The sequence below is a fragment of the Legionella pneumophila subsp. fraseri genome (assembly GCF_000586315.1).
GTDB lineage: Bacteria > Pseudomonadota > Gammaproteobacteria > Legionellales > Legionellaceae > Legionella > Legionella pneumophila_B.
The window spans coordinates 18,557-76,227 of the sequence record NZ_KK074228.1 but is presented as its reverse complement, the minus strand read 5'-3'; the positions used below and the strand labels follow the sequence as shown (position 1 = coordinate 76,227).

The following is a 57,671-nucleotide window of genomic DNA, read 5'->3' as shown; positions in this document are numbered from 1 at the left end:
ATGCCAGTTTATTGTTATAAAGTGCTCTGCGGTGTCATGATAGGGCTACATTAGAGGATAGCGGATGTTGAATACAAATCAAAATTTTGTTCCTGTTTTAAATACTGAAGCGGGATTATGTCTTACTGCGGCCAATTGGCAAGAAATTAAGATTACAACGGCCTCTTGTTACCTGGATTTATTGCTATTAAAACCGGGATATTCATTATTGAACAAGGTAACTGATTTCGCCAAATATCTAGGGTGGTCAGGTCATCTCATCCTCAATGCGAGCCGTCTTGTATCAGATAAGAACGGGATGGTGATATTGATTTCACCCTATGACGGAAGTCGGATTAAATTAACCAACTCAGAGTTAGTGCATTTGATTTTACATATTAAGCCAGCTGCGGTTCTTTTACCTGAAACGATTATGAATGGTTTTTCCGGACTATGGGATCAATGGGATGATACTATATTACCTTTTTTGTCAGCGAAGCAACTTGAAACCTTGAAGGTGCCTGGAAAACATGGTGTGTATTTCAATTTCAGTGAAGCAAAATATAATGATGATTTCTTGAGTCAATTGCAAAAATGGTCTGAGTTTCCTCTTTATGTCTCTGGTCCTATCGGTGCTGATTTAATCGAGGATTTAAACAGGAAGAAATCGATTTTAATCGAATCGGATGAGCCTGCAAAAAATGCCATGCGGGGCATTGTATACGGCCGCGAAGGGAATGTTGATTTAACGGATGAAAGCCAGGTTTTCAATTTTCAACTGATTGATGAGAATTGCTCATGTCCTACTTGTTCAGCACAGTTGACAAGAGCTTATCTGTATCATTTGTTAGCTAATACCCCATTGCTATGCCAGAGATTCTTAATTCAACATAATGCGTATTACATTCAAGGTAATTAACTATTCATTTACCTTCGAGTAAATTCGCTATATGATGTCACGCTGGTAATCCATACAAGAGTTCTTAGAACTATCTTTTGAAATTGGTTTATCGACCATCTTCGAAAGAAAACCAGGAAATTAATACCCGATTTGAGGAGATTTTATGAGTTTTTTTATTAGTGATGCATTAGCCGCAGCAGGAAATGCGCCAGCTGCTCAAACTGATGGAGCTTTTTCACTGATTATGATCGTTGCGATTTTTGTCTTGTTTTATTTTATGATAATAAGACCGCAAAGCAAAAGAGCGAAAGAGCACAGAGAATTGATAAATCGCTTAAAAAAAGGGGATGAAATAGTAACATCTGGAGGGATTTTGGCAAAAGTCGTGAGCTTGGATGATCAATACATCAAAGTAAGCCCGGCAGAAGGTATAGAAATTAATTTGCAAAAAGGCGCTGTTACTGCAGTATTACCAAAAGGCACTATCAAATCACTTTAAGTTAGGCATAGGGAATCAGAAATGCAAAATAAATATCCTCTATGGAAAAATCTAATGCTGATAGTGATTGCAGTCATTGGATTTGTTTACGCTATACCGAATTTGTATACGGAAAATCCTGTCGTTCAAATTTCAGCAGGTACAGATGAAGATACAGAGACAATAAAAAATCAGGTAGAGTCCATTTTAAAAAATGCCAATATGGATTATAAATCCCTGGTTGTTGAGAGGGATGGAGTAGAGGTTGTATTTTCTTCTACTGATTCTCAATTATTGGCTCGCGATATTATCAAGAATAGCCTGGGTTCTGATTACACAGTGGCTTTGAATTTAGCGCCTTCCACACCAGATTGGCTTGAAGCAATTCATGCTGACCCTATGAAGCAAGGGTTGGATTTAAGAGGAGGTGTTCATTTTCTTCTTGAAGTGGATGTAGAAAGTGTTATAAGTCGGCGTTATGAAGGAATAATGAAAAATATTGGCCAAGAGCTACGTGAGGCAGGTATTCGTTATTCGGGTATACGTTATTTATCAGATAAAGGAATTGAATTGCGTTTCAGAGATTCTGAATCAATGGAAAATGCTTTAGTTGAGTTAAGACAAAAAATATCTGATGTGGTTTTTGTTAAAACCAAAACACAAAATTCAATTTTAGGTGCTATTTCTCCAACAGAATTAAATTCCATAAGACAAAATACTATCGAACAAACAATGAGTATCTTGAGAAATCGAGTGAACGAGCTCGGCGTTGGTGAAGCTGTTGTACAACAGCAAGGAGCAACTCGTGTTGCTGTTGATTTGCCAGGTATTCAAGATGCTGCCAGAGCAAAACAAATACTTGGTGGTACTGCTACTTTGGAATTTCATTTGGTTGACCAGGAAAATGATCCTTTCATTGCAAAGCAAACCGGAGTAGTTCCTGTTAATGATAAGCTGTATATGATGGATGGTCATCCTATCTTATTAAAGAGACAGGTCGTTTTAAGCGGTGACTCCATTACTTCAGCAGTGTCCAGTTTTGATCAACAAACGGCTTCTCCATCTGTTCAAATTCAATTGGGTGGTGGGGGCGAGAGCTTGTTTACCAAGGTTACACGTGAAAATATTGGTAAGCGGATGGCGATTGTTTTTGTGGAAACCAAAACGACTACACAAACAATTAATGGTGAAGAAAAACGGATAACAAAGAAGGAAGAGCGAGTTATTAGCGCGCCAGTAATTCAAAATGCTTTAGGCAGTAATTTTCAGATTACTGGACTGACTGATAGTAAAGAAGCAAGTAATCTGGCTTTATTATTAAGAGCAGGCGCTTTACCTGCGGCAATTTATCCTGTAGAAGAGCGTACTGTTGGCCCGACTCTGGGTAAAGAAAATATTCGCCGAGGCCTTATATCCCTGGAAGTTGGTATGGGTTTAATTTTGGTGTTAATGCTCGTGTATTATCATTTTTTTGGTTTAATTGCTGATATTGCATTGATGCTGAATTTGGTTTTTCTTTGCGCGTTGTTATCCATAATTGATGCGACTCTGACTTTACCGGGAATTGCGGGGATTGTTTTGACTGTAGGCATGGCTGTTGATGCCAATGTCCTGATCTATGAGCGGATTAGAGAAGAGTTGCGTAATGGGTTATCTCCCCAAGCTGCAATTCATGCAGGATATGAGCGAGCGTTTTCAACTATATTGGACGCCAACGTGACTACTTTAATTGTGGCTATCATTTTATTCGCAGTAGGCACAGGACCGGTGCGCGGGTTTGCAGTTGTCCTTTCTTTAGGTTTGTTAACTTCTATGTTAACTGGTATTACTTACACCAGAGCTCTTGTGAATTGGTATTATGGTGGGCGTAATGTCAAAAAATTATCTATAGGTATATAAGGCGAGGCTCAGATGGAATTTTTTAATCCAAATTCAAAAATAGATTTTATGGGCGCGCGCCGTTGGACTGCGTTGTTTTCTATATTGATTTTTGTAGTGTCTATTGGCGCATTAATGATTAATGGTTTGAAATGGGGGTTGGATTTTACTGGTGGAACGCAAATTGAAATCAGTTACTCTAAAGCCGCTGATTTGCCTTTAATTAGAGAAAATCTGAATAAGGCGGGTTTTAAAGAAGCTCAAGTGGTTAGTTATGGTACATCAAAAGATGTGCTTATCAGCATTGCCCCCAGAGCGGATAAACAGCAGAGTATACTGGTAGATCAGGTCATGGAAGTATTGCCTGGAGCAGTAAAGCAAAGAGTTGATTTTGTCGGCCCGCAAGTCGGACAAGAACTCGCAACGAAAGGGGCTCTTGCAATTATTGTGTCTTTATTAGCTACGATGATTTATATCGCTATGCGATTTGAATATAAACTTGCTGTAAGTTCAGCGGTCGCATTGATTCACGATCCGGTGTTGATTCTGGGTGTTTTTGCCTTGTTCGGAATTGAATTTGATCTGAAGGCTCTTGCTGGACTGTTGGCCGTTATTGGTTATTCATTGAATGATACCATTGTTGTCTTTGACCGTGTTCGAGAGAATTTTGTAAAAATTCGCCGGACAAGCCCAATAGATATTATGAATATTTCAATCAATCAAACTCTCTCCAGAACGATCATGACATCCGTGCTGACGCTGTTTGTTGTGGTTGCGCTTTTTGTATATGGGGGTGAAGCGATATATGGATTTTCATTGGCATTAATTATAGGAATAGTAATAGGTACTTATTCTTCAATTTACGTTGCTGGTGCTTTAGCAGTAGCGATGGGTTTGGATAACAAGGATTTTCTACCCAGTCATCGCAGAGAGGTGGATGATAGGCCTTGAGATTGGTGTCTTATTATCATCCGCTTCCTGACGGTCGCAGCTCCGATTATCGCTTACTCCGAACCTCGTCAGATTGGACAAAACCGAGCCGAGATCGTCAGGAAGCGGATAGCGGATGATAAACAATTACAAAATTTTGTTAAAACTTATCTTCTTAAAAAGAGTCAATAATTTTTATTCAATCAGTAAATTATCTATTTTTGCTGCGCAAATAAAATCATTGTGAGTTAAACCATTAAGTGCATGCGTCATAAAATGAACACGGCAATAATTGTAACCAATCTCTAAATCAGGGTGGTGGTTTTCAATATTAGCTATCCAGGCGATCGCATTAACAAAAGCCATCGTTTCATAAAAATTTTTAAAGGAAAAGGCACGTTTGATAACTCGGTTGTCCTCAGTTACTTCCCATTTAGAGTTTAATTGAGGTAGTAAATTTTTGATTTGCTCGGGATTGAGCGCAGCACCTATTCCCTCGCAAGATTCACAATGCTTACTACTTAAATCACTAGTCATTTTGATTCCTTAATTTTATTTTCAATTTAAAAAGAAGTTATAAATAAAAATTCTTCAGTGCTGTTAGAAACCTGGAGTTTTGTTCTTTGGTGCCAATAGTCACCCTGATGAAATGATTCATCTTATAAGCATGCAGAGGCCTTACTATTATGCCATTATCCAAAAGATAATTATAAAGAGCCAGACTATCTTCTTTGCAATCAAAAGTAAGGAAATTACAGGAGGATGGTAAGTATTTTATATTTAATGCATTAAAGCCTTTCTGTAGCTGCGACATTCCTTCATCATTCATTTTGAGGCTTGATTGGATGAATGCATCATCATCGATAGCGGCATAGGCTGCGGCAAGAGCTACTTGATTGACTATAAATGGCAATTGTACTCGTTTTAAAATATTAATAATGGATGGATTGGCAATAGCATAACCTAAACGAAGACCTGCCATACCATAGATTTTTGAAAACGTACGTGTAACAACTAAATTAGGGTGTTCTTCAAGCCAATCCAAACTATTGACAGTTAATTGGTTAGCAGCAAATTCATAATAGGCTTCATCTAAAACCAACAGAGTGCTTTTCGGAATTTGCTCCAATAAATATTTAATTTCTTTTTGCTGGATTAGCACTCCAGTTGGATTATTTGGATTTGCTATAAAAATAATTCCTGTTTGTTGATTGCAAGCATTAACAAGATAATTAATATTGACTTCCCAGTTGCTATTGATGGGTACGCTGTTTACCGGTATTTGCAGGGAGTTCGCTTGAATGGCATAAGTGCTAAAAGCGTAGTCATGTGTAAGGATATGTCTGTCGGTATGAAGAGCGAAACAATTTAAGAGGATATTAAACAGGTAATCAGATCCATTACTTAGAAACAATTGCTCGGGTTTAACTTTCAGGTAACTTGCCAGTTTAGACATTAAAGGATGGTTCCAGGGCGATGGGTATGTTGCTATGTAATGTGATGACATATTCTGTATGGCTGAAAGGGCTAATGGACTGCATCCCAATGGATTTTCATTACTAGCCAGTTTGATAATGTCAGTTATCCCCTTTTCTTTTGCCAATTCTTCAATAGATTTACCTGGTACATAGGGAATCAAAGAACGTATTCCTGCATGAGGTAATTGTTGAAAATCAATAGACATAACTCTATTCCTAAACAGAAAAATGTTTTTATATTACCTAAGCATGTGCCAGCTGTCACGAATGAATTTGTTTTTTGGAATTTATGAAAACGGTATATTGAATTTTTTTTAACGGAAAGTTACCCTTCATGTGCAATCCAACCTCAGGAAGAGCTTTATTATGAACAAGCAAAAGGGTTTCACCCTAATGGAAATACTTATGTCATTAATGCTAATGACAACGGTAGTTCTGATGTTAGTGGAACAACAGTTGAAAACCAGAGATTTAATCAATCATCTTATATGGAGAATTCACGGTTCCCAATTTTTAGATCAAGTAGATGAAGCATTATATATCAGTGAGAATAGATTACCTCTGCCACCTTCAAATTATCATTTTGATATCAGGCAATCTCAAAAGAAAATCATTTTGAATGTTACGTGGTTTAAGAAAAACCAGTCAATTATTCGTTCCTATGATCTGGACGTTAATTGAAATGAGAAGACAAACAGGATTTGGTTTATCTGAGATGTTAATTAGTCTTTTCCTGGCAAGTATTATAACGATTACTCTTACTCAGATTTATATAAGAAGCAAACCTCAATACCTAAAGGCACAAGAACTGTTAGAAATTAATTTTGATTTGCTGTGGATTAGCGATTTACTAAGCAACAGTATTAGAAAAGCTGGATTTACTCCGTGTTTAAGTGTCGAGAAATTAAAAACTTATGATTCTCGACATGCAGAGAGAGAAATAATTAATTTTCAAATTGAAAATATGCCGCAAGCTCAGCTTCGTATCAATAGAATGAGTGATGTTTATACGGAAGTGATAAATTTCATGAGCCCAACACAAGTAGTGATTCAAGAGCCAGTAATATCAAATATAAAACATCCATTAATTATTTCTGACTGCAGGCATGCCGAAGTACATACAGTCTCGAAAATAGATAAGCTCACTAATGGATATCAGATTACTTTAAAAAAACCATTGAAGTTCCGGTACGATGAAATTGCTTACCTGGGAGAGTGGCTGGAAGAAACATGGTTTACTAAACAAAATGAAAAGGGTGAAAAGACATTGCATTACAAATTGTTTCAAACAGAAGAATTAAGCCCATTAATTCATGAGTTTTATGTTGCCAGACGTATTGTCAAACAGAGGCCAGTATTAGATTTTACAATTGGTAGCGATAAGGAAAAATTCCGTAAGATCAGTGTATCGGTACGAAACTTATGAAAAAAACTGATTCGGGTTTCATTCTTTTAATGACGCTTTGTATTACTTTTTTGATGAGCTTATTGGTTTTGGCAAGCCTCCAACAGATATTCTTGCAATACAAAGCACTCAATTCACAGGAGACATTTCATCAAAATTTCTATCAGTTGGAACATTGGGTGATGCGATTAACTCGTTCGCCATTATTGTATGCAAGGAAGGATTGTTATGTACAAAAGGATTATGGTGCCAATCATGTCATAAATGAACTGGTTAGCAGTAAAGGATGCTTACTGACATTGGATCGAAAAAAATACAGATATTTTATTGAGGACCTGAACGAATTTTCTTGTTTGGTTCTTAATAAGGATGGACAAAAACATGCTTCTCACCATTTGAGATTCACGGTATTGCAATACGAAGAGTATGGAGAACCTTCCATCATGCAATTAAGGTTTATCAAATCGGGTAGCAACTTATCCTCTTGTTCAGAAGAGGAAATACAGGTTAAGGAAGGTGTGATTAGCTGGAGATACTTGTCAGATTATAAAAATTTTAAAACATTAACTGGTTGAAATTATAGAAAAAAAACTATTATAACTGGATGTTTTTTGTAGTAAGATGAACTGGTAACAATAATTTTTAGTTGCATTTTTCTCCATCGCGTGTAAAAATTGACCTCCTATGAAATCGAAATTAATTTATCTGACAGTAGCCTTGGCTGCAATTATCTTAGGCGCAGCGGCATGGTGGTGGTTGAAAGCACCCAAGCCAACTTTCAGGCAGGTAAGCTTTAAGCATTTGCCTGGATGGGAGAATGCTCAACTTAAAAAATCGTTGGAAACTTTTCAAACATCTTGTCGAGCCTTTCTAAAGCAAAATCCTGAGCGTGTTGTTGGCACAGAACAAATTGATTTACAGGCAAAGGATTGGCATCCGGCCTGTCGTGCAGCTTTAAAAATAAATCCTGTTGATGAAAAATCAGCAAAATTATTTTTTGAGAAGTGGTTTGCTCCTGTGGAATTCTATGATGATAAACCAGTGAAAGGTTTATTTACGGGCTATTATATGCCTTTAATTAAAGGCAGTTATACCAAATCAAAGGAATTTAGTGTTCCTATTTATGAGTTGCCTAGTAATTTGGTGACTGTTGATTTGGGTTTATTTCTTCCTAATTTAAAAAATAAGAAAATTATTGGTCGAGTTGCGGGTAATAAAGTTGTACCATTTTATACTCGAGAACAAATTAACAAAGGAGCAATTAAAGACACAGCACGTGTTTTGGTGTGGATCCATAGCCCTGTTGACAGGTTGTTTTTAGAAATTCAGGGCTCAGGAATCATTGAGCTTGAGGATGGCAAACGAATTTTTATAGGCTATGATGGTCAAAATGGTGCCCCTTATACCGCTATTGCGGGTGTATTAATAAAAAAAGGTATCATGACCAAGCATAATGCTTCCATGCAAAGGATTAAAAAGTATTTGGAAGCTCATCCCAAACAAATGGATAAAATAATCAATCAAAATAAATCATTTGTTTTTTTCCGCAAGTTGTCATTGGAAGCGGCTTTAGGTTCACAGGGAGTAGCATTAACCCCGGGTTATTCTCTTGCTATCGATAAACAATGGATACCAATGGGAGCTCCTTTGTGGTTAAACACTACAAGACCAGACATTAAAAATCCTGATGTCAATAAACCTATGCAACGTTTGATGATAGCACAGGATACTGGTGGGGCTATTCGTGGTAAAGTAAGAGGCGATGTATTTTGGGGTGGTGGTGACAAAGCCACTTTGATTGCTGGCCACATGAAGAACGAAGGACACTATTGGCTTCTTTTACCGGCCCATGCGTTATCGAGATTGGCACAACTGAAATAAAAGCTTTTAATTTATCCAGAATTTAGCCTTATTTAATTTTTTATTGAGATATAGGGATTCACCTGATTTGCGATAATGAATCCCAGTGGCATTGTAAGTTCTGCTCATGTTTCAAGAAATCACTCTGTATTCTTTAAGATTTAGGCTCAGTGACTTCTTTCTTTTCGGTTTCCGAACTCATTGTTTCAGTTGACGATGAGTCATTAATTGGAGTCGCAGTATTCCCTTTCAAGGCTTCTTGCAGTGTAATGAATTTATAACCATTGCTTCTATACATTTCAATAATGTCAGCCAAACACAAACTGTTAATCAGATTCGCATGGATGAGTAAAATATGTTTAACAGGTTGTCCTTCTACTTTCTTGGCTTTTTTTTCTGCTCTTAGGGTTTGTTGCCATATAAATGCAAGATAGCGTTTTTTGAATTGTGCTAATCGTTGCGGTCTTTGCCTATAGGGTATTCTGTAAAATTGTGCATTGAATTCATAATCCTTGCTGTCTATGGTGACAGGAGCAATCGTGTATTGATGAGCTGCCAGCCACTCATGCACTTTTTGCTTCTTTTCTCCACTGCCTTCGGCAAGATAAGGATAACGGAAATATTTTGGCTCAGTCATAACAGGAGATAGAACGGTATCTGCTTTTTCGATATCAGCGATGTAGTTTTCCGCAGTCATTGAATTTAAACTACGATGCTTATAGGTATGATTGCCAATTGAAAAACCTTGATTACGAAAAATTTCCAGAAGTTCCCACTCATTTTTCGCTATGGCTCCACCTATTGCAAAACCTGTGGCAGGAACCTGATTTTCAACCAAAGTGTTCACAATGGCCATAAATCTTTCCTGGGTGCGCTTCAGATTCCCTGGAGTACTTGTCCCAGAGCCTACAAAAGGTAAATCGTCAATAGTAATGGCGATTTCATGTTCTTCGGCAAAGCAGTGATGGTTCAATATGAAAAATAATGATACTACACCGAGCAAGCGTTTTAACATATTTTCCCCTCTTTTCAATTTGGAAAATCTCTTGTTATTTTAGGCATTTAATTTAACTATAGACGATAAATTAAATTTCCACCTGCTTGGAAATAAGTAGGTATTTTGAGGGGGTTTAGGTACAATAAATACTTCGATTTTTCGGCTATTGAATAATTTATTAAATTGATAAATAGAAAATTACTTAAATTAACCTGAGTTATGGATAAGGATTATATAAGGAGCAGTCGATATCCAGGGTCCGTTTGGGCTGAAGAGATGTGTAAGCATCATCTCGAAGCCTAAGCATGAAACATTACATTCCATACAAGGCTTCGAGACGGCATAAATGCCTCCTCAGCCTGAATGATTCAAGAAAACGGCTGATCTTATCCATAAGTCACGTTAAATTGGGGCTGATCATGTCAAATAATAAGGCAAAGCTGTGGATATAATCTGAGAAATTGAAAGGATAATGTCTTACCCGGAATTTTGCTAAACAGGAGTTGATAATGGCAAAAGAAAAATATGAATCAGAAAATTCACCATCACATTCAGAAGAACATGGCACTTTAGGTCCAGATGTCTATGAAAATGCAAGAAAGCTGAATATTCAATTGGCAACAAGAGGGCCTGCCATACTGTATGCATTAGGTAAAGCCAGTGAGCAAGTAACTAATGGTAATGTTGTAACCGCGGTTGGTGGAATGGTGGTTGGTGCGATAGGTTTTTTCGGTAATCGCTTTTATCGAAACAAGGGTGATGATTCCGCTTATACTTATATGGGACAAATTGTTGGTGCGGTGCAATTTACTGCAGGATTCACCTTATTAGCATTACAGGCATTTGAGGCCTTTACAGATACTGGAGAAACAACTCCCTTGCTCAATGTGGTTAAACTAAGTGGGGTTGCATTGACATTAACCGAGAGCGCTTTAATTTTAATCAATTCGTATTTGTATGGGGATGGTTCAGCTAAAACAACACCGATATCAAGCCTTAAAATTGATTGACTATAATAAAAAATCTAATAGGGTTGAGATATAAGACAGCTCAAATCAATTGCTTTGATTTTAAAAAATAAGGGACTATTTATGACTTATTCTTTTTCCAAACCAGTGTCCTGGATATTTTTGTTTACTGCTGTTATTTATTTAGTCAGTGTTTTGTTTATACAATATCCTGTTACTACTGTTTTAAAACCTCTTCCTATAGCCTGTTTAATCTTTGGGGTATTTAGAACTTCTCTTCTCTTATCGGCTAAAGTTTTCCTAATCTTGGCACTTGTATTTTCCTTTGCCGGGGATGTGGTATTAACTTTACCTATTTCATTGCAGTTGGAATTAGGTATCGGTTGCTTCTTATTAGCGCATTGTTTTTATATCACTTTATTTTTAAAATCATTTCAATTCAATAAATTATATTTTTTTTACTATCTTCCTATTCTTCTATTGATGGGGTTTGTGGCATTTTCCATGATTCCATATCTTGGGGACTTATTAATTCCAGTAATGATTTATTTCTGCGTCTTGATGCTTATGGTATTTAGCGCTTTCCAGGTAAAAAACGAAACGTTAACTATTGGAAGTGGGGCTTTGTTCTTTTTAATTTCCGATTTAACTTTGGCTCTTAATTTGTTTATTTATACCCATGCTGATGTAAGGGTTTTTGTTATGTTTACCTATTATGTAGCTCAATTCCTATTAACGTTTGGTCTTGTCAGAATATATAAAGAAGGGTTTTAGTGACTTACTTTTTGCTATCAAATAATACTAACATTAGTTAGTTAAATACTGTAAAAAATAATTTGTGATCAGGGAATAGACTATACTGATTATTAGGCATTTTAAATAGATAAATAAACTTCCAATAGTCAGAGAGGTTACCTTTTAATAGAGATATTAAAGTGAGAGGAATATTTCTTGTATCCTTGCTTATATTGTTCAATTGCAATTTGTTTGCATCTTCTAGCAGCAATTTTATTTTGTGTAAAAGCACTTATGCTTTGTGTACTACTGCTCTTTGTAAAGCTATTCCTGAAAAAAAGGGTATAGCTTCTTGCAAATGCGACGTTAAGGTTAATCAATATTCAGTAGGCACCAAACCTTGCACTGGCGTTACAAAAACAAAGAATGGATTTGCTTTAAGTTCGCGTTACTCACCTATCTCATCCTATGTCAGTTGTCGAAATTCAAGACCATGGGCATTTTGTTTGGATAGCCCTTGTCTTGTTGATCCTAAAAACCCTAAAATTGCCTTTTGTTTGTGTACTTTGGTGAAAAATAAAGGGAATTATGTTGTCGTTACAGACCATTATGATAAAAACACTTGTATAAAAGGAATTTATTCTTCAGCTACCATAAAAGATGTTCACCAAGTGACACAATTTTTGAAAAGACATTCTGAGTTGCCTCCTTACCCAATTAAAATTCTGAATGCTCAGTAATATACAGAGCATAGAGAGTGAAATACTTTTTTTACTCTTGTAGTTTTTATTAAAGGAATTACGCTTGAATTACATTAACCAACTTACTAAATAAAATAATTGTTTTAAAGAATTAAACTGGAAAATTAATTTCCAATTTGTTGTTTGTAATTTATAATTAGGACATTTTTTATCCTTTAATATTTGGAGCATTAGTGGCTTACACAAAATTTTTTGCTATCAATCCGTATGACAAGAAAAGTATGAGTATTTACCAATCAGTTAAGAAAGAGTTTGAGAAAGATTTAGAGCATATCGAGTCATCTTATAGCGAAATACTCAAAAATAAAGATTTCGATCCGCTACTGCTAGTAGAAATGAAAAAACTGGAGAGCAGGTTAAAGTATGTCCTTTTTAATTGGTTCTTCTTATTCAAAAAGGATAAGCAAGGTTTGAACAAAGAAATTTGTCAGTTCAAAGTAGATATATTGAGATTAAAAACAAAATTTATGATAAGCCATGTCCTGTTGAATCCTGATAAATACAACCTTGAGCACTACAAACTGGTGGTTAAGCATTTACATAATCAACTGGAAGATCTCAATGATAAGATAGGTCTGATTAAAGGTATTGAAATTGATATTTACAGTGACTTACCCAGTGAGATGTATGAATGGTTTGAGCAAATGTATTTTCTATTAAACAATCGATATGATGAGTTTAAAGAGGAGTTTTCTATAGGCGATGTATGGGAAGATTGGAGCTATGACAATAGCAGTAGCGGAGATGATGAGGAGCATGATGAGTCTGTTATTTCCTTTAATAATACGATTCCTTAATGAACTAATCTGCCATGATCCAACTTAATAGGGGTTGTTTAGTAGGGCAGTGCTTCTGAAATAAGTGTAAGCCAATTTGTATTGGTTCATTACTTTTTATGAGTATCTTCATAGTTTCGCTCATAAATTATAGAGGTCAAATCGCCCAAAAATCTAAAATGATCTAAGTATTTATACACCAATATACAGTATGGTCGCTTTACTTAAATTAAAGAGTGCTAAAATACCCATGATAATGAACGTTGTTGCAACCGAAAAAAAGCGAAATTTAAATTGTTTTTTTGCTTCTTTCTTGATTAAACCATAAGCATGTCCCAAGCGTGCAATAATCAGAGAAAACATTAAAATAATTAATAATAAAGTGGGTATCTGGAGTAAAATAGATATTCCCATAAGAATTAAAGTAAACGGAACATATTCAGCGAAGTTGGCATGCGCGCGAAAACGAGCAATAAATGCCTTATCATCATTGGTTAAATACGGCACATGAAATTTACGGCGTTGGATAATAACCAGATAACTTAAATAAAGATAAAGAAAGAATAAAATGCTGCTGCCCCAAGCATAGATCAAATAGCGAATATCCATTTCTTATCCTGTTAGTGGTAAATTGGCATTACACCATCATAACATAGCAAATGCGCGTTGCATTACAATTACTAAGTAAACATAATTAAAGTATCTGTTTATGTATTAATCTGATATTTAATTTGGACAAAGCCACCAGGATAGCTGGTAGTTGACAAGTGTTTTGGTTTAATATCATTCTCAAGAAAACCAAACAAAGGGCGGCCAGAACCAATCAAAACAGGTATCAGAGTGATGGTTATCTCATCAATCAGATTGTTTTGAAGAAATCTCTGGATAGTAATACCGCCATCAAGGTATACGTGTTGAATGCCATGGTGAGCCAATTCGCTAGCTAATTCTGAAGGACTCTGGTTAGAAATTGAAATGGTATGCCGCAAATGTTCAGGTATATGTATGGGTTTTGAGCTCATTACTATAACTGGTATGGATCCATATGGCCATTCATCAAATGTTATAACTTTTTCATACGAATAACGACCCATAATTATCGTATCTATGGTGGCAATAAATGATCGATATCCACAATCTTCTCCCGGGGAGGCGAGAGAATTTGCCTCCATAAGCCAATCGATTGAGCCATCCTTTCTTGCAATATAACCGTCGAGACTTGTTGCAATAAATACTGAAATTTTAGGTTTCATTAGGAGCCTTTCTTAGCTGTTATCTTAAATGGCCGCACTATAATTAATTGTTTTATCAATTAAAAGACTAGTATGAAAACTAATCTTGTCCAACACCTTGACAATTTGGAAAAAGATATTAATTCTATAAGCTCATTGAGGGAGCGGGTTCAGAAAGATATGCAATTACTCTCTATCCATGGTTTGTTCATGATGTGCATTATCGGCTATTCTAATTTGTTATCAGACAAGTAACTACTCCTTTTGCTATCAATGGGTAATTTTTGAATAAAAAATATACTTTTTGTGTTTTTATTAATATTTCCTTAAGCTAAACATGTCAAAATTTTCACTTCATTTAAGTGAGGTAATAGGTATGGGCAAGACAACAACTCCAGAAATTAATCAATTGAATAAATATGTCATCGATAAAAAGTGTATTAAATTAGCCAATGATTTATGGAAAAGAAGCGTACCTTTAAAAGGTACTCCTGGTGAACGTTATGTCGTAGGAACTAGAAAAATCCCAGCAGGTGTGGCTGAAAAATTGCAGATAAGAAGCTTAAAAGGTCCTATTGGTATTTGGGAGTTTGATAAAAATAAACCCTACGAAGATTATGTGGTTGCCCCTGTATATAATCTGGATGATGAACTCGTTGGTATACAGATAATACAAATTGACCCCAATGGCAAGAAAGCGACAAATCCTGAAAATTCACATTTTTTTTGCAAGAGATATTTAGGAGAGACTAATCCTCTGCGAGAAGGCAAAGCAGCTGTTATTAATAAAACAGATAACGTCGATGTTGTTTTTATTGCCGAAGGAGTTGAAACAGCGGCCAGTGTGGCGAGTCTGGATGAGGTCAGAAATAACTATTCGGTATTGGCGTCAATGGGTGTATCTGAACTACCCTCTACCTTGGCTTATGTCAAAACTCATTATCCTCCCGGGGCAACGGTTGTTTTACTGAAAGATCATGACGACCCTGTAGCGAATCCTCTGCCTAATTTAGAGTTTGAAAAGGCTTGCAAAGCATTAGTGTTTGCTGGTTATAAAGTTATAGTCAAAGAGCCTCCAACTCTTAATGATGATTGGAACGACGTTTTAGTAAGGGGTGGAGTAGAACTTTTAACTCGTCAGTTTAATCTTGACAATCCTGTTCTAATTGCATCGGATACCCCTGCTAGAAATAGCAAGGTAACACCCCACTTCAAAACACTGTATGCTGATCTTTTAAAGAATGAAAAATTGGCAGAACAGCAAGTTGTTTGTGGTCTTTTGGATAAAGTAATTGGGCAATTGATTGATAAATTGGAGAAAACTCAATCGAGTAATGATTTGCACACTACCATTAAAGAGATCGATGAAGTGGTTAGAACTACAGAAGGAGTTCGTACACTTTTATCTGAAACTAAGAACATCCCGTGTCAATTAAAAAGGCTTCGGAGAGCACAAGAAGAACTCAAATTCCTTGAAGAGAGAAGTCGAGATAGTTTAGAGGATCAAGTGGATATTGATTCCTCGAGTGATCCGCAAACCAATAGAAATGGTGATTTATATAAGGCCTACTTTTTTGTCATGAGTCGTTGTCAAGCCCACCTTAAATTTTTAAAACCTGACGATATTAAGGATTTGAACATTCAAAGCCAAATTTTAGGGCTTTATCAGAAAAGGCTGAACGATATTGATAATGAAATTAAAAGAATTCCGCAGCAAATTGCTGAATTTGGCAGTGATGATGAGATTGTAATTAAGCAACTGAAAAATAAACTAAAAAGTCTGAAGCTGGAAAGAAAACTCTACGCTCAGGAATTCCATGAAATGAAACAACAAATGCGGCTTTTGAGAAACGCGCATCCAAAAGATAATACTCCTTATTCAAACTACTATGAACAGTTTGTTAAAGAGGCGAACTCTATCATGATGAAGGGCAAGACCGAAGCAACGGCTATCAGGGAGGATCTAAAAGGTGCATGGGCCAACAGAAAGCGGAAATTACAAGAAGACTATAAAAAACAAATTGGAGTAGCCAGGCAGCATTTTGTCAGAGAAAGAAATAAGGCAATGCCTCCCATGATTGGGTATTTGAAAGAATTAAGAGCGATTGTGAAAAAGAGAAGTGAAGAAATAGACGGCAAAAGTCAAGAAAAAGACAATAGAGCTTCAGCCTCTGAATCACGTAATTATCAAGAGCGATATTTACGCGCTATGGAAGAGTTGGGTCAATTTGAAGGAATGGATAAACTATTACAAGACTGGTTGAATAATCTTGAAAATTTCAAAACCGTGTCTCCATTAATTTATTATCCTCCTCAAGAGGGTGCAACCGTGGAAGGGGTAGATTTGATTGATTATGATTCTGATGAAAAAGAAACCTTGGATGATTTGAGCAAGGCAATCTTTGATGATGAAGATAGTTTATTAGAATCTCCAATGAATGATCGTGAGAAAGGCAAGGAAAAACAGGAAGGAAAAGACGGTGATTCTGATCCGCAGGTGGGTGTTGACACACAGGTTTTAAGTGGTCCAAGTCACCTTGCTGAGGGTTTGATGCAATCTGTTCAACCGTCCAGCCTGAAAACCAGTGATCCGCAGTTGTATTTGACTATCAAGGATTTTTCCGAGCGGTTGGCAGTAAGTCTTTACAAATCTTTTGAGGTTATTTCTCCAGAAAGTGGTGAAAGACAGGAATTTGATGGCCTTGCTTTACGGAAAAAAGGACTAACTATTATTGAGCGTAAAACAAATGATGGTACAGGCCCAGGGTTGTTTCAACGCAATTTTTGTCAGCAAAAAATTGTCTCCAAGCATGATTTTGTCTTGAAAAATATGATTGAAGAATTAAAAGCCCAATCTCATCCCGAAAAATTTATTGATATTGATGAGCCGAAACCTTTGGATTGGTACAGTGAGAAGTTTACTCCTGAAATGCAAGAGCGATTGGTTAATGCTGCTAAATCAATGGTTGTTAAAGCATTGCAGAATTTGACTTTTGAGTTCAATGTCAATCGGCCTAAAGCCTACTCAGCAACAGATTACCGCGGATTGTTCTTTAATCGCGGTTTAATCCCGGGTGGCGTTTCACTGCGTTTTTCCAGCCTTGGCAAAGGAAATGAAGAGGTAGCTCATCAGCATATGGATAAAATTTCAAAAGAAAGAACAGCTGAGCGAGAAAGCGAGATTTACTTTATATGAGAGTTAAATAAAAACTCATTGCTTCAATAACTCAAGTTGTTAATCCTACAAAAGAGCTCCCTCTTACCCAAGTGGAAAAGAAAGAGCTCTTTTTACTATGATATTTTGTACTCCAAATTTCAGTTAGTCCAGGAGGTTGTCTATACTTTTTGATAGTTAGAAATAAATCTCAGGATATGAATTGAATAGCATTCCTCATCTGATTTTAGGGGATATTATCACTCCTACACAAGCCGGGCAGAGTCTTCTTATCAAGAAAGGCTATGTCTTGATAGATGGAGACCGCATTATAGAAGTAGGAGAGCAGGCTCATTTCAATCAAGAAATATCCTATACGGTGTCAAATTATTCTGATCACTTAATCCTCCCAGGGCTAATTGATACACACAGTCATCTTTCCCAGTACGCTATTAGTGGATCTGGTGATTTGCCATTGATGGATTGGTTAAATGCTTTGGTTTTTCCTGCAGAAGCAGCTTTCGCAAATGACCTGAAAAGATGTCAACGCTACGCTGAGCTTTATATGCATGCTTGTTTGAGTTCTGGCACAACGACTATCAATACAATGGTAACCAGCAGTCGAGAAGCAACAGAAATAGTTTGCGATGTGGCTGAGCGTATTGGTATCAGAGCGTTTATAGGATTGGTGTTGATGGATAGAAACGCACCTGATAATTTGCTTGTCGATTGTGATCAGGCATTTAAAGATCTGACCTTTTTAAAAGATCGTTACCATGGTAAAAATAATCTACATATCACAGTGTCTCCCCGGTTTGCGGTGACTTGTTCTGCGGGTATGTTGAAGCAAGCGGGTGAATTTGCCCGTGCAAACAAGTTGATATTGCATACGCATCTTGACAAGGATGAAGGGTTTGATGAACTGATTCAAAGCTTGTTTAGCACAGCTCATGATTATTTTGATGTGTTTGAATCCACACAATGCATTGCTGATAAGACTGTATTTGCGCATGGCACTTTGTTATCACTTCACGAAATGAAACGCATGGGAGACTATGCCAAACAAGTTGGAATCAGCCATTGTCCCTCCAGTAATTTTTCTTTTGCTATGGGAATGGCGCCGGTTTCTTTTTTTAAAGAACTGGGGATTGAAGTTGGATTAGGCTCAGACAGTGGTGGAGGGGACAGTCTTTCTCTGTTTGATGAAATGCGCTCAGCGAGTTTTACCAATAAAGCATTATGGAGGCTTGATAAAAAGACGGCTTTGATTGATGCTGAAACCTGGTTATATCATGCCACTCTTGGCGGAGCGAAATTGCTGGGGTTAGAGAAGCAAATTGGCAGCATCGAAGCAGGTAAAAAAGCGGATTTGATTATCCTCGATGACAGAAATAACTATCCTCTGGCGGAGCTTTCTTCTTTATCACAAGAGTTAGCTCTTGATGAGCTTCAATATCGCCTGGCAAGAGTGATTGCCAGATTTTGTAAAAACAAATTAGTTGCTGTTTATATTGATGGAAAGAAAGTATGTCAGTAATTACTATGTCTAATGATTTTCGAGATAAAATCAAAAGGATTAATTCCCCAAAATTTTTGAATATGTTTTTAAGGTGGAAGCATCGGGTGACCGATATACATATTTGCTTTGGGAAATTTTGGAGTCTACCAGAAATTTTGCGAAATAAATTCCGGTAGGCAGGGGCTCAATAATGGTGATATGCAACCCTTTTTCCTGTAAACCTTTTTGAATGACTTCCCGATACCCAATCAAGCGCCCTGAGCCGAAAATAAGTGTATCAGCATGCTTCTTTATCACAGCATCAGCACATTGCTCGATTAAGCCGTGGATTGTTTTTTCTGAGCGATAATCGTCATGGGGATCCAATTGTATGCCTTGGATACATGCCAACCGATCATATAACCCATAACTACGGACCAAATTTTCCTGAATGGGCGTCAGCTCATCTGTTGTATTGATAATCGCAAAATTGTTACCCATCATGGTTGCGACATGCACCGCTGTTTCAGCAAGACTGACGACAGGAATTGTCACTGCTTCGCGAAGTGCGCGCATTGCCACATCTGCCATCATATCAATTACTATCGCATGGACCTTTTCTTGCTCGGCTTTCATTGCTTTTTTTATGAGATAAGGCGCCATCAAAGCAATATCAAATTCGTGCCTTACCGCATCAACCGCAAGGTCAGCATAATCAACGCTTAACTCCAGGCCAGGGCTTTCAAATGGTTTTAACATGTCCTTGTTTAAAACTTTAGTATTGTACCCGGGTAGTATTACACGTATATGAGTCATCCTTAATCACTCCAGAAAATTAGTTTAGTAGAGCCATCATGCGACGGGCATTGTTATACACTTTTGCTATGTTACGAGCTTCAAGCTTTTCAAAAGGTATTTGTGGAAAAACACGCTGTATTAAATAATCGTATAAAGCATATTGAAATCCGAGTCGCCACTCTGTTGCATCAATCGGCTGTTTTATTGTTTCGCCAAGTTTTACCCGATGTCTCTCTATATAATTGCCTAATAACGTACTATCGAAATTTTCAGGTAAGACATAAGACAAAAACTCAACAATATCGCGTTGTGGTATATGAATAGTTGCAATTTCCCAATCATAAACCAAAACTTTTTTTGTCCCGTTTTGATTACATAATGCAATATTTTTCGGTACACAGTCATTTTGTACCAATGTTTTAGCCATAGCATCAATTTTGATATGCCATTGCGGCATAGTTTCAATAAGATGAGTATGGAATAAATAATCTTCCTTTGTAAGAAAAGGCAAGTTTGATGTTTTCACGGCTTTTGCCAGGGCATTCCAATAAGGTATGAAGCGTTGCATTTGGTCGGTATTTAATGGATTTTTGAAGCCTTTGATCTCAGCAATCGTTTTTTCTTTTTTATACCAGACAGCGTGCATCGGAGCAATCGCATCAATCAACGCTTCAATGGCTGTTTGATCCCATTTCGAGGTATTAAAAGGATCGAGGGATAGCCATTCTTCATCAAGGCACTCTAAAATTAATACACAAGCTTCTTCTTTTTCGTCTAAATAAGTTCCATAGCATAATGGCATAGCATATTGAAAGGCTTCAAATGAATGTTGCATATTGTAAATAGTGATTTCTTTCCTGTTTAAATTTGAAAATTCCAGTTGTGATAAATAGTCAAGGATAGGCATTTCCGTTTGAATACCGCATTTTGTAAAGGCATTGGATATAACCTGGAGATAATGCTTATCGCTAATTTTAGATTTAACGATGACATGGCGGGTTTGTATTTTACCGTTTTTTTTAAAGCTTATTTTATAACGTTGTACTCCTATGGGGTGATCCCCCTGTTTGGGGTGTTTGGCAGACCAAGCCATTTTATCACTGGCAGAAGGAGAGTATTCTGCTGACAATACTTCTAGTGAAGGATCAGAAAAATATTTTTTTAAGTTGTCTTCGAAAAAAAGTTCTGAAAATCCCAATCCATAGGGTGTTGTTTTAATATATCCCTTGTTTAGCATTTTCACTCCCTCTATCAACCCTATTTCAATTAAGAATAGCAGCATTGAGCTTTATTGAACATTTATTGGGGAAGAGAGTCATAATGATTAGGCTTGTTCATTGTCAGATAGATTTCTATCCATTAATGAGCAAGCCAGGCATTTTTATAATGTTACCAATTTAAAGCTAAATAAATTCGATTTTATTTATTTCCTCTTGTGGAGGAGGAAGTTTTTTCTCGATAGTTACAATTTTGGTCTGAATCTGCTTAACAAAAGCGGCATTATTCACACCTGAGTTTTCCTGCATTAGCTCATATGTTTCTTTCAGATCTTTCAATGCCTCATCGAGCTCTTTTCTTTGTGTCTTGACATCAAAAGCATTACCTAGTTCAACGAGGGCTGAGGCTTTTCGGAATAATAATTTGAAAAGCATCTCTTTATCCTCTGCTTTTATTTCCGCATAAGCCTTGATACCTTCATTTGCCAGATTTATGCATTGTTCATATTTTTTTAACTTCAGGCAGGTTTGGCAGGCATTGGAATGCAATGTCACAAAATCCATTGTCAGCGGCATGGCTTTCTCAAAGGATTGATACAAATGGATGGCAGTAAGATAGCATTCCAAAGCACTTTCATAATTAGGTTTCTTGAAAAGCTCATTGCCTAAAAGCTTTAGTTCGCTAGCAATGGCAGCAACATCTTCGATTTCTTTAACTGACCCGCAAGCAGAGCAAAGAATTTTCTTTGCTTGCTCAAGCGAAGAGCCTTTAATGTTATCCACTCTTTGCAGATAAAACTGTTCAATCAGGTTGCCATGATAGCCTACATATCTGGCTACTTGTTGGTAGTAATTATCAAATAAGAACCCCAGTCCTTTACTTGTACCATGTACAGTATCAAATAGAAAATTGGCACGTTCAATTCCACTTTCTATGCCAATTCCTTTACGATAATCGGGTTCAATTTGACAATCACCACCTGCCAGAACAACAGGTAACTCTTCACCAAGATAAAATGGCTTATCGACATACTTGGGACAAACAGGGAAATGTCCAAACGAATGAATTGTAAAATCAATGTCTTCAAAACCGTATTTCAATTTGAGTAAATCTTTAAGAAATTCAATTTGTACACTCTTGTCTTTCTCTTTCAAATTATCGGGTACTTCATAATAAATAAAATAATTAACGCCACCTTCTTCATTTTTTGCAGAGCGTATGTCGACCACTGGAAATGAAAAATTTGGCCAATCATATTTTTGTCGTAATTTGCATAATTGTTTTGCCTGAAGCAAAGGATCTATTTCGTCTGGGATGAGTAGTTTCTTCGCTTCTTCAGTGCTTAATGACATATAGCAAGAAAAATGATTGGTATGTGGGTTTTTACCCAATGTCTTGATTTCAAATACTTCTTTTCCCAGCAAGCGATTAGTTTCTTTGAGAACCATACGATTAGAACCAGAACAATCAACTACCATGTCACATTTGACTGTACGGATGTTTTCCTTAGTATCTTTATACGAAACCAAATTGTCGCTTAGGCCGGAAAAAGTCCCTTTTTTAAATGTTACACCCTTACTTTCGCAATATTCATATAGTGATTTTTCAAAGTCCCTGATATACATGGCCTCACTCGGGATCCCTTTGCCGGACGGCATACTGATTGAGAATCGGGAGCTTATCGATTTGATTGCTTCATTGGATACTATCCTTTCTCGATTGTAATTGCCTGCCCTTGGGTCGATAACTACAATATTGATAGGTAATCCCGAACTTTCTTTTATTTGTGCAAGTCTTGCAGCCCAATATAAGCCTATTGGCCCAGCCCCAACAATGACAAAATCTTTCATTTGATATCCTCACTCAAGGGTTATATTGAGTAATTATAATGTAAGAATATTAATCAAACCTTAAGAGGATAATTTGATTGCTTTGTGAGCATTGCTTTGGGCTATTCTATTTTATTTTATAAATGACACTGTCTGTTTGAAATCGAGCTTGTTCATTCAAACTATTTGCAACCCCCAGATAGCGTTGGTTGTTAACCGAAAAAACGGCTGCATCAACGCCTCCTAGTGTTGTGATGTTTTGAATCACCTGAAATTTACCATTTATCCATTGATACAGTTGGGATGACAACTTCGTTTTCGGTTTTGTTCGTGAACCAGTAATAAAATTGATTCGGAGCAGATAATGTTTACCGCGGCTGGAAAAATAGACAAAATTTCGCCCTCCCAAGCCCTCTAAAGGTTGATATTCCACGAATTGGTTACCAGCCCACCGATAAATAATAGAAGGGTTAAGGAGATTGGCATAAGCCAGGTAAAATTTTCCATCTATAGTAAAATGTGAAAATGCACGCCCACCAGTTTTTGAAAAGCTCTGGAATAAAACAAATTTTCTTCCATTCCAACGATAAATCCGGGATGCTTTGGCGTGATCAGTGAGTGCGAGGTAATGCGAGCCATTTATAGTAAAGAAATCCCATCCATAAGCCCATTTGGTAGGGAATGATTGAAAGGGAATAAATTTTTTACCGTTCCATTCATAAACAATAGAGTCTGTATTGATTGTTATGTTGTTGTCGGGCAAAACTACTCCATTAGCGAATGCCAAAAAGTGCCTTTCTCCAATGGAAAAAGCATAAACACCTTTGGAAGCAAAGGTAAAAAATTGCTGAATTGGATAAAAATAATGCCCATCCCAGCGATATAATTTGGTATAACTATGCTTGTTATTTGCAGTTTTTGGTTTTGAATAGATAGAGGAGGTAGCGAGATAAGCTTGATCCTTTATTCTAAAAAAAGCGGTGCCTTCGTTACCATGCCCCAGGATTTTTTGATATAAATGGAGCTTCCCATTAACCCACTTAAAAATGAGTACATCAACTTTGGCTTTGCCGCCATTGATATTAGCAGGAGTATCAGACTCATCTTTTGACAACTGAGGTATAGCAAGGTATTGAGCACCATCGAGCGTAAAAGGTGTTATATCTCTTGCTCCCGATGTTTTTAAATATTGATAGGGGACAAGTACCATTTTGGATTGTCCTAAAATAGGAAATATGAGCAATAAAATAGCACTTACAAGTAATTTTTTTATCATCGCTGAATTACAGGATTATTGTTCGGATAGGTGGATATGCCTTGTGGGAAACCAGTAGTAATACCCGGGATGCTGATTTTATTGTAATTCCAGTTTTTTTCGGCAAGTTCACCAGCCATCCAAAACCCAACTGTATTGGATAACATTTCAGTCGGTTCTGCCAATGAAAACTTTAAGCGCATTAGAAAATCTTCGATTTTAGGTTGTTTGGAATAAGTATAATCACCAGGAATAGCGGGTCGATCTGGTAAGAAGATGCTCGTGATGTTAGTAAAGACTTCGTTGGCGATGATTGTACGGTTATGTCTTGCACCCCATACCGTATTATTATAATAGTTGTAATCTGCTTGTGTTAACTCTTGTGCGCCTAACGATGATTTAACCGCGGCATAAGGCGTGATATAAATTCTATCTGTAGCTAATGTATTATTGGATAGTGCTTGAACAAATGGGACCAACCAATTGCTGCCTTTGCTTACGCCAGCTGAAACATTAGATCCTGCGACAAAACGAATAATTACCTTGGCGTAAGGCCAATCTATTTTTAATTGGCTTATTTTACTATGAAGTTGATCCATGCTTTGCAAGGCGGTTAACATAAAAGTGCCGACCATGACATTATTATAAGGGATAGGGTATGTTTTATTGCCGTTAAGAAAGTCGTTTTGTAAAGAGGTTATATTAAACGATAGTTTTTCGTTCAATACATCACTCATGTAATTTCCTGCCATAGAACAGGCATAATCAATCATATTATGAATTGTAGTGAGATGAGGCTTCCAGGCCGGTGCATTGACTTGCTCCAGCCAATTATTGGGTGTTTGTGCATTGATTACTTTTACTGCCTGGATATCCTTAAGTAAATTTTCCATTTGTGATTTCCAGCTTGCATCGCCATTTTCTTTAATTTTTGCGAGATACATCAGAGCTGGACCAATGTGTGATATCGCAGTCATCTCAGTGAATCCTGAATTTGGCGCAGTGCGCATCAATTGTTTTAGCTCAAGCTGACGGTCACTATTATAAATATACAGTGTGGAGTTGATGAACAGGATTAATTGACCTTCATTTTGTTGCGCCAAGCTGTTGTTTTTTTTCATTTCTGACTGGAATAAGGTTTGGGAAATATTGATTTTACCTTTGGGATATCCAGGGGTTTCATCTCCAGTGAAATCAAAATATAAATCCCAAAAGGCTTGAGGTGTGACATAAATGTTATTGAGTACGTTGCTGCTCACACTGTTGTTAGCCGAGGCCGATAAACCTTGATTATTGGCATTATTAGTATGAGCAAAAACAATAGGCTTAAAAGGCTGTGAAAATAATATTATGAGGGAGAAAATGCAGGTCATTAAGGTTTTCATGATTCAATCCTTGGTGGTTTGGGCTGTGTTCCTAGCAAATTAAAGCCACAAATTTACCGGAAAATTATATTGATAATTGTTACGAAAATCCATCGACACTCATGGGTTAGGACCTGGGAAATCGGCTTGTAGTTATTCTTTATTTCTTGATCGCTCTCGTTAGGTTCTGGCTATTCTTAACAGGCATGTACTATGAGTTTTATTCTTATGATGCTCATCCGGGCTTAATATCAATCTGTATAAAATATATTCATATCCAGGTTGGAGAATTGATATGAAGACAGAAAATTTACCACAGGCTGGTCAAGAGGCTCAAATTGACAAAAAAATCCATTTTATATGGGTTGGTCATATTATGCCTCAAAAAAATATCCAGGTTGTCTCCGAATGGGCTGAAAAGAACCCTGGCTATGAAACGATTATCTGGGTAGATAAAAAAATAGCGCCTGCCAAAGAACTCGATCTTTTTATTCAAGACATGAAATCCAAAGGCATCACGGTAAAAGATATTAATGAAGAAGGTGTGTGTCGGGATAGCATACGTCATGAACTCGATCAGGAATCTCCTAATTATGGGATGGCGAGTGATATGTTGCGATTAAACATCTTGGCTGCAGAGGGAGGGATTTATCTGGATTCAGATATCTTATGTTCCATGCCTTTCCCTGATGACATTCACGCGCCTTTTGGTTTTTTATTGTCTCCCTGGTCTCAGGGAGCAAATAATGCTCTTTGCAATGACATCATTTTATGTAGCAAAGGAAATCAAATAATCCAGCAATTAGCAGATGCGATCGAGCAATCTTATATTGCGAGAGATTCTTTTGAGTTCACTCATGAATATGCATCAATGAAGGAAACAAAAGGGGAGAGAGTTGCTAAAACATTAGGCGTAACTGGGCCAGGATTTTTGTTTCATCAGTTAAAAAAAATGGGAATTTTGAATGACAAAAGCGAACTTAGTGCGGTTCATTGGGAATTACAAGATCAACGTTATTTAATCAATGGGAGTGTGGAGGCACCAGATTATTTTTATGTACCACAGAACAATAAAAATGACGCCAGTTGGGTTCCCAGTATCAAAAGGCCAGGGATAGAAAACATGAGTTTTCAAGAAAGACTTGAAAATGCAGTCCAACTGATAGCCTTTGATATTCAAAAGACAGGTTTATTTAATTTGGATCATTATGCCAATGAATTAAAAGTGAAACAAAACAGCTGGTGTATTGCTGCAGAAACACCCGCTGAGTTAAAACCGGATTCCTATTTGTTGATTAGACCAAGGGACAAAACTGGGGAATGGGCTCTATATTATGTTGATGAGGATAAAAAATTAAATCCTGTGACATTACCAGTGATTAAAGGAGCTATTAAACTTTCAGAACTCTCAGATCCCCTCAGAAAATTTCATATAGTATTAAGCCAGGTTTCTGACCCTGTAAATCCAACAACTCATGAATTAAAGCAAATTGGAAGAGCCTTAATGGACCTTAAGCCTAAGCAAAATGAATGGCAATGCAAAAACAAATGGCCTGGTGTTGAGGAGATTGCACAGGAGCTTTGGCAAAGAGTTACTTCAAATGACACGTTAAGAGCACAAATTAAACAATGTTCCACTCAACTTGAATCATTAAAACCAAGGGTAGCTGAGTTAGGTTTAACAAGAGCCTCTGAAGCGGAAACAGAAGTTGAAGCGCATGAGTCTACTGTTAAAGAACAAGAAATTATCTCGCAGAACACTATTGTAGAGGAATGCACTCAAGAAAAGAATTATGCCCAATTAGTGTCAGAAAACTCATCTGAGGAGAAGATAAAAACTGCTCATGATTTAATTGATGAGATTATTCAGGATGTGATTCAGCTGGATGGGAAATTAGGCCTATTGGGTGGAAGTACACGCCAGCTGGAAAATAGCAAGGTTATTAATATACCTAATGGCGCTGCTATGATATTTGATGATTATAAAAAATATAAGCAAGGAGAGTTAACGGCTGAAAGTGCGTTAGAATCTATGATAAAAATCGCAAAACTGTCTAATAAACTTAATCGGCATACTTTTTTTAATCAAAGGCAACCAGAAACTGAGCAATTCTATAAAAAAGTGGCTGCAATTGATTTACAAACAACCATTGCAGCGGAATACGATAACAATCATGGTTTAAGAATATAATTTTTATATAAACAGTGAATTGGTTTCAACTTAATCTGATTGCCCATGGCCAATAATTTTGCAAAATGATTATTCCTCATTTTGCAAGATATGAAGAAATTCTCTCATCCAGAGGGCATTTCCTAGCCATGTTGCTCCGGTAACCAATTTACCATCAACCACAACACCATCCATCCCTGTGTCGATAAAATGTCCTCCTGCTTTTCGAACATCCGGTTCACAAAAACCGACAGTCGTACATTTTTTATCTTCAAGTATTCCAGCTTCTGCAAGAATTTGTATACCATGACAAATGCAGGCAATGGGTTTGTTTGTGTCATGAAAATGTCTGATGATAGCTAAAATATCTTTGTTTAAGCGTTGATATTCAGCAGCTCTTCCACCTGGAATGATTAAAGCAAAATAATCTTTTAAAGTGATTTTGGAAAAATCCGCTGTAATGGGGAATAGGTGTCCTAATTTTTCGGTGTAAGATTGAAGATGCGGTTTATCCAAATCATGTACAGCGGTCTGAATAAAATCCCCTTTATTTTTGCCGGGTGAAACACTATCAATGAGGTAATTGTTCATGCGCATTGCTTGATAGGGAAAATAAACTTCCAAATCTTCGTTAAAGTCTCCTACAATCATAAGAATTTTTTTTGGAGTCGGCATAATACATTCCTTGTTTACAAATTGAATGCATTAAGTATGGTGGCGATTAATTAACTTTGTCCAGAAACAATCGTGTAAATAATCGTAAGTAAGTGGAAGATTGGTTTTATTCTCACAGAGAAATAACAAAAAACAAAGCAGAAATAGCGGGCTTTTGAACATTCATTTTTCTCTGTAGAAATAAATTAAACCTCATAGCAAATTACATGGCGAGAATTTACTAATTTTCATTAAATTATTTATTGTGCCCTTGTCTGGTCGCGGCGGAAAGAACAGGGCCGGGTTGGTCATCAGGGATGATTTCTTTGCGATTTTTTGCGGTGCAAACCCCAATTCACCGTCTGAATTACACCCACATAAGGCTATAATTGGCTGATTTTTTATATTCCGCCCACAAATGACTGTATGATAGGCGCCTGCTCCAACATAATCAATTGTAATTAGGTCCTTGGGAATTGGAATGGGAGTCAAGCAGACTCGGTTTTGTTCATCGCCTGTACCCAGTTGTCCATAATTATTATAACCGCATGTGGCAACTATAGGTTTGTTATTTATGTCTTTTCCAGCAATGACGGTATGTTTGACTCCGGCGGCAACCATTTCTACTGATTTCATATTTTCTGGAAGTTTGATGGGGCTCAATATGTTTTTATTTTCTTTATCACCACTTCCCAATTGACCATCAGAGTTATAGCCGCAGCTTGCAACGATAGGGAATCCATTTTTATTAAGCCCCGCGACAATGGTGTGAAAAAATCCGGTTTGGATTACATGGAGTGTATGCATTTCAGGAGGAAGCTTTATCAGGGTAGGTGTATCTCTGTTTTCCCAATCGCCTGTGCCTAATTGCCCATCGTAATTTTTTCCAAAAGTAGCAATTTGCGGCCGATTATATTGATCATAGCCTCTAATCACAGTATGCCATATTCCTGAATGTATTTGTTTTACTGTTTTCATGGTGTAAGGCAATGGTATGGGTAACTGGTAGTTTCTTTCCCCAATTGTGGTTCCTAAGGGCGTTCTGTCATTTGTTTTGTATGATGCAAGACTCAATTGCCCTCTTGTATTGCAGGAAAAGAGAAAAATAGGGTTTAAAATATAGTTCTCTTCATTCCCGGCAGATACCAGAGAAATGTTATTGTCGTGTAATGGAAGGGAAACCAGTTGGTTGCAACTGGTTTCTTGCCCTGCATAATCCCGATTGATTTTGTTTGTTGCCACTATAATCTGATCATGATTGTCTCGACCAACAACCACGATGTGGTTGGATGTTGATTGAATGGATTCAATAAAAGATATGTTCTCTGGCAGAGAGAGGGGCATTAAGATTGGGTTTATGTTATCGCTATCCACCACAGTCCAATTTCTGGTTTTAAATAATCTTTGCTTACCATTGAGGCGTGCAAACAGGAAAGTGGAACTGTATCCTGCAAATACTTTCAGAATTCCCAATGTTTTTTTTCGGTTCAATTGCTCAGATTGAGTGTGTTGAGTTTTGAAAAGTCTGCTCAAGCGATTGTTGACTTCAGACAGGCTCACAACATCTTGAGGTTGAAGATAAGTGATAAGAATGTCAAGCCAGATGTCATCTGGAATCTGGTTTGCATCAGGTTTACCGGGAACATCAGGCATGTCTTTATTTCATAAATGATACGTGAAAGATTGTTTCATTATAAACTATCATCTCCAGAGTGGAAAAGAATTTAACAACGGGCAGAATAAGCAATCCCGGTTGAAGATAAGTCATTTAATTAAACTAAGGAGAGATGAAAAAAACCCGTATTAGATTATGTTAATACGGGTTTTTTATGTATTGTTGCGTGATCTTTAAATTAGATTAGCAACATGGTCTTGAATCTTTGTTAGACATTGCCAACATATTTTAAACCAATATAGGGGCCAGAAGCAGCAAAATCGGTCTCTATAGAAGCACCTAAGCCAACATTCCGTGCACCGGTATTATGTAAGGCATTAAAGTAATTGAACCACATGTAACCCACATCCAGAGTCAAATCACCCTGAGCCATTGCATAGGTATAATCCGCCCCCAACTTCATTTCAACTTCAGGTACCATTGCATTTTTGGAGCCATGCGAATTACCACAAACGGTACAGTTATCCAGGAATTTACTTGTCCCCACCAGGATTGCAACGGCTGATTTTGCATAAATACCAAACCCATTACCGAATACATAATTCATATCAAGGCCGGTACGGGGACCAAATCCATTGAATTTGGAATTGAAGTTATCTAAAAAGAAGCCATTTAAATGACGATTAACGTCTGTTTTGATGTAGGCATACTGAACGCCACCATGGAAGCGCATTTTTTTGTTCGCGCTAAAATCAACAAATTGTCCCAGTTCAGCATTGACAGCGTCCCAAGTAATATCGTACACGTGCAGTTGATCAACAAATGCCCAATGATCAGTGTCAGTATCCAAGTGGTACCAATTGACGTTGATGTCATTGCCTGTGTTGAAGTGATAAGAACCCTCTAATTTAAAGCCCCAATCCCACTCTAAATCAACATCATGCCAATTTCTCCAGGCGCCAACATCGGTAAAACCATTATAGCCCCAGTCAGCGTCATAAACTGGTTGCAGATAGAGCGCAGTAATACCAACATCCCATGCTGTTCTTTCGCAGGGAACAGTCACGTTACCTGGAGTACATACTGGTCCCATCGTACCAGCAAACAAAGCACTGCTTCCTAGAGCAAGTACAGCCGCAGTTGTTTTTTTCAAACTTAACATATCCCGTTCTCCACTGATTGATTATTGTTATTCCTTTAAACATCTAGGATTAACGAATTCTAACAGAATCAATTTGATTCTTCATCAAATAATGGAGGGTAATTTTATTAAATTTAAGGTTATCTAACTCATTGATTTAGGCATTAAATTTAAGGTTTGAACAGTGTGTGCCATTGTTGATTGATGCCCCAATAATTAGTCTGCATTTTCCTTTTGATTTTGAAATAAGGGGGTGAAGCGCATCACTATTAATTTGCATCAGAATTTATCGAAAGACTGCTTTATCGGAGCATACGATTGCAGACAAAGTCTAGGGTAGTGAAGCGATTTGGTGTCTTTAAATAAATACAGATATCTTGAGTCAGATCTGCTGATGTACCGCCGACAAAGTGAGGGTACATCAGAAGCCGGATAAAATGTTAACAGCCTCTAGTGTTTTGTCTTTTTCTTAATGTCCCCTAGTAGCCAGTCCTTATTCACCTCAAGTTCATCTGCAATCTTTTGTATCGAGTTGGCATCAATAGCAATGACTCCATTTAACAAGGCTTCCATTTTGAATTTAGGCAAATTAAATAGTTTGGAACACACTTGCACACGCTCGGTCATTAGACCTGGAACACCAAGTTCATCCAGCTCGTTATTCAAGCGTTCAGTTAAGATTTTGTTAGTCATGGTATTCTCCTTCTCGTTTTATATCAGTGTAAAACACTAAAGCTTAAGGATTGATTAACAAATTAATTTTTATCAGATAATTAATTGAAAGCATGATCCCGGTCTCTAAAAATAGAAAAAATCTAACGATGAACGATTTGATTATTTGAAAGGGATATCAATTTGAGTAGATAAAACAGGCTCTATTCTATTGCAGACGCAAAAACTGCGTCTGGTTGTTATCTATTTTCAAGCAAGTTAACAATTCCTGAAACGTTTGTGCCTTGCCCTAAAACAGCATAATAAACTTATGTGAGACGTCTATTCTATACAAAATTAATTCAATTCATCGTGCCATCTTTTAGTCTTATTGATTTTTGCCAATTCTAATAGTTTTAATATGAATACAAAAGATCAAATATTTACTGATTGGTTTTATTTTTATATAATGAAAGCCCTTTATTTTTCCAAAATGTGAGCTAACTAATGAAAAGACTGATTATCTGTAGTGGCAATAAACTAACAATATGTACACAAGTGATTTCTTCTGGTGATATCGTTGAGCGATATACACCTATTTTCAGTCTTACAAAAGAATCCGATAAGGAGTTCACGTTGGAATTGTCTGGAATTGTTAAGGGACTTTATATAATCCCCTCAGAGTTAAGTTCATCTCAGGAAAAGGCGGCACATCTTATAACACTTCTTACTCGGGCAGAAGAATCTCAAACTACGGATATGCATAAAATACTCAACTCTTTTGTTTCCGGGAAAGTCACGTCAGGTAGCATGTTCAATTTTGAAAACGACGGTTCATTTAAAAGAGAGCCTGAGGAAGCTTATAATTTAATAAACAAAATTTGATAAGCTTTCTAAGTAGGCCAGGGATGGCTCTATATTTTCTCTATTTGTAACTAATTTAAGTTTGCATTGTCCTTTCTTTGCTTATCAAGGCTGTTTTCTTTCCAGACATGAGTCAAAGTGCAGCATGAAATTTCTTCTTCTTTGTTTGACAAACAGCAAAATACTAAATAATTTTAATTCCTTATCATTTTAAGAAATGTAAAATTATGAAAGCATTATATACAACAATTGCCAAGACCCATGGCGGACGAAATGGCCGTGTAGAAACTACAGATGGGCTATTAAAACTTCATTTGGCAATGCCCATAGAGCTGGGGGGAAAAGGTGGTGCCACTAATCCAGAGCAATTATTTGCCGCAGGATATGCGGCTTGCTTTGAGAGTGCCATTCGCCATGTTGCTAATGTGCAAAAAATTTCTTTAGAGGGTGTTTCCATGGCGTCAGAGGTCTCTTTATATGCTACTCCAGAGAAGGGTTTTAAACTTGGAGTTGCATTACACGCCTATATAACAGGTTTAAATCAGAATGAAGCCGAAGCATTAGTTGCAAAAGCGCATGAGGTTTGTCCTTATTCCAATGCAATACGTGGTAATGTTGCTGTGAAGTTGAGTGTTAGTGTCAAGTGATAGATAATTTTCATCAATCAATAAGGATATCTTATGTATACACTTTATTCATTCGGGACACCCAATGGATTTAAACCCACTATTATGTTGGAAGAGTTGACGCAGTCTTACACCATAAAACTGATCGATATTACTCAGGGTGAGCAATTTAATCCTGATTTTTTAAAAATTTCACCAAACAATAAGATACCAGTTTTGCATGATCAAACCAATGATTTTTATCTAATGGAAAGTGTTGCTATTTTGCAATATTTGGCTGAAAAACATAGACAGTTTTTGCCTGAAACGACAAAGGAGAAATATGCCATTATCCAATGGTGTTATTTCCAGGCAGCACACATAGGCCCTATGTTAGGGCAATTTGGTCATTTTCATCGTTATGCTCAAGAGCAAGTACCCTATGCCATGAAGCGATATGCTGATGAATCCATGCGACTTCTAGGGGTTATGGAAAAGCAACTGGCCAAAACGTCATTCATTGGCGGATCAAATTATACTATTGCCGATATGGCTATCTGGCCCTGGATTTGGTGTTTTCAATTCGTATATGAACAGACAATTGATGAGAAACTGTTTCCCCGTTTAATGTCCTGGTATCAACGAGTTAGTGAAAGACCTGCCGTTAAAGAGACTCTAGCCGCTTATGGGCGGCTATAATCATGAATATCCATTAGATAGTCAGTGATGTAGTTGCACTTATCTGATAATTAAAAGCTCCCAATTGCCGTAATGGTGCCCATTGGGATGCTTTACTTGGTTATTGTGTCAATAGATTGGGTCATCATAGACTTACCAATAAATAGAACAAATGAAAAGCAAGTTTTCTGTATTGTTCACAGCTTGATGAGTCTTGAACGGTGGAAAAAAGAATGCCTCTTGTGACTTGAGGATAAACGATAATCCCTCATAAATCAGGATGCCACTGCCTTCTAATACAATCCAAATTTCTTTTTCCCGATGAGAGTCTAATGTGGTTTGACTACCAGGTGATAAATGAAATACGGTACTATTAAAGGGAGGTTTTATCTGATTAAAACTAAAATCAATAGGGTTGACTACTACGCCAGGAGCAATTTCTTCTCCAGTTGAAAAATTTAATTGTGGTTTAGGGTGACTGATTAGGTTAGGCGATTGAAGCATATTTACATTCCTGATTTTGAGAGATAATCTCGGGCTCCCAACTTAAGGCGCTACTTTCACTACTGAGATCGTAGATAGGTTTTTGAATAATGCTATTGATAATTGTCGCACTGCGCCAAGCCATAATGTTTAAATTGGGATCTGCAATGCCATGAGAATGACGGGCTCCATTTTGTACGTAAATGCGATTTTGGTTTGGGCCATCCCAGTGGATGGAAAAATCATGATTGATATAAAACCTGTTATTATGTAAGGGTATTTGGTTGGATAGTGAGCTAAGATATGGAGGAAAAGTCCATTCATAACCTGTGCATAAAATAATGATGTCTGCAGGGATTATTTGCTTGTTCTCAGATTCAAGATCCTCTACGACCAAGATAAACTGATGAGTTCCAAAGGCTCTCTCTATATTAATAATTTGAGACTTTGCTAAAAATTGAAAAAACTGGCCTTTATTTTCTAAAAACTCAATTCGATATAACTGTTGATAGATAGTTCTTAAGAGATCTTCAGAAATACCATCACTCGCTAACAGCTGTTCTTGTAATAAGCGTGATTTTGTTTCACTGGTGAACTGGTAAAAATGATTAGTGTAATTCGGAGTAAAAAACTCATTAACAAAAGGAGAGGTGTCCATTGGTAGTAGCTGATTCCTTCTTGAGATCCAGGTTAATTTTTCGGGTAATCCATCACTATGGGATAAAATGGAGTGTACAATTTCAGCGCCACTTTGACCTCAACCGATTATCGCAATACTTTTCCCATACCAATTAGGCGATTTATGCAAATACTCTGAATTATGAAATACTGTTTTTCCCAGACAGGATTTGGCGCATGAGGGTATCCTGGCTGTTAAACCATTACCCAAAACGAGGTGTTCTCCTTTTATTATTCTTTTTGTGGTTTGCATTGAAAAATGCGAATGATCAAAACAAACGTCAATCACTTCCTCATTAAAAAATAAGTTGGATAAAGATCGACTGACCCAATTTAAATATTGGCTAAATTCAGAACGTAAAACGTATTTAAATTGTGCATTGATAAATCGATATAGGCGTTTATGTTTTGCAAGGTAAGCAATAAAAGAAAAGGGGTTAGTAGGATCAACCAGGGTTACCAAATCATTTAAATAATTGACTTGAATCTCACTGTCTGGAAGAAGCATACCAGGGTGCCATGAAAAGGAATCATTGCGATCATAAAAACAACTGGAAATGTTTTTTATCGGTGATAGTAAAGCAGCGAGACTTAAATTGGAGGGTCCAATGCCAACTCCGATTACATCAACAACCCCAGTATTACGCAATGATTTCGTCATCATGCTCCTCCTTGATAAACATTAATTCTTGAGAAATTCGATTTCGATTTATTGGCACATTTTTTTGTATAGAATGCAGGGGGAGAGCAAAAAAATCTTTTATCCTTGGTGAGTTTTCATACCCTAAGGATTCCCAAATAGTCTGTCCAAGATTAGGCATAAAAGGATAAATCACCAGACTTAATCCTTTTAACCACCAAAAATAGTGCTTTGAGTCCTGATTCAGTTGTTTTCCTTGAATGATCCAATGATTAATTGCATTTACTGCGAGATGTGGTAAGTAATTTTCAGGCTGCAAGGCACACTCTTGAGTCTTCAAAAGTTCATTTAACTCATCTTTAAAAAAATCATCACAAACTGTTGGTGGAGCTATGTTTTGTATGCCCGTTATGACCAATTCCTCAAGCCAGTCAATGGTTTGATTATAATAATAAATAAATTCATCGGTGAGAAAGTCGCCGGTTTGATGGCGCACGTCAATTGCAGCAAGGAAAAGTCGGACAAGATCACTTGAAAGTTCCTTGCAGGTGATAATATCCTCTACTCCGATCATATGTTGCCGACTAGTGGAAAATTTGTTCCCATCCAAATAATAAAAATAATTAACAAGATAATAATCAAAGGGCTTGTATTGAGGACAAGCAGAACTAATACCTATGGAGCTACTTAAAAAAGGTATTGAATTATCGATACCAAAACTGGATATAGTGATTACGTCTGAATCGGAGGCAAAAGCATTTCTATTGATACCGATTAATTGACCAGCGATTTCCCCAATCATTAAGAAATAGGCAAATACAAAACCATAACTAAATAATGTTCTTGTCTTATCATTAGGATCAGCCAAACCCCAATCACAAAAAGTTGTTAATCTCAAGATTTGGTTTTGTCGTTCTAAATAGTTATGAAAAATGGCTTGAATTTCTTTGCTGACGCCTTTGGAACTTAAATTGATGCCGTTCGGCAGCTTTAAAAAAATATTTTCTACTTCTTTCTGATTAAAAGCATCCTCCTGAATCAGTTCTTCAGGACGAAAATGCGCCCCGCAATTCTCACAAAAATAACTGGCTGTTTTTTTCCTGCAAATTGGACAATCGCCTTTCAGCCAATAACCCGATAAATACCGTTGATTGTTCTCATCCCAGGGAAACTTCTCTTTAATGACTAGAGTAGTTCCATTATTAATTAGCTGATTGTAAATGTTGTGGTGCCAGTGCTGGTAGAGATATTTCCACGGTGCTTTTAGCGGATTAATGAAGAGATCCATTTGGATACCCATTAATCTTAAATCCTCTTCAATTAATGGATGGTAATAATTGCATGTTTCTTCCGGGCTGCGATGTTCTTCTTCTGCTTTTCCTGCGGCATAGGATTCAAAGCTATCTGTTCCAGAAATAATCCAGGCTGAATGTCCGCGTGTCCTTAAATATCTTGCTAAAATATCAGCACTCAAGAAGGGACCGCCAATATGACCTAAATGCAAGCGACCATTGGGAGTCGGGATTGAGGGGATAAGTAAATACTTTTTGCTATTAGTCATTTTTTAATGTCCCAATGCCTGTGCTTTTTATAATGCTCGCCATGATTTCGAGAGAATTTTCCCAGCCTTCTTGTGATATTTTCAGCGCTTTTTCTTTATCTCGGGCTAATACTGCCGAGACAAGTTCTTCACATTCCTGACGAAATTCATCGATAATTTTTTTATCCTGAAAATGTTTTCCCAGGCATAAAAAACGATAGCGTGAGGCATGGTCAAATAACATATCTTGTATTTTGAGCAGCCAGGGAGATTGACAGGCCTTGATCAAGGTAAAGGTAAATTCCTTTTGGAACTCATTCCATTCGAATGGATTGATGTGTTGATTTGTATCCAGATTAAGATATTTGGCATATCTATACCAACAGGCAATAACCTCTGCTTCCCAAAGTTCATCGCCATGTTGTATAGACAGCTCCAAGGCTTTTGTTTCTATTACAATTCTTACGGAATAAAGATCATATAATTCTTCTAATGATAGATTGGGTACAGAAAATCCACACAGATCCTCAAGATGTACCAATCCTTGTGAAACTAAACGGGATAAGGCTTCTCGTAAAGGGCTATAACCTACCTTGTATCTTTCTTTTAATTGTTGCATTTGAAGCTTTTGACCGGGGCTATAATAACCGGTAATTAAATCCATTCTTATTTTTTCCAAAACGGTACTTGTTTTGGATTGTTTGACGATATTTAGCATTTTAGTTTTCAACGTTGCAGGTTAAATGTGAGATAAGTATTCATTATTTTCGAAAATTTGTAAATATTCGAAAATAGATTTTAAACTAAAAAGAAGATTTAGCTGCTTAGTGGAAAAATGATGATTTCGAGGCTATCAACAAAGCAATATCTTTTATTTTTAAATCCTATTTAAAATTTATTTTTATCTTCTAAGTCTGCAATTTGATAATTCTTAACAATTCCTTAACAATCTCTTAACAATTCCTTAACATTTGTCTGCCATAATGCCCTCGATTTAAACACGAAAACAAAACACAGGAGGTATCACACTGTTTTGAATAGAACTAAGAAATGAGGTCTGTATTTTCAGGGGAAAGTAAATTTCTTCTACATCATGCATCGATTCATATGAATATTTCAACATACGAGTTCGTTAATAATACAATTACTGAGGAGTCACGAGTCATGGCGTTATCAGAAATCATTATCAATGATATAGTTCAATCTCAAACTAATGCAGTCATTAGCGAATCAAATTACCATATTCTTCGCCAATACCTACTGGAAAGAAAGCCTGTATCAAGAGTACTCAATCCAATCAATTCTCTGCTTTCTGAGCATTGCACTCAAGATAAACAAGCAATAATAAATCACTTAACTCAACTGGCTTGTGAGTCTCAAAGAAATCATGACATACAAGAAGCAAGAAGTGATGAGCAAGAGGGAATCAATGAAAATTCTTTGATGATTAATTACAAGAGCGAGCTGCTTGCCTTGGAAAATACATTGAAGGAACTGGATACAAAATGCTATCAACAACAACGTCAATACAATCAGGTGAGCAGGCAATTTAATGAACTTAAAGTCAATATGACCCACATTAATCAAAGCATTGATAGAATTCGTTATGAACGTCAATTGCTTGACCAGCAGCTAAACCACCCATACTCTGATGGTAATGTTTATACTAATCCTCCAACTACCACGCGAATTTATCCAGATCTTTCACCACCTCAGGATCAGCATACTCGGGATAGATTGTTGCAAGAAGAAAACAGATTAATTGAGGAGCGCCAAAAACTAATGCATCTCATTAATTCAAAAGAAACCGAAAAAAATAAAGAAGAGCAACATTTAAATAGGCTTCATAAGGAGAAAAAAGAAGCTGAAGGGCGTTATAGTGAAGTAAAACATCAAATCGATGTTGTTTTGCCAAATAGTGAACAACAGCGTCAAATCAGAAATCAAGAGCGTCTTGCTCGAGAAGATGCCAGAGCAAGCTATGATCCACATTTATTGCAACTTTCTCATAAGAATCTTGAAGCGCTGAAATCTCAGATTGAAACTCAGGTTAGAGAGCTAGATGAGCGACGAAATCAGTTAATGGGCGAAGCGACAGAAATAAGTTATAAAATCTATTTAACTCAATTGGAGCAGGTTCTTCAAGAATCGGAAAAAGGGCCTCAAATTACGTTCAATGAGAATAATGCATTAAAGATGATTTTAGCCATGATGAAAAACATGGAAGAAATGGCGGAAAAAGAGAAAGACATTTCTAGCTCAATCGATAAAGAGCGGCATAATCTTCATTCATTGCAAAAAAGCCTTATAGGATACACCAGGCAATTGGAACGGTATCTGACGTCAGATCCCCATTTGGTGAAGCAAAACAAGGCTCTTACCGAAGAAAATACGCAGTTACAACAATATATTGAATCAGCTGCCAGCTGGAGAACGAATGCATTCTACGCATCTCTTTTCAGTATTGGAGGCAGTTTAATAAGTACCGGAATATTGAATACATTCATCATTAGTCCTATGTTTTTTGCGATTCCTGGTGCTCTTGCTGCGCTTGGTGTGGTTGCTTTTGTTATTGCTGTAGTCTCTCAATTCCAGAAATTCTTTAGTGAAGTGTATATGGAACAAAACAATCAAAAGATTGAGAAAAATGAATTAATACTAATGAAGCAATGGAAAAAGGCTAATGAATTAAGTTTATCTACAATTCCAAGCCTGAACGCTAAAATAGAACAATCAGAGAAAGAGCTGTATGCGCTTGAGCAAAAATTACAGGATCAGCAGCACGCAATGAACCTGCTGTTGAATAAAGCGCAAAATGTTACCAGCAATTATGGAGGAAGCAGTAATTTCTTTGGTAACACGACTGGTAATGTGTTCTATTTACCTTCAGCCCCTCTACATGAGGACTCCCCGTTTTATCCTGAGGTTGAAGGTGAAACAGTAAATTACGGCTACCAATAAACTAAAAAAAGACTGGTCTTCAATTTGGTTTCAATTTGAAGGCCAGTATTTCCAATTGTTCAAATTCTGAATTGCTCTTTACAATCTGCTTTGTAGAAATATTTTGATCATACTGGATTTAAAATGAAGTATTTTTTAGTTAATGCTGTGTGGTTTATGAGGGCTGGGGCTGATTTAAAGGCAGTATTTTTATTGCAGTCTCATTAATGTGCTAAAATTGTACACATGGGTAACCTGATATCATTACTTGAATGCTAAATTACATTCCCTTATTGAAAAGGATTTCCAGATGAAAACAGCCCTAATATTAATTATTTTTTTATGTTCTTTTCAAATACAGGCGGCATGCAAATGCAACTGTGACCCGACAGACAATAAGATGTGTGCCAGTCAGAATGATATGGAGCATCCTTGCCCTTCAGTTTGTGCGTCGGCGGCACCTGGTATGGCACCTATGTTTACAGCATGTCCTGTATCAAAGGTTACTGATCCAGTCACAGGAGTTACCAGATGGGTCAATATGTGTAACTAGTAATAAATACCTGATTGATCATATGTTGGTTATCACTTTCAGGTTTTGAATGTTAGGTAAAACACCTTTTTCCCATCCATTTTTAATCAAGAGTTCTGAGTGATTTTTTAAGGACAGTGCAACTTTTCCTGAAAAATGAGCTTTTTGACCAGACTCATCAGAGAACGCATCAAAAATTGCAAAGGTGTTGTCATTAAGCTGTAAAGCAAACCAGTAGGCTGTTTGCGGCTCAGTTTTATCAACAATTTCAGCGGCATTACTTAATAAAGCGGCAAGTTGTGCTGATTTTCCATCGTTGGCAGTGAATTCAATGTAATTGGCAAGAGTGACTGGAACTGATCTTGCAGGTAATTTAGAGGCGAGCACTTTGCTGTTTACAATATTTTTTAATACGCCATTTTCCCAACCTTCAAGAACCAATTGTTCAGAATTGTTTTTAAGTGCATTGGCAACTTGACCGGCAAAATGGGCTTCTCTTCCTTTAGAGTCATAAAATGCATCAAAGATCATCAAAGAATTATCATTACCCTTAAGGGCAAACCATATTTTTGTATCAGGTTCAGTTTGCTTTACCAGCTTACCGCCAGATTCCAAAAATTTTTCAAATTCAGAGGAATTTGGTAATTTGCTTTTCATTGTTATCATGGTCGCTTCATTTGTCTGGTGATATTGTTTCATAGGTGTTTCTCCTTTTGCATGTATATTTATTGATGTTAAAAACAACATTACTGTTGTAAAAGCTATAATTTTTGCTTTGATTTTACTCATATAAAGTTTCTCCAAAAATACTACCTACTGATAGATAGGTATGGATGTTAAAAAAAATCACTTTATTGTTTGATCAATAAAATGCCGAACTCCTTCCAGGAACATTTCATCTCCATATAATCTTGCTAATAATAACCCGCCTTCAATCAATGAAATAATTTGTTTTGCAACAGATAATGAGGATTCATTATCATAACCATTTGATTCAAGAACCCCTTTAAGCCATTCGATAATAAGCTCAAAAAATTTTTTTGCCTGATTTTGAATTGAAATGGGTAATGATTGAAAATCAGAGGCGAACATACCGCCTAGGCACATTTTGTTTTCAGCGTTGTAGGTGAGTGTTAAAATGACATCAAAGAATTTTTGAATTTTTTCTTTGGCTGATAATGACGAATTATTGCTTATATCAGATAACACAGCAGCAATTTTCTCCGCATGCCAGGATATAACGGCAACACCAAGATCTTCTTTTGAAGGAAAATGATAATGGATGCTGGCTGTTTTAATATGGATGGCAGTTGCAATGTCTTTAAAGCTAAAGGCATTATATCCGTCCTTTTGGATCAATGCTTCTGCGACTTCTAATATCCGTTCTTTCGTATTACTTATATTCATAACCATGAATTTTACCTACTAATAGATAGATAGTCAAGTGTTTTTAAGTTTTTATATGAAACAGGACTTACGAAAAACTCCAAGGTCGAGGCAAAAAATGTTTTTAATGAGAGAGTTTAGATAAACTAAATGACCGAATTAAGAACTTTTTTTAACAAAGAGATTGGGGTATTTCGTAAGTCCTGTGAAATTAAAGTAGCACTTAGTTATCTAAAAGAGAGGAGGGCAATTATGAACTGCTCATTCACTCACTAACTTAGCCGGATCATTGTTGTATTGATTTCTCAGCTCGATATCTTAGGCCATCATCTTGTAAATTAGACTTAATGATTTGATGTTTTTGAAAAAGGTTTTTTTGGCAAAGCTGTTTACGATTGGGGAATAGATATATCAGAAAGGCTACCTGGTTGCTGGTGATAATTAAATCCAGATTGATCTTGAAAAAGACGAGAGGTAATATATGTACATCAATCCATAATAGAGAGCATTATGTTTTTTAAAAGATCAAATCCTCACGTAACACCGCAAGACTTACAGAAAGTAATTCAAAATTTAAATGCGCAACGTGAATTAACAGAGCGCCAGTTGCAAGATGGTTCTATATCACAAAAAGCAGGGCAAGAAGAGATGCAGCGTTTATCAAGTCTGATTGGAGCGTATCAGAATAATCTGATGGCAGCATTAGACGATCAACAACACAATCATTCTCCTTATTAGCTAGTAGTTCTACAAGTACGTATTTTGATAGTGCGTTTTTTAAATTGTCTAAGGAAGCTGATAAAGAGAATGAAATAAGTCAAGCCAATGAAACTAATGCATTACATTCCTGTCTCTATGCAATTAAATCAAAATATTAATGAAGGAAATGCTAAAATCGAAGAGAATAATGAAAATGCCTTGTCAATGTAGGTTCTGTAGATGAGGCCAGTTCGTTAAACTGTATCAGTTTAGACTTCTTTTTTAGATATATTACAATGCAGAAGCGCTTTCTTACAACACAGATGACCACTAGAACTGGCTCCAAATTTACTTTTGAATGATAATGTTTTCAATGACTACAGGCGTAATGGGTTTATCTTGTGGATCAGTAGGCATCTTGCTAATCTTATCAACAACCTCTTGCCCTGAAATGACTTGGCCAAAAACATTGTAGCTACCTTGTAATTCAGGTGTTGGTGCAACGGTAATAAAAAATTGACTGCCATTGGTATTGGGTCCAGCATTGGCCATGGCAAGTACGCCTGGTTTGTTAAAACTGGCATTAGTGTTTTCATTATCAAACGTATAGCCTGGGCCGCCGGTCCCATTTCCGAGCGGGTCGCCGCCTTGAATCATAAAGCCGGCAATCACACGATGAAAGGTTAAGCCATTGTAAAACGGGCGCTTAACCATTTCGCCAGTCTTTACATCTTTAAATTCTTTTGTCCCAGTGGCCAGACCTACAAAATTTGCAACGGTATTAGGCGCTTCCTTTGTAAATAATTCGCACGTTATGTTGCCTGCGGAGGTTTTGATTATTGCAGTTTCCGCATGTGCTGACATGATACCTGCTGTTAACAATAAGCTACTGAGTAAACAAATAATTTTTTTCATATGAAACTCTCCATAGAATGGTTAAGACGAGTATAACAGTATTGTGTCGCATGAAAATGGTTTTTAAATGAAACTCAGGATTTCGTCTGCATGGGATAGGTATTTGTGTCCTATAATTAAACAATATTGAGTTGTTTTGGGGGAGTTCCATGAACGATTCTGAATATGAAAGTGATTCTGAAAATGAAGACGATTCTGAAAATGAATATGAGCTAAGTAGACTGCCATCCAAAATACATTTTGTTTGGGTTGGCGGCCCTATTCGTGCTCAATATTTACGTACCATTATGGATGTTGCTGCAGTGGCACTAAAAAGCGATTTTGAGGTTAATTTATGGGTTGATAACGAAATGAATTACATTAAAACATCAACCCAGGAAGGGATAGACATACCTAACTTAAGAATAAGGAATGTTCATGAGTTGGAAGAAGGGATGAGAAATGATCCCTTTTACAAAGGAGACAGGTACAAAAAATTTTGGGAATATGTCAATAGAGAACGAGTTGGTTTCAAAAATCTAGCAGCAGCCGCAGATTTTTTTCGTTTCGAAATCTTAAGACAAGAAGGCGGTTATTACTTCGATACCGATATCGTTTTTTATTTGGATGAAAACTCACAATTTGTAGCGGATGAAGTTGCTTTTGGTATAAAAGCCCATGTGGATTTGTATACAGGCTCATGGCGGGATCCACGTGGAGGACCAACTACCTATCATGTCAATACTTTAGGGGATGTCAACAATGATATTATTGCTGCAATTCCTGAGCATGAGGTGATGGAGGATGCAATCCTGAATGCCATGCAACGTCATGAAGAGTATGACGCATCTCCTTTGCCCCAAGAATCTTTTAAAAAAAGATTTGGTCCATATGGCAATCTGATGGATGCTAAACGCAGTCCTTATCAATTGGAGGGAGCAGGGGATTTTAGAAAGCATCAAACCATTGCTGCTGGTCCTGGTGCGTTGCAAGAGGCACTGCGTGATTACATGGAAGGTGTTGAAGTGGATGATTACAACTTACTATTTACCTTAAAGGTTGGTGATGAAAGCTCAAAAGCAGCAAATGATAAGGATAAAAAACCGATCATGGGAATCGAAGTGGTCAGTAAGTGTGATAAAACTTGGCTGACTAAAAAAAGAAAAGCTGCACAAAAAGCCTTTGATACTGATTCGATAACTATAGAGCCCTCACTTTCAAAGGAATCTGGGCACGCAGTAAGTAAGGGAGAGGCATACTCTGAGGATGAAGAAGAGTATAGTGATGAAGTAACAGAGGAAACCGGACTCCATCGTAATTTACGCAAGGAACAATTTATTCATGAGTTGAAAGATTACATTATTACAAAAAAAGAAGAAGCAAGGCAGGCTTTGAAAGTGAAAGAGAATGCAGATAGCCATGATTCTGAGGAAAATATTCTCAGCAAGCATTTTAAAACACGCCACATAGAGATAACAAAAGGGTTTTCTGTTGAACAGAAAATTACTGCCGTAGAGAAGCTTATTAGTTTACTGCAGGAAAAGGATGGGGCGGAACTGCTTAATGCGATTGATTATGCAGCGCTTACCAGTTCTCGCCTGGGTAAGTTAGTCGAAAGATACGATGATTTGATACTTAAAGAATATGTTGTTCCTGATGAGTATGGGGAAAAACCATACTGAATTCAAATGGATTAGTTGGTCTGTAGTAGTTCAAATTTATTTGGGTTTTGGCATGAGAATATTTTCAATTTCCTCGTGTTTTTCATAATGTTCTGGCGGATTTTCCAGTTTTTTTTGTAATTTTCCCTTGTTTTCTTCTGTTTTTCCTTTTTCAGTTCTGTTTTTTATTACCTCTCTTAACACAGGAAAAATTTGATCCTCGTCGTTTTGAATATGATCGGAAAGCCATTCCGGGGATCTGGAGTCTATTTCTCCTAATTTATCGATAAGTACATCCCAACAAGTAAAAGGATAATTAGGATTCGAAGAATCTTGGTGCCCTAGTTTTTTATAAATTCGGTCACAAATCTCACTAGTAGGTATGTTTTCAAGAAAACTGCTGTCTTTCTTTTGTTTCAATATGATTAAACACCATTGAATTGCATGGGTCAGCTCACCATGGGATGATGCTCTTAGACTGCTGTCTTTTAACATAAATCCTGATGATACTAAAAACATGAAGTCTTCTTTTTTTAATGGCTTATTCCCTATTGTTTGTAACATTCCCTCTCTAAAGCCAGCCTCGGTTAGTATTTCCTGTATGAGTGTTCTTAACTGCTTTGTTGCTCCTTTTTCTCCGGGTTTGAGTCCTTTTTCCTTTAACCTCATTGTCAGTTGTTCGTTTAATTCAATAAGCTGCTCGTTTACAGCTTCGGTATCCATCAAGTAGTTTTCTATTTTTGTACATAGTTGTATAAAGGGCTCATCTTGTAATAATTCACCTTGAAGAGCTCTTTTTATTGGATTTTTTTCATCTTTAGAGAAGAACATATTGCCCCCACGCACCAATTAATTTTTTAAGTATAGTTTATTTTTAATAAATATTGATTATAGAGTGGTAACATATGAGGTTTGATTTTTATCTGGATTTATATTTGGAACAAGCCTTGGATATTGATGAGCAAGTTTATTAGGTGCTTTTTCTCTTGCCAGAATATTCAGTAGCAGTGATAGCCAATTAACTGGTCCCAATGCATAAACTAAATAGACACTCTATGATTACTTATGACATTTTGGCAGTTTAGCCCGATCGAGCTCATGTTAATTAATTTAAATAATTCACTTGTTAATAGCGTGTTTATAGGTTCATTTAAATCAGCTAATTGAGTAGCAGATAAACGATCGGCCATATAAGAAATAAAAAACTGATTGGTTTTCATATCATTTAAAAGCAAAGCCAAATGATTAGAAAATTGCAATAAATTAGAATGTATTGATGGGTGGTTTCCATAAATTTGTTTTAAGGCATCAACTATAAGGTGACTAGAGTATGGTTTGATTGAATCAAGCAAATGATCATGCATTTTTGGTGATTGTTTAAAAAAACCTCTAATGAACTGACTGATAGGTAACTTATTTCTGGTTGTAAGGGTGTAAAGTTTTTTACTGTGCAAATCTACAGGGTGATTAGTTATACTATCTTCCATTAATTTCTCATTACTTATCAATTGAAGGCATTGATCAAAGCACTGGAATAATTGAAGAAAAATTTTTTGCATTTCTGTTGAAAAAACAGCCTGACCAGCAGCATGCAAACAATGATCACATAAATTTTTCAAGATGGTTTTTCTATATTTTCTTTTGTCTTTTACGGCAGCCCGCATATCATTTTCAGGATGTACAACGATGTCTGTAAAGAATGGTTTTTTTAAGGCTGCTATTTTTTCTCCCTTGGCTTGTAAAATCAGGAGGTCTTCTTCAGGAATCCTCCGCACAAGTTTTGCGAAATCAATATTTGTTTTTGTTATAACCAGAGCTGTTTTAGCTAAAATAAACAACAATAGAAATAAAAGAATAAGTAAGTAAGGCATTAAACTGGGACAATATTGGTAACCTGGAAGCAATCTCAAGCAATCTTGACCGTTTGAAATTGAAAAATCTCTTGCTCTGGAGAGCGTCTTAAAATCTACGAAATTGATGTATTTTTGAGAGAACCTGTCCACAATTAATTTAAATGGAATTTTTTGATTTGACATCATATGGGCTGCTAAAACCATATGCGCAGCTCCACCACACATTCCATACAGCACGATTTTTTTGTTTTTTTGTCTGAAATGGTTTACGAAAGCAATCACATCCTTGGCTATCTCCTCAGCACTGTTTGCAAATTTATTGGATCGATTGGAATAATTTCTATGATTTATAAGGACTAATTCAGTACCAAAAAGCTCCTGAAACTCATGAAAGCTGGCATTGAGATAATGATGTTCTGTTTGAAAATGTCCAATTAATGCTAAAACAACGGTATTGGTAGTCTTTTTTCTTCCCTTGACCGAAAGCCCTTCAAGTACAATACCATCCCAGGCGGGTATTAATAATTTATGAGTAATATGCTTGTCGGTTGTTGGCTTTATATGGCGCGCGAAAAAAAGTTCCTTGCTAAAATTTTCCGTAATCAGCTTGTTGATAGCGACACCCATATTGAATGGATTAACCTTCATTAAACTGGTAACATCATTAGATACTTGTGTTGCCAGCAATCCATGCGGTGGGCTATTCGGAGAGCGTGATAATTCAGCCAGACACCCATCTTGAGTCATTTTAAGGATTTTTTGGTGAGAAATATTTTCACATACCTTTGTGTCAATTTTTTCAATAATATGGACAAAGAAAGAAAAAAGTGTCTGGGGATTCTGGGTTAGTAACAGATAGTTGTCGTTATAATGCCTTATTATTTCAAATAAAGCTCTTTGCAGAATAGTATAAGCAAGTGAGTTTTTCTTTAACAAGCTCATTTGCTTATCCAAAACTAAAATGCACGAGTATCCCAAATCAATAAAAGCTTCACAATTTATGTACAAAGGGTGTTTGATAATTTTATCGCGAGTTATATTTGAGCCTAACCAAAACGCCAATACTAATTTGTAAAACGAATTTTTATCGTTATCAGAGGACAAATCCAGTTGTTTGATTAAATTATTTCTGTCTTCGAAATGACTTAATGCCGCTTTGAGAATTATATTAGAAACTAGCATAAGTTCATAAACGTAATAAAAGAAAGTTCATTTAAGTTCTATTTCTATAAAAATGGATAGATGCCATTTTTTGGTTGCTATAAAAAAATAGTGGTTTGTATTTTCTATGCTTTGGCTTAACAAGACCCGGCCGCCGTTTTATAAAAAAAACAGTCATTGGCCAGATCAAGCTTGAACTGAAACAAATTATTTATCTTGCCACTTTTTTAATTCGGGCTTGTTTTTTGTCAAAACGTCGCAATAAACTCCGTATTCTTTGCTGATGTTTTACCATCTTTCTGTAGAGCAGCATTAAGAAGTTTTTCGAAGTCAATTTCTTCGCATTTAATTACTGGAATTTTATTGTCAGCTCGTCGTGCCACGGTGACTTTTGCTACTTTGAGCGCTTCCAGTTCAGAAGCAATTTCTTTGGCTTTTTCCATATTGGAAAGTTCTAGCCAAGTGACCAAACCCTTTTTTGCGTTCTGTTTCCAGCCTGTCAGGCCAGATATTTTTTCCAGACTTTCTACGACAGCATTTATTTGTGAGCCATCCAACATGGCTGTTGAAAACAATGTTGGTTTCTTTTGTTTTGACAGGTCTAATTCTTTTGCTATTTGAGATAATTTATTGATACTCATTGACAGGACAAATATGGATGCTTCAGTCTCATCAGCCATTTGCATTGCAAACAAGGTCTCAGGAGAAGAAAACACCTGTTTCTGGAAGGCGATTAGATTAAACTGAGGATGTTTTGCCCTCGTTTCTTGTAACAAGTCACTTAAAGCAACTCGCAGTACGATCAGTTTTTTTAGTTTTTCATTTTCAAAAGCTTTTTCTCGAGCTTCATTTACACGAGTATAAATAAGATCAATTAACGGAAGTAGAGAGGAATCAATTTCAGCGAATGCTTTTTGATATCGACTGTCTCTATTTTCTCTTTCTCCTGGATGACGAAGCACAATGCTAGGATAGCCAAATGCGCGAAGGAAAGTATTAATTAAACAGGTCGCCGTTCTTCCATTGGCATTGGCAAAAGGGTGAACTTCTGTAAGTTTATAAAAAGTAGTTGCCAGGAATTCAGAAACATTTTTCAAATCCCTGGAATCACAAGTATGTAATTGTCCCACTGTTTCTCGCGCCCATCGATTCATGGCTTCAGGAATCAGAGGAGGAAACATACAAATTTTTACAATTTTATTGACTGTAATTTTCTCAGTTTCACTCAATTGGTTGAGATTATATGCACTTGCCAATTTATTTTGTACTAGAATTCCTTTTATCCCGGGACTTGAATAATCGATAAAGGGTTGTAGTGATTCATGAATAGTATATTTTTCATCTTTGGCAATTTTCTCTAACAGAGCAATAAATTCCAAAGCAGATTGATAATCCATATCAAATTGTTTATTTAAAAATTTTGCAAGTTGTTGTGGAGACTTGCACTCATGAAGATCAGACAAATATAAAGTAAAATGGACTCCCAATTCAGCACCCAAGTGCCATCGGAAAATAATTTCATCAGTATATTCACCTGATTTCCTATCGTAAGCTTGCATTAGCGATTTTCCGATAAAACCGTGTATGGCTTTAACCCACTCAATTAACATATCTGGGGTAATATAAGATAAACCTGTTTTTTTAATTTGTGGAAGAATAGTTTCTTGTGCATAAAGGTAGGCATTTAACATATCTTGATGTTGGCCTGCCTCCGGAAAAAGAGCATCTTCAAATGTTTCTGAGCCTGCCAAACGTCTGGGGCTCGATTCTGGTTCAAATCCATATACTAAAGCATGATTAAATTCAGTCAGTTTTGCTAAATCAAACATGGTTGTTTCGGTAATTGATTAAAAGGACAATGATCGTATCAAAGAACGCAATAAATATCCACCATGTTCTTTAATTAACCTTTGACTGGGTTTTAGCGTTTGTTCACAGATATTTTTCACTTTTTAGGTCTATCTCAATAGCTATTTATGAGTCCCTTCACAAAGACTATGAAAGTCGGTTTGCTTGCTTTTATAGCGCGATTCTATTTTCATTAGTAAGGGGCTTTTTCAATGACCCGGAGCAAGGAGGAGTTTTAGGAGTAAACAAACCAAGCCTACGGAGGTTTTCTTCATATTCTTGTACTTTCAGATAAACTTTGCCGGTGTTTTTTTTATTTTGCACAGGATTGGTTTGAGGTTGAATTTCTGGATTAGAAGCACTTGTGCTCTGATTTTCTGAAACACTCTTGGCTAATTTATCATTATCAGTGAGAGGGATGCTATCTTTTTCTGATTCTTTTCTTGGTTCAGTGGAAATCATGGCAGTTTTAGGTATTTTATGTTCCATATATGCACTGAATGCACTTTCCGCGGATTTTAATGATTGCTCCAGGGATGCCAAATTTTTATAAACTTCAGTTTCAACGTTGAATTGGTTTTTCAACCATCCTATTGGATTGTGGTTATGTTCAAATAGAATTTTACAGTCATACAGGGTTTGGATAAGCTTCAACCTTTCTGCCAATTCTTCCTGAGGATTACTGTAATCAAAAAGATGTTGATTCAGGAGTTCGATTGCTTTGAGTTTGTCTGTGGAGAGCGCATTTTTGTAGGCTTCACTTTGTTTGAAGCGTTCCTCTTCTCTTGAGCGTAATCGGTTAGGAATACTCTCAAAATTATCTAGAAAATCAAATAGGGCAGAAGCTTTTTTTCTGTCAATCTTGTTTTTTTTCTCTTTCCAATTTTCTTGTAATGTGCGTAATGATTTTATTTCCTTGGCAATTTGTCGCTTCGCAGTTTGCCACTCATGGTGATATTTTAATGTGTCGTGTTCAAAATGGAATAAGTTTTCTTTAATCACAAATTTATGATGAGAGTTTAAAAAGATTTTTTTGAATTTATTGTAGCTTTCACTGGTATGAGCATTTTTTCCATCGGTACCCGCAATACGTCTCATCCATTTCTCTCTTTCTGCAAATATCTGAGCTAATGGCATAAATATTTTATAGCTTAAGAGTTTGAAAATATCTTCCTGAGTTATGAACTCGGGTAAAGCTGATGCGGGTTGTTGATCGAGTGGGACTATTACATTGTCGGTAAAATCCTTATAGAATTTTTCAATGACGGTTATATCAACATCCAACGTTCTAAAATATTCTTCATTTAAGTTTAGGCTAGAGTTATTTGTTTCCCATGTTTTTAATTGCAACATCAAACGGTGGTAATTCCTGCTAATTTGTTCAGATTTGTGAGCACTGGATTTATTGAATTTAAAAAGCATGGGCGTCTCCAAGTTAAATTTGAACAACAAAAGTAACTCGATCTTGTTATAGGTGATTATATTTTAGAAAAATTGGATGATAGCAAAAGATATATTTTTTAAATACAGTATTTCTTCTGTATTTATTTTTAGTACTTGTCAGCAATAATTGATTAATTTATTGAGTTAATTCAAGAATAGAGAAGGGATGTATTGGATCAGGGTTTTAAGTTGAATAGTATTATGTGAAAGATATAATCTAAAAACATTTTTTGCCAAATCTACTCTTATTACATTAATATCTTTCATTAGGATTACCCTGCAAACAATAAATAACAGGTGCTTCTTTGAATATTAAAGAAATCCATATCGCACAACTCGCTATTCCATTAAGTCGTCCGTTTATTACAGCAGTGAGGCGTACAGAATGCGTGGAGGATGTAGTGGTATTAATAAAAACGGATTGCGGAAGGATTGGTTATGGTTCTGCAGCATCAACTCCAGCGATAACCGGAGACAGCACGGAATCCATTATTACTGCCATTAAAGATGCTTTGGGACCACATCTTATCGGACGTGATATTGCCGAATTCAATTTATTACTGCAAATGACTGATCAGGCTATAGGAGGTAACTCGTCAGCCAAGGCTGCTATTGATATCGCTTTGCACGATTTATTTGCCCAATGTTGTGGTTTGCCTCTCTATAGATTGTTGGGAGGAAATACCAATTGCATCGATTCGTGTATTACGATAAGTGTCAAAGAAGTTGATGAGATGGTGAGTGATGCGGTTGATTTAATTCAACGAGGACATAAAACCCTGAAAATTAAATTAGGATTAAATCCAGTTGACGATATAAAACGAGTTCAGGCTATACGTCAGGCTGTGGGCAATGAGGTTACTCTGCTGGTCGATGCAAATCAGGGATGGTCTTATGAAGAGGCATTAATGGTCATCGCTGCTTTCAAAAAAGAGAATTTGAATATTCCTTTGGTGGAACAACCAGTTAGTGCTCGAAATCTACCTGATTTAAAGGCTATTAACGAGCAGGTTGATTGCTCGATTATCGCTGACGAAGCGTGTTTTTCCCCAGAAGATGCATTGAATATTGCAATGATTAATGCTTGTGATGGGGTCAATATAAAGTTGATGAAATCAGGAGGCCTTGAAAAGGCTCAAGCGATTTATCACATTGCTCAGGCGGCAAAAATGCAGATAATGGTTGGATGTATGCTGGAATCTCCGATTGGAGTCACCGCGATTGCCAGCTTTGCTTTAAGTAAGCCTGATATTTCTTATGCAGATCTCGATCCTATTTTTTTAATTCGCGACAACTATATTCTTGGTGGGGCACAAAGTGTCGGCAATAAAATTATTCTCGCAGATAAACCAGGCTTAGGGATTGAAGGCATAGCGCAAGGATTGAATCGAATTGGAGTGATCCGCTAATGGCTTTCTACATTCAACTGGCAAGTTTATCCATTATTATTCTTTATGTTTTACTATTATTTCGTAACATTGATCCATTAATAGCAACAGCAGTTTGCGTTGGGCTAGGCTTTTTGTGGAATATAAGCAGCCCCATTGATATAGGGAATGCTATGGCTGATGCCTTAAGTTCATTTATGGCTTTGGTTGGTTTTATCATCATGTTAGGCCGAGGGTTAGGCGAGATTTTAACGCATACGCAAGTAAGTCATACTTTAGTGCACCAAATTGTTTATGGAATTGGGATTAATACTCAGCGACGCGCTAAAATTGGTATCGTACTTTCATCCTTTATTATTGTAGGTTTGCTTGGAACATTAGCGGGAGGCTTAGCCATTCTGGCTCCCAGTTTGCGCCCTATTGCTGGCTCAGTAGGCTTGTCACGCCCCAGTTTGGCAGTCCTCATGCAAGCTTCAGCTGAAGAGGCTTTAATTCTTGGACCTTTTGCTCCTCCAGTGGTGACATTGTTAGGTCTTACCGGATTAAGTTATGGAACAGTGTTTCTTTACGCCTCTCTTCCAATTGCTGTAGTGACTTTAATCACCACCTGGTTTATGGCGTCACGATTACAAAAATTATACATCAATGAGCCTTGTGAGGATGAGAACAGCTCTGAACCTTTTACTCCCAATAGACAACAAAAAAGGACTACACTAATTTTTCTGATTTCTTTTTTATTTTGTGTTGTCTATGGTTTGGTTACTCAAGCGAAAACCTCTTATGTGATCTTTGTCATGTTATTTCTTGTTTTGGTTACAGGATTATCCTATCGATTAAGCTTGAAACAAATTTTTAACTTGTTATTTGAAGGAATGCAAAAAAGCCTGCATCTCTTCTTTTTGTTTATTTTATTTGATCCTTTTATGGCACTAATCCATCAAGCAGGGGGATTTAATGCATTAACTGAATTATTAACACCATTAATTAACCTGGGAGGGAAACCGGTATTGTCTATCTTGATTGGTTTTACCGGGGCTTTTGGTATGCCAGGCGCTGCAGAAGCAACCATCCAAATGCTTCATCAGCTCTTTACTCCTTCTGTCATACAGATGCAGCTACCCCTAATCACTTTTGCTTTGTGCATGCTCTTTGCAACTCGCGTCACAAATTATGCTTACCCTGGCGCCAATATGTTCGCGGCAATGGGTTTTGCTGGAAGTGAAAATGTCAAAGCCATGATACAAAATGGACTTGTAGTGACTGGCGTCCAGGTTGTGTTTTTAATTGTTTATAGTTTATTCATCTCTTGATGTTCCGGTCACTGAAAGTTTATTCTTGATACGTAGCCGTTGTAACGATGATATAGCATTTTTCGTAACATTCTAAATTGATTATTTTGTTTGAACTTTAAACAAAGAGTTGAGAATTTTTTGAACAACTGGCCGGGGTGAGCCATAGGTAATGAAATGGTGTAGTATTGCAGAAGGGTGACAGTCAAATTTAATAATTTTAAAATCATTATCTTCTGCCACCAAAATATCGATACTATTCACTTTCATTCCAATATAATTACTAATTTTAATCAGATTTTCTTCGATTTTTTTTGGAAAAACATCTGTTTGATCTATCCATATTGCACCATAAAAATCTGAAAAAGGGAGTACCAATTTTTCATTATCATCTAAAACAGATTCCAATTTGTAGCCTGATTTTTTAAGTAGTTCTATAAGAGGCTTATCTGTAATTATTTGTGGTTTGTGGAAAAAATTATTATGTTTATCATCAAAATTGATATAAAAATTATTTTCTGCATCATCAAGTAAGACGTTTTTATAATTTGCATAAAATTGATTAAAATTATCCATTAACATTGAAATGGAAGATTGGCCATTCCCAATTAAAGTTGCGGGTTGTTTTTTAGCAACGGCAACAACTTTACTGTCGACTATAAGAACTCTATATTCAAGGCCTTCGCACATTTCTTGAATTAATATCTGGTGACATTCTTTATTTAACAAATGGATTTTATCGATAAGTTCTTCGATAGAGTTAATGTTTGAATAAATGATTTCGAACTGACTTCCCTGATATGGCCTAACTGTAAGTGGGTAATTTAATCCCTGTATTTTTTGTTGAAGTGTAGATTTATTGATAGTTGTTTTATCATCTATCACAACTGTTGGTATTAAACTCTCCTTAATTGCGTCTGATAAATTATCATATAGGCTTAATTGATTATTTGCGGTGATTTGATTATTTTGGGAAAATACATTTGGACTAATAAGGCAGTTTGGTATCTTGTGTGTTATACCGTTAAAAGATATTTCTGCATCATCTAGAGAATTGCTTACTGGCTCAATGAGCATGCTTTTTTTATAAGCATATAATAAATAAAATTTTTGAGATATATTTTCTAATGCAAGAATACTTTTGTATAGGCTACTTGTTAATTTCTGTGCCTTATAAGCCATAAAAAGTTTATTAATGATTTTGGGAATTAATAAATCAGAAGTAGAGCTTCTGAAATTATCGAGTTCATATCCATTATCATACGATATTATATAGAAATTAGACTGGATATCGATAGCATATTCTAATGTCCAGCCGCCTTGAAAAAGAAATAAATCAGAAATAGTTTTAAAAGCAGAAAGTTCTTGTTCAGAAACTTTATCAAAATCCAGGCTAATGGTATTACCAGAATTAAATAGGGTGTTTTGATTGTCATCGTTTTGAACATACTCAATAATTGCAATAACCTCTCCACCGACTAATAAGGCTTTTCTCTTAACATCAATATAGATATAAGGATATATACTACAATTGTATTTGACGCCTTGATACATTGTAATGATAGCTAAGCATTGTTTAGCAGTATCTATTTTCAGATAATCAACACCGCCAGTGTTGGTTTCCACTTTAAATATAGCAGGAAATAAGCAGTTTTTTTCTAAATCGCTTGGTTTTAATATGTCAGGACTTTTAATATCGATATTATATTGTTGCCATTCATATATGTTGTGTTCTTGAAGGAGTTTATTCTTACGCTGACATATCGGGCCAATGATAAATGAGTTATACCCTAAGATCTGATTACTAAAGTCAAAGTACTTGGGGCAATGTTTGGAATTTAAAATAATGACTTTCTTGCCTTCAAGAATTTTTTCTTCTGATTCAATCGAAATGTTTAATCGTCTACAAGTAAACAAAACATCTAAATAGTCTTTTTTATTAGTAATGAATTTATTGGATAACGCTAACGGTATAGAGTTATCTAAAGATGATTCATTAGATAAACTTGCTTCATATTTATTTAATAATCCTTGAATTATCCCTCTGGATACGATAGGGAGAGATTCTGGAACAGCATTATACATCATGGGATTATTTGCTTCTAAAATAAAGTATTCATTGTTTCTGGATACCAGGATATCAATACCTGCAGTTTCAACATGGAGATACCTGGCATAATTAATTGCGATCTGCTTAATATGAGGTGAAATATTTTCACAAAAAGACATTTTATGTCTTTTGGCACGATCCAATCTGTTTGTAGAATAATCATTTTTATCTTTGTGGTATATTACCGCACTATTATATTGGTAATTAACTATATAGACTCTAATATGAAAATCATGTTCTATGTATTTTAGAATGAAGTCAAATTCGTCTTTGTTTCTTATTGTATCTATGACGTGCAAAAAAATACTCTCATTTTCTACATAGTACTTTCCAAGGGAGTTAGAGAATTGATTCGAGCTGAATAAAACAGGAAAACCACCAATCTCGTTTATTTTTTTTAAGAGTTGGGTATTATCGTTGGATTTAATGCTTACATAAGGTATTTGATAATCTTTTAATATGCTTGATTCACCAAGTATAGCATCTTTACCCAAAGTGTAATGGATTAGCCGACACTTTTCAGACAGAAGTGAAATAAACGACTCGGTTTCCGTTCGGTTTAGAACACTATAAAAGAGATAAAAGTTGTTTTGTAATTCGATGCTATCTTTTTTTATCTCAGTATCCATACAAATACTGTTAATATTTAAAGCACTGGCTTCTTTTATTAAAGACTCAACTATCTCCAGGGTATTATTGCGATGCAATATAATTAATTCAATGTTATTGTTCATAATTTGCAAATGTTCCCTTTCGTGTAGAGAGTTGTTAGAACAAAAAAGTATTACAACATATTCACTATGTTATTTTGAGACAAAACAGTAAATCTGGCAATTTGTAGTTGTTCGGTAGATTTGAACAACACCTATTTGTTTACTATGATTAATCATAAGATATTTTTTAAATTAGATTCTATCAATGAAAACAATAATGTCGTTAATGGATTAAAAAAAATCAGCACTGACCGAACTTAACTCAGATATAAAGGAAGGAATGTATGGATCCATTTGATATGGGCGAAGGTAATAGGGTAACGAGCGTTGAAAAAAGAGGGGAGATATATATTGTTAATGGCCATAATAATAAAAATGAACCACGCTCAATACAGATTCACCCGGATGGTAGTATCAAAAATTATTTGGGAGATTCAAACCTTGTAGGTTATGTTGAAAAACAGATGAAAGCTAATCTTGATGCAATCTTGAAGCACTTTGAAATTACATTGCCTAGCCCTAAACAACAGCGGGAAATTGG

51 protein-coding genes and 1 pseudogene (1 of these 52 cut by a window edge) are annotated in these 57,671 nt (G+C 36.4%); 26 read left to right on the top strand and 26 right to left on the bottom strand.

The window, feature by feature from the left end; genetic code table 11:
• From queA to secF, 5 genes are all read left to right on the top strand, one after another.
• Nucleotides 1-20, top strand: partial view of a tRNA preQ1(34) S-adenosylmethionine ribosyltransferase-isomerase QueA gene (queA, locus tag CC34_RS0114805; RefSeq protein WP_027229203.1) — the 3' end only. The gene continues 994 nt to the left of window position 1, outside the view; only the last 20 of its 1,014 coding nucleotides appear in the window; its start codon lies beyond the left edge, outside the window; its stop codon occupies nt 18-20.
• Between the two features lie 44 nt (nt 21-64).
• Complete coding sequence (locus tag CC34_RS0114800) at nt 65-898, top strand: tRNA guanosine transglycosylase family protein (RefSeq protein WP_027229202.1); 834 nt, start codon at nt 65-67, stop codon at nt 896-898.
• Nucleotides 899-1,043: 145 nt separating this feature from the next.
• Nucleotides 1,044-1,379, top strand: coding sequence for a preprotein translocase subunit YajC (yajC, locus tag CC34_RS0114795; RefSeq protein ID WP_027229201.1), 336 nt, complete (start codon nt 1,044-1,046; stop codon nt 1,377-1,379).
• 21 nt (nt 1,380-1,400) lie between these two features.
• Entirely contained in the window at nt 1,401-3,257 is a 1,857-nt protein-coding gene (gene secD / locus CC34_RS0114790) for a protein translocase subunit SecD (RefSeq protein ID WP_027229200.1), read from the top strand.
• A gap of 12 nt (nt 3,258-3,269) precedes the next feature.
• Entirely contained in the window at nt 3,270-4,187 is a 918-nt protein-coding gene (gene secF / locus CC34_RS0114785) for a protein translocase subunit SecF (protein ID WP_027229199.1), read from the top strand.
• Nucleotides 4,188-4,361: 174 nt separating this feature from the next.
• Here the strand turns inward: secF and CC34_RS0114780 are convergent, their stop codons facing one another.
• Both CC34_RS0114780 and hisC read right to left on the bottom strand, forming a co-directional pair.
• Nucleotides 4,362-4,703, bottom strand: a complete 342-nt coding sequence (locus tag CC34_RS0114780; protein WP_027229198.1) for a 4a-hydroxytetrahydrobiopterin dehydratase — start codon at nt 4,701-4,703, stop codon at nt 4,362-4,364.
• A gap of 37 nt (nt 4,704-4,740) precedes the next feature.
• On the bottom strand, nt 4,741-5,850 hold the full coding sequence (gene hisC / locus CC34_RS0114775) for a histidinol-phosphate transaminase (protein ID WP_027229197.1): 1,110 nt from the start codon (nt 5,848-5,850) through the stop codon (nt 4,741-4,743).
• A 160-nt stretch (nt 5,851-6,010) separates the two neighbouring features.
• Between hisC and CC34_RS0114770 the strand changes: the two genes are divergently transcribed.
• The 4 genes from CC34_RS0114770 (at nt 6,011) to mltA (ending at nt 8,930) form a co-directional block, all read left to right on the top strand.
• Complete coding sequence (locus tag CC34_RS0114770; RefSeq protein ID WP_027229196.1) at nt 6,011-6,325, top strand: prepilin-type N-terminal cleavage/methylation domain-containing protein; 315 nt, start codon at nt 6,011-6,013, stop codon at nt 6,323-6,325.
• A gap of 1 nt (nt 6,326) precedes the next feature.
• A complete protein-coding gene (locus CC34_RS0114765; RefSeq protein WP_027229195.1) occupies nt 6,327-7,070 on the top strand; it encodes a PilW family protein in 744 nt (247 codons plus the stop codon).
• Nucleotides 7,067-7,624 carry a hypothetical protein gene (locus CC34_RS0114760; RefSeq protein WP_027229194.1) on the top strand — a complete coding sequence of 186 codons (558 nt, stop codon included), beginning with the start codon at nt 7,067-7,069 and terminating at the stop codon, nt 7,622-7,624. The genes CC34_RS0114765 and CC34_RS0114760 overlap by 4 nt, the downstream gene beginning before the upstream one ends.
• A gap of 109 nt (nt 7,625-7,733) precedes the next feature.
• Nucleotides 7,734-8,930, top strand: coding sequence for a murein transglycosylase A (gene mltA / locus CC34_RS0114755; protein WP_027229193.1), 1,197 nt, complete (start codon nt 7,734-7,736; stop codon nt 8,928-8,930).
• 133 nt (nt 8,931-9,063) lie between these two features.
• Here the strand turns inward: mltA and pdaA are convergent, their stop codons facing one another.
• Entirely contained in the window at nt 9,064-9,924 is an 861-nt protein-coding gene (gene pdaA / locus CC34_RS0114750; protein WP_027229192.1) for a polysaccharide deacetylase PdaA, read from the bottom strand.
• A 491-nt stretch (nt 9,925-10,415) separates the two neighbouring features.
• Here pdaA and CC34_RS0114745 point away from each other — a divergent pair, with 491 nt between their 5' ends.
• The 4 genes from CC34_RS0114745 (at nt 10,416) to CC34_RS0114730 (ending at nt 13,167) form a co-directional block, all read left to right on the top strand.
• A complete protein-coding gene (locus tag CC34_RS0114745; protein ID WP_027229191.1) occupies nt 10,416-10,916 on the top strand; it encodes a hypothetical protein in 501 nt (166 codons plus the stop codon).
• A gap of 81 nt (nt 10,917-10,997) precedes the next feature.
• Nucleotides 10,998-11,648 (top strand): lysoplasmalogenase, encoded by a 651-nt coding sequence (locus tag CC34_RS0114740; RefSeq protein WP_027229190.1) that lies wholly within the window; start codon nt 10,998-11,000, stop codon nt 11,646-11,648.
• Between the two features lie 239 nt (nt 11,649-11,887).
• Entirely contained in the window at nt 11,888-12,349 is a 462-nt protein-coding gene (locus CC34_RS0114735) for a hypothetical protein (protein ID WP_229310358.1), read from the top strand.
• A 194-nt stretch (nt 12,350-12,543) separates the two neighbouring features.
• On the top strand, nt 12,544-13,167 hold the full coding sequence (locus CC34_RS0114730) for a hypothetical protein (protein ID WP_027229188.1): 624 nt from the start codon (nt 12,544-12,546) through the stop codon (nt 13,165-13,167).
• A 171-nt stretch (nt 13,168-13,338) separates the two neighbouring features.
• Here CC34_RS0114730 and CC34_RS0114725 read toward each other — a convergent pair whose 3' ends face one another.
• Together CC34_RS0114725 and CC34_RS0114720 are read right to left on the bottom strand one after the other, a co-directional pair.
• Complete coding sequence (locus tag CC34_RS0114725) at nt 13,339-13,755, bottom strand: MAPEG family protein (protein ID WP_027229187.1); 417 nt, start codon at nt 13,753-13,755, stop codon at nt 13,339-13,341.
• A 98-nt stretch (nt 13,756-13,853) separates the two neighbouring features.
• Nucleotides 13,854-14,399 carry a dihydrofolate reductase family protein gene (locus CC34_RS0114720; protein ID WP_027229186.1) on the bottom strand — a complete coding sequence of 182 codons (546 nt, stop codon included), beginning with the start codon at nt 14,397-14,399 and terminating at the stop codon, nt 13,854-13,856.
• A gap of 316 nt (nt 14,400-14,715) precedes the next feature.
• Here CC34_RS0114720 and CC34_RS0114715 point away from each other — a divergent pair, with 316 nt between their 5' ends.
• Together CC34_RS0114715 and CC34_RS0114710 are read left to right on the top strand one after the other, a co-directional pair.
• Complete coding sequence (locus CC34_RS0114715; protein WP_080272405.1) at nt 14,716-17,574, top strand: toprim domain-containing protein; 2,859 nt, start codon at nt 14,716-14,718, stop codon at nt 17,572-17,574.
• Nucleotides 17,575-17,755: 181 nt separating this feature from the next.
• Nucleotides 17,756-19,069 carry an amidohydrolase family protein gene (locus CC34_RS0114710; protein ID WP_027229184.1) on the top strand — a complete coding sequence of 438 codons (1,314 nt, stop codon included), beginning with the start codon at nt 17,756-17,758 and terminating at the stop codon, nt 19,067-19,069.
• Nucleotides 19,070-19,108: 39 nt separating this feature from the next.
• On the opposite strand, the gene CC34_RS0114705 is transcribed toward CC34_RS0114710, so the two are convergent.
• The 5 genes from CC34_RS0114705 to CC34_RS0114680 all read right to left on the bottom strand — a co-directional run bounded on the left by CC34_RS0114705 (nt 19,109) and on the right by CC34_RS0114680 (nt 25,515).
• Nucleotides 19,109-19,846, bottom strand: a complete 738-nt coding sequence (locus CC34_RS0114705) for an aspartate/glutamate racemase family protein (RefSeq protein WP_027229183.1) — start codon at nt 19,844-19,846, stop codon at nt 19,109-19,111.
• 19 nt (nt 19,847-19,865) lie between these two features.
• The gene (locus CC34_RS0114700) at nt 19,866-21,065 is read right to left on the bottom strand and encodes a 3-hydroxy-3-methylglutaryl-CoA reductase (RefSeq protein ID WP_027229182.1); all 1,200 of its coding nucleotides are present in this window, start codon (nt 21,063-21,065) and stop codon (nt 19,866-19,868) included.
• A 166-nt stretch (nt 21,066-21,231) separates the two neighbouring features.
• A complete protein-coding gene (locus tag CC34_RS1000000117630) occupies nt 21,232-22,896 on the bottom strand; it encodes an NAD(P)/FAD-dependent oxidoreductase (RefSeq protein ID WP_181049472.1) in 1,665 nt (554 codons plus the stop codon).
• A gap of 106 nt (nt 22,897-23,002) precedes the next feature.
• The gene (locus CC34_RS0114685; protein ID WP_028379653.1) at nt 23,003-24,151 is read right to left on the bottom strand and encodes a hypothetical protein; all 1,149 of its coding nucleotides are present in this window, start codon (nt 24,149-24,151) and stop codon (nt 23,003-23,005) included.
• Nucleotides 24,148-25,515 carry a DUF5624 domain-containing protein gene (locus CC34_RS0114680; RefSeq protein WP_027229179.1) on the bottom strand — a complete coding sequence of 456 codons (1,368 nt, stop codon included), beginning with the start codon at nt 25,513-25,515 and terminating at the stop codon, nt 24,148-24,150. The genes CC34_RS0114685 and CC34_RS0114680 overlap by 4 nt, the downstream gene beginning before the upstream one ends.
• Before the next feature lie 235 nt (nt 25,516-25,750).
• On the opposite strand from CC34_RS0114680, the gene setA reads away from it, so the two are divergent.
• The gene (gene setA, locus CC34_RS0114675) at nt 25,751-27,685 is read left to right on the top strand and encodes a Dot/Icm T4SS effector SetA (protein WP_080272404.1); all 1,935 of its coding nucleotides are present in this window, start codon (nt 25,751-25,753) and stop codon (nt 27,683-27,685) included.
• A gap of 69 nt (nt 27,686-27,754) precedes the next feature.
• On the opposite strand, the gene CC34_RS0114665 is transcribed toward setA, so the two are convergent.
• The 4 genes from CC34_RS0114665 to CC34_RS0114650 all read right to left on the bottom strand — a co-directional run bounded on the left by CC34_RS0114665 (nt 27,755) and on the right by CC34_RS0114650 (nt 31,767).
• Nucleotides 27,755-28,339, bottom strand: coding sequence for a DJ-1/PfpI family protein (locus tag CC34_RS0114665; RefSeq protein WP_028379652.1), 585 nt, complete (start codon nt 28,337-28,339; stop codon nt 27,755-27,757).
• Between the two features lie 192 nt (nt 28,340-28,531).
• Nucleotides 28,532-29,392 (bottom strand): RCC1 domain-containing protein, encoded by an 861-nt coding sequence (locus CC34_RS1000000117205; protein WP_080272403.1) that lies wholly within the window; start codon nt 29,390-29,392, stop codon nt 28,532-28,534.
• An 809-nt stretch (nt 29,393-30,201) separates the two neighbouring features.
• Complete coding sequence (locus CC34_RS0114655) at nt 30,202-31,095, bottom strand: Lpg1974 family pore-forming outer membrane protein (RefSeq protein WP_027229175.1); 894 nt, start codon at nt 31,093-31,095, stop codon at nt 30,202-30,204.
• Nucleotides 31,096-31,524: 429 nt separating this feature from the next.
• Nucleotides 31,525-31,767: a hypothetical protein gene (locus CC34_RS0114650; RefSeq protein WP_027222152.1), complete on the bottom strand. Its 243-nt coding sequence runs from the start codon at nt 31,765-31,767 to the stop codon at nt 31,525-31,527.
• 465 nt (nt 31,768-32,232) lie between these two features.
• On the opposite strand from CC34_RS0114650, the gene CC34_RS0114645 reads away from it, so the two are divergent.
• From CC34_RS0114645 to CC34_RS0114635, 3 genes are all read left to right on the top strand, one after another.
• On the top strand, nt 32,233-32,610 hold the full coding sequence (locus tag CC34_RS0114645) for a hypothetical protein (protein WP_027229174.1): 378 nt from the start codon (nt 32,233-32,235) through the stop codon (nt 32,608-32,610).
• Between the two features lie 206 nt (nt 32,611-32,816).
• A complete protein-coding gene (locus CC34_RS0114640) occupies nt 32,817-33,236 on the top strand; it encodes an organic hydroperoxide resistance protein (RefSeq protein ID WP_027229173.1) in 420 nt (139 codons plus the stop codon).
• Between the two features lie 33 nt (nt 33,237-33,269).
• The gene (locus CC34_RS0114635) at nt 33,270-33,893 is read left to right on the top strand and encodes a glutathione S-transferase family protein (RefSeq protein ID WP_027229172.1); all 624 of its coding nucleotides are present in this window, start codon (nt 33,270-33,272) and stop codon (nt 33,891-33,893) included.
• A gap of 132 nt (nt 33,894-34,025) precedes the next feature.
• Here CC34_RS0114635 and CC34_RS0114630 read toward each other — a convergent pair whose 3' ends face one another.
• The 4 genes and pseudogenes from CC34_RS0114630 to CC34_RS0114615 all read right to left on the bottom strand — a co-directional run bounded on the left by CC34_RS0114630 (nt 34,026) and on the right by CC34_RS0114615 (nt 37,931).
• Nucleotides 34,026-34,376 (bottom strand): cupin domain-containing protein, encoded by a 351-nt coding sequence (locus tag CC34_RS0114630; protein WP_011215939.1) that lies wholly within the window; start codon nt 34,374-34,376, stop codon nt 34,026-34,028.
• Nucleotides 34,360-35,694 (bottom strand): annotated as a pseudogene (locus CC34_RS01000000116645) (lysine N(6)-hydroxylase/L-ornithine N(5)-oxygenase family protein). The gene CC34_RS0114630 and the pseudogene CC34_RS01000000116645 overlap by 17 nt, the downstream one beginning before the upstream one ends.
• Nucleotides 35,675-37,234: a methionine--tRNA ligase gene (locus CC34_RS0114620; protein WP_027229170.1), complete on the bottom strand. Its 1,560-nt coding sequence runs from the start codon at nt 37,232-37,234 to the stop codon at nt 35,675-35,677. Before CC34_RS0114620 ends, CC34_RS01000000116645 begins: the two are co-directional and overlap by 20 nt.
• Nucleotides 37,227-37,931, bottom strand: a complete 705-nt coding sequence (locus CC34_RS0114615; protein ID WP_027229169.1) for a GntR family transcriptional regulator — start codon at nt 37,929-37,931, stop codon at nt 37,227-37,229. Before CC34_RS0114615 ends, CC34_RS0114620 begins: the two co-directional genes overlap by 8 nt.
• 332 nt (nt 37,932-38,263) lie before the next feature.
• Here CC34_RS0114615 and pieE point away from each other — a divergent pair, with 332 nt between their 5' ends.
• The gene (gene pieE, locus CC34_RS0114610; RefSeq protein WP_080272402.1) at nt 38,264-40,174 is read left to right on the top strand and encodes a Dot/Icm T4SS effector PieE; all 1,911 of its coding nucleotides are present in this window, start codon (nt 38,264-38,266) and stop codon (nt 40,172-40,174) included.
• Between the two features lie 289 nt (nt 40,175-40,463).
• Nucleotides 40,464-40,706 carry a hypothetical protein gene (locus CC34_RS0114605; RefSeq protein ID WP_027229167.1) on the top strand — a complete coding sequence of 81 codons (243 nt, stop codon included), beginning with the start codon at nt 40,464-40,466 and terminating at the stop codon, nt 40,704-40,706.
• A gap of 18 nt (nt 40,707-40,724) precedes the next feature.
• Here the strand turns inward: CC34_RS0114605 and CC34_RS0114600 are convergent, their stop codons facing one another.
• Both CC34_RS0114600 and CC34_RS0114595 read right to left on the bottom strand, forming a co-directional pair.
• On the bottom strand, nt 40,725-41,474 hold the full coding sequence (locus CC34_RS0114600) for a hypothetical protein (protein WP_027229166.1): 750 nt from the start codon (nt 41,472-41,474) through the stop codon (nt 40,725-40,727).
• Nucleotides 41,475-41,531: 57 nt separating this feature from the next.
• A complete protein-coding gene (locus CC34_RS0114595; protein ID WP_028379651.1) occupies nt 41,532-42,092 on the bottom strand; it encodes a TetR/AcrR family transcriptional regulator in 561 nt (186 codons plus the stop codon).
• A gap of 489 nt (nt 42,093-42,581) precedes the next feature.
• On the opposite strand from CC34_RS0114595, the gene CC34_RS0114590 reads away from it, so the two are divergent.
• Nucleotides 42,582-42,809: a hypothetical protein gene (locus tag CC34_RS0114590; RefSeq protein WP_027229164.1), complete on the top strand. Its 228-nt coding sequence runs from the start codon at nt 42,582-42,584 to the stop codon at nt 42,807-42,809.
• Nucleotides 42,810-43,118: 309 nt separating this feature from the next.
• Here CC34_RS0114590 and lirB read toward each other — a convergent pair whose 3' ends face one another.
• Nucleotides 43,119-43,685 (bottom strand): type IV secretion system effector LirB, encoded by a 567-nt coding sequence (gene lirB / locus CC34_RS0114580; RefSeq protein WP_027229163.1) that lies wholly within the window; start codon nt 43,683-43,685, stop codon nt 43,119-43,121.
• 149 nt (nt 43,686-43,834) lie between these two features.
• On the opposite strand from lirB, the gene CC34_RS0114575 reads away from it, so the two are divergent.
• Nucleotides 43,835-45,346: a TcdA/TcdB catalytic glycosyltransferase domain-containing protein gene (locus CC34_RS0114575; protein WP_027229162.1), complete on the top strand. Its 1,512-nt coding sequence runs from the start codon at nt 43,835-43,837 to the stop codon at nt 45,344-45,346.
• Nucleotides 45,347-45,382: 36 nt separating this feature from the next.
• On the opposite strand, the gene lirA is transcribed toward CC34_RS0114575, so the two are convergent.
• The 4 genes from lirA to CC34_RS0114555 all read right to left on the bottom strand — a co-directional run bounded on the left by lirA (nt 45,383) and on the right by CC34_RS0114555 (nt 51,609).
• Nucleotides 45,383-46,156: a Dot/Icm T4SS effector LirA gene (gene lirA, locus CC34_RS0114570; RefSeq protein ID WP_027229161.1), complete on the bottom strand. Its 774-nt coding sequence runs from the start codon at nt 46,154-46,156 to the stop codon at nt 45,383-45,385.
• 209 nt (nt 46,157-46,365) lie between these two features.
• Nucleotides 46,366-48,360 (bottom strand): alpha/beta fold hydrolase, encoded by a 1,995-nt coding sequence (locus CC34_RS0114565; RefSeq protein ID WP_027229160.1) that lies wholly within the window; start codon nt 48,358-48,360, stop codon nt 46,366-46,368.
• Between the two features lie 227 nt (nt 48,361-48,587).
• Nucleotides 48,588-50,168: a Fic family protein gene (locus CC34_RS0114560; protein WP_027229159.1), complete on the bottom strand. Its 1,581-nt coding sequence runs from the start codon at nt 50,166-50,168 to the stop codon at nt 48,588-48,590.
• 190 nt (nt 50,169-50,358) lie between these two features.
• The gene (locus tag CC34_RS0114555; protein ID WP_028379650.1) at nt 50,359-51,609 is read right to left on the bottom strand and encodes a hypothetical protein; all 1,251 of its coding nucleotides are present in this window, start codon (nt 51,607-51,609) and stop codon (nt 50,359-50,361) included.
• A 326-nt stretch (nt 51,610-51,935) separates the two neighbouring features.
• Here CC34_RS0114555 and CC34_RS0114550 point away from each other — a divergent pair, with 326 nt between their 5' ends.
• On the top strand, nt 51,936-53,039 hold the full coding sequence (locus CC34_RS0114550) for a dipeptide epimerase (RefSeq protein WP_027229157.1): 1,104 nt from the start codon (nt 51,936-51,938) through the stop codon (nt 53,037-53,039).
• Nucleotides 53,039-54,328 carry a TRAP transporter large permease subunit gene (locus CC34_RS0114545; RefSeq protein WP_027229156.1) on the top strand — a complete coding sequence of 430 codons (1,290 nt, stop codon included), beginning with the start codon at nt 53,039-53,041 and terminating at the stop codon, nt 54,326-54,328. Before CC34_RS0114550 ends, CC34_RS0114545 begins: the two co-directional genes overlap by 1 nt.
• Nucleotides 54,329-54,409: 81 nt before the next feature.
• Here the strand turns inward: CC34_RS0114545 and CC34_RS0114540 are convergent, their stop codons facing one another.
• Nucleotides 54,410-57,151 (bottom strand): hypothetical protein, encoded by a 2,742-nt coding sequence (locus CC34_RS0114540; RefSeq protein WP_027229155.1) that lies wholly within the window; start codon nt 57,149-57,151, stop codon nt 54,410-54,412.
• A 263-nt stretch (nt 57,152-57,414) separates the two neighbouring features.
• Between CC34_RS0114540 and CC34_RS01000000116640 the strand changes: the two genes are divergently transcribed.
• Nucleotides 57,415-57,671, top strand: a 257-nt coding sequence (locus CC34_RS01000000116640; RefSeq protein ID WP_032830490.1) for a hypothetical protein, incomplete at its 3' end; no start/stop codon positions are given.

Coding starts and splice junctions, on each gene's coding strand:
- CC34_RS0114800 (WP_027229202.1), top strand. CDS start 65: ATGTTGAATACAAATCAAAATTTTGTTCCTGTTTTAAATACTGAAGCG.
- yajC (WP_027229201.1), top strand. CDS start 1,044: ATGAGTTTTTTTATTAGTGATGCATTAGCCGCAGCAGGAAATGCGCCA.
- secD (WP_027229200.1), top strand. CDS start 1,401: ATGCAAAATAAATATCCTCTATGGAAAAATCTAATGCTGATAGTGATT.
- secF (WP_027229199.1), top strand. CDS start 3,270: ATGGAATTTTTTAATCCAAATTCAAAAATAGATTTTATGGGCGCGCGC.
- CC34_RS0114780 (WP_027229198.1), bottom strand. CDS start 4,703: ATGACTAGTGATTTAAGTAGTAAGCATTGTGAATCTTGCGAGGGAATA.
- hisC (WP_027229197.1), bottom strand. CDS start 5,850: ATGTCTATTGATTTTCAACAATTACCTCATGCAGGAATACGTTCTTTG.
- CC34_RS0114770 (WP_027229196.1), top strand. CDS start 6,011: ATGAACAAGCAAAAGGGTTTCACCCTAATGGAAATACTTATGTCATTA.
- CC34_RS0114765 (WP_027229195.1), top strand. CDS start 6,327: ATGAGAAGACAAACAGGATTTGGTTTATCTGAGATGTTAATTAGTCTT.
- CC34_RS0114760 (WP_027229194.1), top strand. CDS start 7,067: ATGAAAAAAACTGATTCGGGTTTCATTCTTTTAATGACGCTTTGTATT.
- mltA (WP_027229193.1), top strand. CDS start 7,734: ATGAAATCGAAATTAATTTATCTGACAGTAGCCTTGGCTGCAATTATC.
- pdaA (WP_027229192.1), bottom strand. CDS start 9,924: ATGTTAAAACGCTTGCTCGGTGTAGTATCATTATTTTTCATATTGAAC.
- CC34_RS0114745 (WP_027229191.1), top strand. CDS start 10,416: ATGGCAAAAGAAAAATATGAATCAGAAAATTCACCATCACATTCAGAA.
- CC34_RS0114740 (WP_027229190.1), top strand. CDS start 10,998: ATGACTTATTCTTTTTCCAAACCAGTGTCCTGGATATTTTTGTTTACT.
- CC34_RS0114725 (WP_027229187.1), bottom strand. CDS start 13,755: ATGGATATTCGCTATTTGATCTATGCTTGGGGCAGCAGCATTTTATTC.
- CC34_RS0114720 (WP_027229186.1), bottom strand. CDS start 14,399: ATGAAACCTAAAATTTCAGTATTTATTGCAACAAGTCTCGACGGTTAT.
- CC34_RS0114715 (WP_080272405.1), top strand. CDS start 14,716: ATGTCAAAATTTTCACTTCATTTAAGTGAGGTAATAGGTATGGGCAAG.
- CC34_RS0114705 (WP_027229183.1), bottom strand. CDS start 19,846: ATGACTCATATACGTGTAATACTACCCGGGTACAATACTAAAGTTTTA.
- CC34_RS0114700 (WP_027229182.1), bottom strand. CDS start 21,065: ATGCTAAACAAGGGATATATTAAAACAACACCCTATGGATTGGGATTT.
- CC34_RS1000000117630 (WP_181049472.1), bottom strand. CDS start 22,896: ATGAAAGATTTTGTCATTGTTGGGGCTGGGCCAATAGGCTTATATTGG.
- CC34_RS0114685 (WP_028379653.1), bottom strand. CDS start 24,151: ATGATAAAAAAATTACTTGTAAGTGCTATTTTATTGCTCATATTTCCT.
- CC34_RS0114680 (WP_027229179.1), bottom strand. CDS start 25,515: ATGAAAACCTTAATGACCTGCATTTTCTCCCTCATAATATTATTTTCA.
- CC34_RS0114665 (WP_028379652.1), bottom strand. CDS start 28,339: ATGCCGACTCCAAAAAAAATTCTTATGATTGTAGGAGACTTTAACGAA.
- CC34_RS0114655 (WP_027229175.1), bottom strand. CDS start 31,095: ATGTTAAGTTTGAAAAAAACAACTGCGGCTGTACTTGCTCTAGGAAGC.
- CC34_RS0114650 (WP_027222152.1), bottom strand. CDS start 31,767: ATGACTAACAAAATCTTAACTGAACGCTTGAATAACGAGCTGGATGAA.
- CC34_RS0114645 (WP_027229174.1), top strand. CDS start 32,233: ATGAAAAGACTGATTATCTGTAGTGGCAATAAACTAACAATATGTACA.
- CC34_RS0114640 (WP_027229173.1), top strand. CDS start 32,817: ATGAAAGCATTATATACAACAATTGCCAAGACCCATGGCGGACGAAAT.
- CC34_RS0114635 (WP_027229172.1), top strand. CDS start 33,270: ATGTATACACTTTATTCATTCGGGACACCCAATGGATTTAAACCCACT.
- CC34_RS0114630 (WP_011215939.1), bottom strand. CDS start 34,376: ATGCTTCAATCGCCTAACCTAATCAGTCACCCTAAACCACAATTAAAT.
- CC34_RS0114620 (WP_027229170.1), bottom strand. CDS start 37,234: ATGACTAATAGCAAAAAGTATTTACTTATCCCCTCAATCCCGACTCCC.
- CC34_RS0114615 (WP_027229169.1), bottom strand. CDS start 37,931: ATGCTAAATATCGTCAAACAATCCAAAACAAGTACCGTTTTGGAAAAA.
- pieE (WP_080272402.1), top strand. CDS start 38,264: ATGAGGTCTGTATTTTCAGGGGAAAGTAAATTTCTTCTACATCATGCA.
- CC34_RS0114605 (WP_027229167.1), top strand. CDS start 40,464: ATGAAAACAGCCCTAATATTAATTATTTTTTTATGTTCTTTTCAAATA.
- CC34_RS0114600 (WP_027229166.1), bottom strand. CDS start 41,474: ATGAGTAAAATCAAAGCAAAAATTATAGCTTTTACAACAGTAATGTTG.
- CC34_RS0114595 (WP_028379651.1), bottom strand. CDS start 42,092: ATGAATATAAGTAATACGAAAGAACGGATATTAGAAGTCGCAGAAGCA.
- CC34_RS0114590 (WP_027229164.1), top strand. CDS start 42,582: ATGTTTTTTAAAAGATCAAATCCTCACGTAACACCGCAAGACTTACAG.
- lirB (WP_027229163.1), bottom strand. CDS start 43,685: ATGAAAAAAATTATTTGTTTACTCAGTAGCTTATTGTTAACAGCAGGT.
- CC34_RS0114575 (WP_027229162.1), top strand. CDS start 43,835: ATGAACGATTCTGAATATGAAAGTGATTCTGAAAATGAAGACGATTCT.
- lirA (WP_027229161.1), bottom strand. CDS start 46,156: ATGTTCTTCTCTAAAGATGAAAAAAATCCAATAAAAAGAGCTCTTCAA.
- CC34_RS0114565 (WP_027229160.1), bottom strand. CDS start 48,360: ATGCTAGTTTCTAATATAATTCTCAAAGCGGCATTAAGTCATTTCGAA.
- CC34_RS0114560 (WP_027229159.1), bottom strand. CDS start 50,168: ATGTTTGATTTAGCAAAACTGACTGAATTTAATCATGCTTTAGTATAT.
- CC34_RS0114555 (WP_028379650.1), bottom strand. CDS start 51,609: ATGCTTTTTAAATTCAATAAATCCAGTGCTCACAAATCTGAACAAATT.
- CC34_RS0114545 (WP_027229156.1), top strand. CDS start 53,039: ATGGCTTTCTACATTCAACTGGCAAGTTTATCCATTATTATTCTTTAT.
- CC34_RS0114540 (WP_027229155.1), bottom strand. CDS start 57,151: ATGAACAATAACATTGAATTAATTATATTGCATCGCAATAATACCCTG.